The organism is Acinetobacter nosocomialis NIPH 2119 (genome assembly GCF_000368085.1).
GTDB classification, from domain to species: Bacteria; Pseudomonadota; Gammaproteobacteria; order Pseudomonadales; family Moraxellaceae; genus Acinetobacter; species Acinetobacter nosocomialis.
The window spans coordinates 842,597-900,267 of the sequence record NZ_KB849239.1 but is presented as its reverse complement, the minus strand read 5'-3'; the positions used below and the strand labels follow the sequence as shown (position 1 = coordinate 900,267).

General features: G+C 36.1%; 58 protein-coding genes and 1 other RNA gene (2 of these 59 running past the window's edge). 28 read left to right on the top strand and 31 right to left on the bottom strand.

Going from position 1 to position 57,671, the window contains the following annotated elements:
- The 5 genes from F984_RS08305 to F984_RS08285 form a co-directional block, all read right to left on the bottom strand.
- A protein-coding gene (locus tag F984_RS08305; protein WP_004708477.1) for a YccT family protein crosses the window boundary here: on the bottom strand, positions 1 to 630 show its 5' portion. Its footprint begins 42 nt before the window's first position; 630 of the gene's 672 nt are visible here — the first part of the coding sequence; its start codon is at positions 628 to 630; its stop codon lies beyond the left edge, outside the window.
- Positions 631 to 841: 211 nt separating this feature from the next.
- The gene (locus F984_RS08300; protein ID WP_002050635.1) at positions 842 to 1,438 is read right to left on the bottom strand and encodes a nitroreductase family protein; all 597 of its coding nucleotides are present in this window, start codon (positions 1,436 to 1,438) and stop codon (positions 842 to 844) included.
- Between the two features lie 186 nt (positions 1,439 to 1,624).
- On the bottom strand, positions 1,625 to 2,731 hold the full coding sequence (gene ftsY, locus F984_RS08295; protein WP_002050665.1) for a signal recognition particle-docking protein FtsY: 1,107 nt from the start codon (positions 2,729 to 2,731) through the stop codon (positions 1,625 to 1,627).
- Between the two features lie 107 nt (positions 2,732 to 2,838).
- Positions 2,839 to 3,165, bottom strand: coding sequence for a hypothetical protein (locus F984_RS08290; RefSeq protein ID WP_004708472.1), 327 nt, complete (start codon positions 3,163 to 3,165; stop codon positions 2,839 to 2,841).
- 100 nt (positions 3,166 to 3,265) lie between these two features.
- Complete coding sequence (locus tag F984_RS08285) at positions 3,266 to 3,625, bottom strand: hypothetical protein (protein ID WP_002050680.1); 360 nt, start codon at positions 3,623 to 3,625, stop codon at positions 3,266 to 3,268.
- 215 nt (positions 3,626 to 3,840) lie between these two features.
- Between F984_RS08285 and F984_RS08280 the strand changes: the two genes are divergently transcribed.
- The 3 genes from F984_RS08280 to F984_RS08270 all read left to right on the top strand — a co-directional run bounded on the left by F984_RS08280 (position 3,841) and on the right by F984_RS08270 (position 5,432).
- The gene (locus F984_RS08280) at positions 3,841 to 4,074 is read left to right on the top strand and encodes an SEL1-like repeat protein (RefSeq protein ID WP_002050673.1); all 234 of its coding nucleotides are present in this window, start codon (positions 3,841 to 3,843) and stop codon (positions 4,072 to 4,074) included.
- Between the two features lie 413 nt (positions 4,075 to 4,487).
- Entirely contained in the window at positions 4,488 to 4,862 is a 375-nt protein-coding gene (locus tag F984_RS08275) for a DUF2750 domain-containing protein (RefSeq protein WP_001087274.1), read from the top strand.
- A gap of 138 nt (positions 4,863 to 5,000) precedes the next feature.
- The gene (locus F984_RS08270; protein ID WP_002050640.1) at positions 5,001 to 5,432 is read left to right on the top strand and encodes a CBS domain-containing protein; all 432 of its coding nucleotides are present in this window, start codon (positions 5,001 to 5,003) and stop codon (positions 5,430 to 5,432) included.
- A gap of 52 nt (positions 5,433 to 5,484) precedes the next feature.
- Here F984_RS08270 and F984_RS08265 read toward each other — a convergent pair whose 3' ends face one another.
- Entirely contained in the window at positions 5,485 to 6,693 is a 1,209-nt protein-coding gene (locus tag F984_RS08265; protein ID WP_000129946.1) for an aspartate aminotransferase family protein, read from the bottom strand.
- Between the two features lie 227 nt (positions 6,694 to 6,920).
- Between F984_RS08265 and grxD the strand changes: the two genes are divergently transcribed.
- Positions 6,921 to 7,262: a Grx4 family monothiol glutaredoxin gene (gene grxD / locus F984_RS08260; protein ID WP_000138830.1), complete on the top strand. Its 342-nt coding sequence runs from the start codon at positions 6,921 to 6,923 to the stop codon at positions 7,260 to 7,262.
- A gap of 46 nt (positions 7,263 to 7,308) precedes the next feature.
- Here grxD and F984_RS08255 read toward each other — a convergent pair whose 3' ends face one another.
- Positions 7,309 to 7,632, bottom strand: a complete 324-nt coding sequence (locus tag F984_RS08255; RefSeq protein ID WP_002050660.1) for a hypothetical protein — start codon at positions 7,630 to 7,632, stop codon at positions 7,309 to 7,311.
- A gap of 241 nt (positions 7,633 to 7,873) precedes the next feature.
- On the opposite strand from F984_RS08255, the gene F984_RS08250 reads away from it, so the two are divergent.
- A complete protein-coding gene (locus tag F984_RS08250; RefSeq protein WP_002050716.1) occupies positions 7,874 to 8,773 on the top strand; it encodes a LysR family transcriptional regulator in 900 nt (299 codons plus the stop codon).
- A 57-nt stretch (positions 8,774 to 8,830) separates the two neighbouring features.
- On the opposite strand, the gene map is transcribed toward F984_RS08250, so the two are convergent.
- Complete coding sequence (gene map / locus F984_RS08245) at positions 8,831 to 9,625, bottom strand: type I methionyl aminopeptidase (RefSeq protein WP_004708467.1); 795 nt, start codon at positions 9,623 to 9,625, stop codon at positions 8,831 to 8,833.
- A gap of 352 nt (positions 9,626 to 9,977) precedes the next feature.
- Between map and brnQ the strand changes: the two genes are divergently transcribed.
- The 3 genes from brnQ (at position 9,978) to F984_RS08230 (ending at position 12,394) form a co-directional block, all read left to right on the top strand.
- Positions 9,978 to 11,279 carry a branched-chain amino acid transport system II carrier protein gene (gene brnQ, locus F984_RS08240; protein WP_004708465.1) on the top strand — a complete coding sequence of 434 codons (1,302 nt, stop codon included), beginning with the start codon at positions 9,978 to 9,980 and terminating at the stop codon, positions 11,277 to 11,279.
- A gap of 191 nt (positions 11,280 to 11,470) precedes the next feature.
- A complete protein-coding gene (locus tag F984_RS08235) occupies positions 11,471 to 11,890 on the top strand; it encodes a GlcG/HbpS family heme-binding protein (RefSeq protein WP_004708464.1) in 420 nt (139 codons plus the stop codon).
- Between the two features lie 258 nt (positions 11,891 to 12,148).
- On the top strand, positions 12,149 to 12,394 hold the full coding sequence (locus tag F984_RS08230; RefSeq protein WP_000949688.1) for a hypothetical protein: 246 nt from the start codon (positions 12,149 to 12,151) through the stop codon (positions 12,392 to 12,394).
- A 33-nt stretch (positions 12,395 to 12,427) separates the two neighbouring features.
- On the opposite strand, the gene F984_RS08225 is transcribed toward F984_RS08230, so the two are convergent.
- Positions 12,428 to 12,883, bottom strand: coding sequence for a hypothetical protein (locus tag F984_RS08225; RefSeq protein WP_004708460.1), 456 nt, complete (start codon positions 12,881 to 12,883; stop codon positions 12,428 to 12,430).
- A 137-nt stretch (positions 12,884 to 13,020) separates the two neighbouring features.
- On the opposite strand from F984_RS08225, the gene F984_RS08220 reads away from it, so the two are divergent.
- The 8 genes from F984_RS08220 to F984_RS08185 all read left to right on the top strand — a co-directional run bounded on the left by F984_RS08220 (position 13,021) and on the right by F984_RS08185 (position 24,481).
- Positions 13,021 to 13,881 carry an alpha/beta hydrolase family protein gene (locus tag F984_RS08220; RefSeq protein WP_004708459.1) on the top strand — a complete coding sequence of 287 codons (861 nt, stop codon included), beginning with the start codon at positions 13,021 to 13,023 and terminating at the stop codon, positions 13,879 to 13,881.
- A gap of 222 nt (positions 13,882 to 14,103) precedes the next feature.
- The gene (gene ptsP / locus F984_RS08215) at positions 14,104 to 16,962 is read left to right on the top strand and encodes a phosphoenolpyruvate--protein phosphotransferase (protein WP_004708456.1); all 2,859 of its coding nucleotides are present in this window, start codon (positions 14,104 to 14,106) and stop codon (positions 16,960 to 16,962) included.
- Between the two features lie 14 nt (positions 16,963 to 16,976).
- The gene (gene pfkB, locus F984_RS08210) at positions 16,977 to 17,924 is read left to right on the top strand and encodes a 1-phosphofructokinase (RefSeq protein ID WP_004708453.1); all 948 of its coding nucleotides are present in this window, start codon (positions 16,977 to 16,979) and stop codon (positions 17,922 to 17,924) included.
- Positions 17,911 to 19,629, top strand: coding sequence for a fructose-specific PTS transporter subunit EIIC (locus F984_RS08205; RefSeq protein WP_004708451.1), 1,719 nt, complete (start codon positions 17,911 to 17,913; stop codon positions 19,627 to 19,629). The genes pfkB and F984_RS08205 overlap by 14 nt, the downstream gene beginning before the upstream one ends.
- 684 nt (positions 19,630 to 20,313) lie before the next feature.
- A complete protein-coding gene (locus F984_RS08200) occupies positions 20,314 to 20,778 on the top strand; it encodes a MarR family winged helix-turn-helix transcriptional regulator (RefSeq protein ID WP_004708449.1) in 465 nt (154 codons plus the stop codon).
- Positions 20,779 to 20,967: 189 nt separating this feature from the next.
- A complete protein-coding gene (locus F984_RS08195; protein WP_006580896.1) occupies positions 20,968 to 21,183 on the top strand; it encodes a hypothetical protein in 216 nt (71 codons plus the stop codon).
- Positions 21,184 to 21,798: 615 nt separating this feature from the next.
- Complete coding sequence (locus F984_RS08190) at positions 21,799 to 23,892, top strand: GGDEF domain-containing protein (RefSeq protein WP_004708446.1); 2,094 nt, start codon at positions 21,799 to 21,801, stop codon at positions 23,890 to 23,892.
- Between the two features lie 145 nt (positions 23,893 to 24,037).
- Complete coding sequence (locus tag F984_RS08185; protein WP_004708443.1) at positions 24,038 to 24,481, top strand: universal stress protein; 444 nt, start codon at positions 24,038 to 24,040, stop codon at positions 24,479 to 24,481.
- A 54-nt stretch (positions 24,482 to 24,535) separates the two neighbouring features.
- Here the strand turns inward: F984_RS08185 and F984_RS08180 are convergent, their stop codons facing one another.
- Positions 24,536 to 25,978: a glucose/sorbosone family PQQ-dependent dehydrogenase gene (locus F984_RS08180; protein ID WP_004708440.1), complete on the bottom strand. Its 1,443-nt coding sequence runs from the start codon at positions 25,976 to 25,978 to the stop codon at positions 24,536 to 24,538.
- A 367-nt stretch (positions 25,979 to 26,345) separates the two neighbouring features.
- On the opposite strand from F984_RS08180, the gene F984_RS08175 reads away from it, so the two are divergent.
- Positions 26,346 to 26,975, top strand: coding sequence for an SOS response-associated peptidase (locus F984_RS08175; protein ID WP_004708438.1), 630 nt, complete (start codon positions 26,346 to 26,348; stop codon positions 26,973 to 26,975).
- A gap of 246 nt (positions 26,976 to 27,221) precedes the next feature.
- Positions 27,222 to 28,676, top strand: coding sequence for a SulP family inorganic anion transporter (locus tag F984_RS08170; protein ID WP_004708436.1), 1,455 nt, complete (start codon positions 27,222 to 27,224; stop codon positions 28,674 to 28,676).
- Between the two features lie 43 nt (positions 28,677 to 28,719).
- Here the strand turns inward: F984_RS08170 and F984_RS08165 are convergent, their stop codons facing one another.
- The 6 genes from F984_RS08165 to kynU all read right to left on the bottom strand — a co-directional run bounded on the left by F984_RS08165 (position 28,720) and on the right by kynU (position 35,312).
- Positions 28,720 to 29,898 carry a S8 family peptidase gene (locus F984_RS08165; RefSeq protein ID WP_004708434.1) on the bottom strand — a complete coding sequence of 393 codons (1,179 nt, stop codon included), beginning with the start codon at positions 29,896 to 29,898 and terminating at the stop codon, positions 28,720 to 28,722.
- Between the two features lie 232 nt (positions 29,899 to 30,130).
- Complete coding sequence (locus F984_RS23140; protein WP_080593683.1) at positions 30,131 to 30,244, bottom strand: hypothetical protein; 114 nt, start codon at positions 30,242 to 30,244, stop codon at positions 30,131 to 30,133.
- 787 nt (positions 30,245 to 31,031) lie between these two features.
- A protein-coding gene (locus F984_RS22345) for an IS5-like element ISAba27 family transposase (RefSeq protein ID WP_076611894.1) occupies positions 31,032 to 31,854 on the bottom strand; the annotation gives its coding sequence in 2 pieces (ribosomal slippage) (positions 31,032 to 31,472 and positions 31,474 to 31,854; 822 coding nt in all).
- A 22-nt stretch (positions 31,855 to 31,876) separates the two neighbouring features.
- Positions 31,877 to 32,608: an alpha/beta hydrolase gene (locus F984_RS08150; protein ID WP_004708431.1), complete on the bottom strand. Its 732-nt coding sequence runs from the start codon at positions 32,606 to 32,608 to the stop codon at positions 31,877 to 31,879.
- A 7-nt stretch (positions 32,609 to 32,615) separates the two neighbouring features.
- On the bottom strand, positions 32,616 to 34,022 hold the full coding sequence (locus F984_RS08145; RefSeq protein ID WP_004708429.1) for an amino acid permease: 1,407 nt from the start codon (positions 34,020 to 34,022) through the stop codon (positions 32,616 to 32,618).
- Between the two features lie 39 nt (positions 34,023 to 34,061).
- Positions 34,062 to 35,312 carry a kynureninase gene (kynU, locus tag F984_RS08140; protein ID WP_002049669.1) on the bottom strand — a complete coding sequence of 417 codons (1,251 nt, stop codon included), beginning with the start codon at positions 35,310 to 35,312 and terminating at the stop codon, positions 34,062 to 34,064.
- Between the two features lie 146 nt (positions 35,313 to 35,458).
- Here kynU and gigD point away from each other — a divergent pair, with 146 nt between their 5' ends.
- Positions 35,459 to 35,908, top strand: coding sequence for an Lrp/AsnC family transcriptional regulator GigD (gigD, locus tag F984_RS08135; protein WP_004708427.1), 450 nt, complete (start codon positions 35,459 to 35,461; stop codon positions 35,906 to 35,908).
- A 43-nt stretch (positions 35,909 to 35,951) separates the two neighbouring features.
- The gene (locus tag F984_RS08130; protein ID WP_004708424.1) at positions 35,952 to 36,488 is read left to right on the top strand and encodes a GNAT family N-acetyltransferase; all 537 of its coding nucleotides are present in this window, start codon (positions 35,952 to 35,954) and stop codon (positions 36,486 to 36,488) included.
- Positions 36,489 to 36,540: 52 nt separating this feature from the next.
- Here the strand turns inward: F984_RS08130 and F984_RS08125 are convergent, their stop codons facing one another.
- On the bottom strand, positions 36,541 to 36,834 hold the full coding sequence (locus F984_RS08125; RefSeq protein ID WP_004708422.1) for a hypothetical protein: 294 nt from the start codon (positions 36,832 to 36,834) through the stop codon (positions 36,541 to 36,543).
- Between the two features lie 114 nt (positions 36,835 to 36,948).
- The gene (locus F984_RS08120; protein ID WP_004708421.1) at positions 36,949 to 37,185 is read right to left on the bottom strand and encodes a hypothetical protein; all 237 of its coding nucleotides are present in this window, start codon (positions 37,183 to 37,185) and stop codon (positions 36,949 to 36,951) included.
- Between the two features lie 361 nt (positions 37,186 to 37,546).
- On the opposite strand from F984_RS08120, the gene F984_RS08115 reads away from it, so the two are divergent.
- The 4 genes from F984_RS08115 (at position 37,547) to F984_RS08100 (ending at position 40,392) form a co-directional block, all read left to right on the top strand.
- Complete coding sequence (locus F984_RS08115; RefSeq protein ID WP_004708418.1) at positions 37,547 to 38,233, top strand: HAD-IA family hydrolase; 687 nt, start codon at positions 37,547 to 37,549, stop codon at positions 38,231 to 38,233.
- A complete protein-coding gene (locus F984_RS08110) occupies positions 38,217 to 38,657 on the top strand; it encodes an RNA-binding S4 domain-containing protein (protein ID WP_004708417.1) in 441 nt (146 codons plus the stop codon). Before F984_RS08115 ends, F984_RS08110 begins: the two co-directional genes overlap by 17 nt.
- A 145-nt stretch (positions 38,658 to 38,802) precedes the next feature.
- Positions 38,803 to 39,855 (top strand): recombinase RecA, encoded by a 1,053-nt coding sequence (recA, locus tag F984_RS08105; protein ID WP_002049645.1) that lies wholly within the window; start codon positions 38,803 to 38,805, stop codon positions 39,853 to 39,855.
- 54 nt (positions 39,856 to 39,909) lie between these two features.
- The gene (locus tag F984_RS08100; RefSeq protein ID WP_004708414.1) at positions 39,910 to 40,392 is read left to right on the top strand and encodes a regulatory protein RecX; all 483 of its coding nucleotides are present in this window, start codon (positions 39,910 to 39,912) and stop codon (positions 40,390 to 40,392) included.
- Positions 40,393 to 40,406: 14 nt separating this feature from the next.
- Here F984_RS08100 and ffs read toward each other — a convergent pair.
- Positions 40,407 to 40,503, bottom strand: an RNA gene (gene ffs, locus F984_RS22340) — signal recognition particle sRNA small type.
- A 316-nt stretch (positions 40,504 to 40,819) separates the two neighbouring features.
- Here ffs and F984_RS08095 point away from each other — a divergent pair.
- Positions 40,820 to 41,704 carry a YbgF trimerization domain-containing protein gene (locus F984_RS08095; RefSeq protein ID WP_004708412.1) on the top strand — a complete coding sequence of 295 codons (885 nt, stop codon included), beginning with the start codon at positions 40,820 to 40,822 and terminating at the stop codon, positions 41,702 to 41,704.
- Positions 41,705 to 41,759: 55 nt separating this feature from the next.
- Here F984_RS08095 and lpxA read toward each other — a convergent pair whose 3' ends face one another.
- The 12 genes from lpxA to rimO form a co-directional block, all read right to left on the bottom strand.
- Entirely contained in the window at positions 41,760 to 42,548 is a 789-nt protein-coding gene (gene lpxA, locus F984_RS08090) for an acyl-ACP--UDP-N-acetylglucosamine O-acyltransferase (RefSeq protein WP_002049604.1), read from the bottom strand.
- Positions 42,545 to 43,030 carry a 3-hydroxyacyl-ACP dehydratase FabZ gene (gene fabZ, locus F984_RS08085; protein WP_002049600.1) on the bottom strand — a complete coding sequence of 162 codons (486 nt, stop codon included), beginning with the start codon at positions 43,028 to 43,030 and terminating at the stop codon, positions 42,545 to 42,547. The genes lpxA and fabZ overlap by 4 nt, the downstream gene beginning before the upstream one ends.
- A gap of 6 nt (positions 43,031 to 43,036) precedes the next feature.
- The gene (gene lpxD, locus F984_RS08080; protein WP_004708409.1) at positions 43,037 to 44,107 is read right to left on the bottom strand and encodes a UDP-3-O-(3-hydroxymyristoyl)glucosamine N-acyltransferase; all 1,071 of its coding nucleotides are present in this window, start codon (positions 44,105 to 44,107) and stop codon (positions 43,037 to 43,039) included.
- Between the two features lie 4 nt (positions 44,108 to 44,111).
- On the bottom strand, positions 44,112 to 44,615 hold the full coding sequence (locus F984_RS08075; RefSeq protein ID WP_002049593.1) for an OmpH/Skp family outer membrane protein: 504 nt from the start codon (positions 44,613 to 44,615) through the stop codon (positions 44,112 to 44,114).
- Between the two features lie 41 nt (positions 44,616 to 44,656).
- Entirely contained in the window at positions 44,657 to 47,179 is a 2,523-nt protein-coding gene (bamA, locus tag F984_RS08070) for an outer membrane protein assembly factor BamA (RefSeq protein ID WP_004708406.1), read from the bottom strand.
- Positions 47,180 to 47,216: 37 nt separating this feature from the next.
- On the bottom strand, positions 47,217 to 48,572 hold the full coding sequence (gene rseP, locus F984_RS08065) for an RIP metalloprotease RseP (RefSeq protein ID WP_004708405.1): 1,356 nt from the start codon (positions 48,570 to 48,572) through the stop codon (positions 47,217 to 47,219).
- 1 nt (position 48,573) lies between these two features.
- The gene (ispC, locus tag F984_RS08060) at positions 48,574 to 49,770 is read right to left on the bottom strand and encodes a 1-deoxy-D-xylulose-5-phosphate reductoisomerase (protein ID WP_004708403.1); all 1,197 of its coding nucleotides are present in this window, start codon (positions 49,768 to 49,770) and stop codon (positions 48,574 to 48,576) included.
- Positions 49,771 to 50,595 carry a phosphatidate cytidylyltransferase gene (locus tag F984_RS08055; protein ID WP_002049666.1) on the bottom strand — a complete coding sequence of 275 codons (825 nt, stop codon included), beginning with the start codon at positions 50,593 to 50,595 and terminating at the stop codon, positions 49,771 to 49,773. It abuts the gene before it with no gap.
- Entirely contained in the window at positions 50,595 to 51,347 is a 753-nt protein-coding gene (gene uppS / locus F984_RS08050; protein ID WP_004708401.1) for a polyprenyl diphosphate synthase, read from the bottom strand. Before uppS ends, F984_RS08055 begins: the two co-directional genes overlap by 1 nt.
- Before the next feature lie 4 nt (positions 51,348 to 51,351).
- The gene (gene frr, locus F984_RS08045; RefSeq protein WP_002049637.1) at positions 51,352 to 51,906 is read right to left on the bottom strand and encodes a ribosome recycling factor; all 555 of its coding nucleotides are present in this window, start codon (positions 51,904 to 51,906) and stop codon (positions 51,352 to 51,354) included.
- 85 nt (positions 51,907 to 51,991) lie between these two features.
- Entirely contained in the window at positions 51,992 to 52,720 is a 729-nt protein-coding gene (gene pyrH, locus F984_RS08040) for a UMP kinase (RefSeq protein WP_000852257.1), read from the bottom strand.
- A 51-nt stretch (positions 52,721 to 52,771) separates the two neighbouring features.
- Positions 52,772 to 54,115 carry a 30S ribosomal protein S12 methylthiotransferase RimO gene (rimO, locus tag F984_RS08035; RefSeq protein ID WP_000856678.1) on the bottom strand — a complete coding sequence of 448 codons (1,344 nt, stop codon included), beginning with the start codon at positions 54,113 to 54,115 and terminating at the stop codon, positions 52,772 to 52,774.
- Positions 54,116 to 54,456: 341 nt separating this feature from the next.
- Between rimO and glnL the strand changes: the two genes are divergently transcribed.
- The 3 genes from glnL to adeN form a co-directional block, all read left to right on the top strand.
- Positions 54,457 to 55,566, top strand: coding sequence for a nitrogen regulation protein NR(II) (gene glnL, locus F984_RS08030; RefSeq protein ID WP_002049598.1), 1,110 nt, complete (start codon positions 54,457 to 54,459; stop codon positions 55,564 to 55,566).
- Positions 55,553 to 57,046, top strand: a complete 1,494-nt coding sequence (gene glnG / locus F984_RS08025; protein WP_004708399.1) for a nitrogen regulation protein NR(I) — start codon at positions 55,553 to 55,555, stop codon at positions 57,044 to 57,046. Before glnL ends, glnG begins: the two co-directional genes overlap by 14 nt.
- Before the next feature lie 276 nt (positions 57,047 to 57,322).
- A protein-coding gene (gene adeN, locus F984_RS08020) for a multidrug efflux transcriptional repressor AdeN (protein ID WP_004708396.1) crosses the window boundary here: on the top strand, positions 57,323 to 57,671 show its 5' portion. It continues 305 nt past the right edge of the window; 349 of the gene's 654 nt are visible here — the first part of the coding sequence; it begins with the start codon at positions 57,323 to 57,325; its stop codon lies beyond the right edge, outside the window.

The window sequence follows — 57,671 nt, the reverse complement described above, 5'->3', positions numbered from 1 at the left end:
CTCAGCCTTAGAAGATTTTTGCCAAAGCTCGACTAGACGCTGATCATTTGTTTGCGCAGCACCTGCCGAAGGTACTGTTGCGGCAATAGATGTTGTAACTTGAGAAGTAGATGGCTTGGAAGCAGCATAAACAGGTTCAGGCTGTGGTTTAGAAGGTTTTGTCGTAAAGTCAGCCACCTTACCCAACAAACCCGTTGCGAACCAAGGTCTTGCTTCGTTGTTTGCACCAGTTTGCTGAACAACCAGTTCGTTATTTGAGTTATATAAAGCGACTGTTGGTTGCTCAGCATATTTCTTTGCTTGCTCATATTTTTTTGGTACACCCACCATAGCAAGCTTATAAGTTTGACCATCTTTTAAAGTTGGAGTTTGAATTGTAACAACACCAGACTTAACAATATCGTGTTCACCATTTAGATGTTCAAAGTATTCTTGATAACGCACACTTAGGTTTGTTTCACCCGCATCAACTTTGTAGTTATTTTTAGAGGAACGGAATAATCCTGAATTGACTTCTTGACCGTTCACCGCAAGGATTACAATTTCCTCAGGTGCCGTAATTGTAACTGCTGAAAATACTGAACCGCTTAGTAATAAACCAATTGCAGCAACACTTAATCTTAAAGTCATCTGTTCACGTCTCTATAATATTTAATAGTTTGTAAAAACATGAGCAATATGCAATATGATTATGACGATTTTATGACACTATCTGTTTTAGCATAGCTACACTTAAAACTTTTAAAATATATTATTGAATTATAATAAATAACTATTTTTCATGTTAATTTTGAACACAAAAAAAAGAGTACCATTGAGGTACTCTTTTGATTAACTAAAATTAGTTAAATGTTTTGAAGCGATCTTCATCGTTAATGAATGCTTTTTCACCAGCTGGTGCTTCAACAGAACCAAATACTAATTGAGCACGTAATTTCCAAGTTGATGGGATATCAAATGCTTCAGCAGCGTCAGCATCAACAATTGGGTTATAGTGTTGTAAAGAAGCACCTAAACCAAGTTCTGAAAGCGCAGTCCAAGTTGCAAATTGTGCAATTGCGGTTGAATGTTCAGACCAAACTGGAAAGTTGTCTGCATATAGTTCAAATTGCTCTTGCAAGTTTTTAATAACAGCTTGATCTTCGTAAAATAGTACTGTACCAACACCGGCAACGAAACTATCAATTTTTGCATTAGTACCAGCAAAAGCATCTGCAGGAACAATTTTACGTAATGCCTCACGAACCAAATTCCAAAATTTAGTATGTGATTCACCATATAGAGTAACTACACGTGAAGATTGCGAATTAAACGATGAAGGACTATGTTTAACGGCTTCACGAATTGTTTCTTCAATTTTTGTGCGATCTAATGCAACATTTTTACCAATTGCATAAATAGTACGACGGTTTTTAATTTTATCTAAGAAAGTAGACATTTTTATTTCCTACCTATTTGTTTGACCATTGGCCGTTGTTTGGGAATGAATATAGTCTATGAAACTCATTTCTTATAATCAGCATTAAAAATATGACAGTTCGTTTTATTTTCGCAACAATAAAAAAAGATATGGATATAAAAAAACCTCACTATTTCATGAGGTTTTTTAGAGTTTAGCTGCAAATTACTTTTCTGTTTCAAATAATGCCGCTACAAATGATTTTGCCGAGAACGGTCTTAAATCATCAATTTTTTCACCCACACCAATAAAACGAATTGGTACATGAGTACGACTAGCAATATTAAACAGTACACCACCTTTTGCAGTGCCGTCCAACTTAGTAATAGTAATACCAGTTAAACCTACTGCTTGATCAAATTCTTGTACTTGGTTAATTGCATTTTGCCCCGTACCTGCATCTACTACTAACATAATTTCATGAGGTGCCGTAGCATCAATTTTTTGCATAACACGCTTAACTTTCTTAAGCTCTTCCATTAAGTTACTTTTGTTATGTAAACGACCTGCGGTATCTGCAATTAACACATCAATACCTTTAGCACGCGCACTTTCAAAAGCATCGAAGATAACCGAAGCACTATCTGCACCATGGCCTTGAGCGACAACAGCAATGTCGTTACGCTCACCCCAAATTTGCAATTGTTCAGTAGCAGCTGCACGGAATGTGTCACCTGCTGCTAACATAACTTTCTTGCCTTCGCCTTGTAAACGCTTAGCCAGTTTACCAATAGTGGTTGTTTTTCCAACACCATTCACGCCCACCATTAAAATCACATAAGGTGATTTATTAGGGTCAATATGCAAAGGCTTCACACGTGGAGCCAGTAAAGCAACCAACTCTTCTTGTAAGGCTTTATAAAGCGAATGTGAATAAATCAAATCGCCACGTGCAGTACGTTCAGTCAAATTGGTAATAATCGTTTTTGTTGCATCTACACCAATATCTGCAACTAATAATTGCTCTTCAACTTCTTCAAGCAGCTCATCATCAATTTCTTTACCACCAATTAAGATATTTACCATACCATCGGTGAAATTACGGCGAGTTTTGCTTAAACCTTCTTTCATTCGCCCAAAGAAACCAGATTTTGGTTGCTCTGGTTCAGTTGAAGGTGCTGTCTCGACAACTTCTGGTGCTTTTACTTCTTGCTTAACAGGTGACTCAACGATAGGAACATCGATAGCAGGTAAATTAGGCAATGTGACATCGTCATCCCCGATCTCAGCATCTATCAAGAATTTATTTTGCATATTCGATTGTTGTTGCATGCCGATTCCTTGAAAAGCAGCGTGTTAAAAAATAGAAAGTTTAGCATAAATTCAAGTTTTTGCCTGCTCCAATAGCGAGCAAAACCTTTCTAAAATAAAGACTATGCTTATTGAGTATCTTCTTGTGCTAACGCAGGATATTCCTTGATGTGATCATGTTCAAACTGATAAGCGTACATTAACTTTAGATACTCTGCCCTATGAATTTTTGATTGAGTCATTATCAACTCTGCCATATCTTGAGTTCTAGGATATGTAGCCTGTCGAGAAAGTTGTACAATTCGTTGATACTGTTCCGAGTTCACAGGACGAAGCAATGCTAAATAAGACAGCATAAAAATACAGCCAATAATAATAATCACAACCAGATTAAAACATTGGTCTGCCTTTAACTCAGACTTTAATTTAAGAAAATTTTCTTTGAATGTGAGCATGACCTACCTCTAATTGATGTAGTGTAGGGTTCAATGCACTTCAGCACAAGGTCAAAATCCAGTAAGGCTAATATTCTTTAGCCTTACTGGATGATAAACTTTAGCTTATTAAAGAACGTATTACAGAGAAGTATAAGATTGCTGCAATAATTACTAGCACAAGTAACATAGCAAAAATACTTAATCCTTCTTCAGCATCAGCTGGATGCAATTCATCTTCATCTGCAATTTTTCTAAGTTCACCATCATAAACCTGATAGAACCAAGCTTTTTGATTAGGGTCCAATTGGCGAGCATAGTCAAAAACCCGTTTACGTTGCGCCAAACAATAATCACCTAAATGTATTTCTTGATGGAAAATTGCTTCGTCTAATAATTTACGATGGTAATGAGCAAGCTCTATGATTTGCTCCTCTTTAGGAGGAGTATCAAAAACAAAGCCATCGATAGTATTTGTCATAGTTATTCTCCTTGTCTTTTATTCTCATATTGATTTTACTCAAAATTATTTGTGAATAATGTTTAATCATGTATCCTAATAGTGAACCAACTAATGCTGAACAATAGTTGACAAATCCATTAATTTGTAATATTAGTTTAACAATTCTAAGTTACATTAGTTCAAAGGCAGTGGCCTTTAGAAAAAGTAATCATAATTAAAATAAGGAGTTTTATATGATTCAACGTATCTCTCATCATGATTTAGAACATGTATACGCAACTGCAGTTAACACAATTCACTCTCAAATGAATTTCCAAGATGCTGTTGCGCAGTTAGAAGAAGTTGCGCGTGCTGGTCATGGCAAAGCTGCCCTGTTCTTAGCAGAACTATATTATCAAGGTTTCCGTGTAGAACGTGATTCCATGAAAGCACAATATTGGCAGAAACTAGCCACCATGCAAGCATAAAGAAACGTCACTTAGGTGGCGTTTTTTTTATACCTATATAAAACCAAAATTACCTATTTATCTAAAGCCTTATTTCGCCACTTCAGACGTGGCTCAGGTGGCGTTTTTTTATACCTGTAAAAAGTTCAATATAAATTAACCATAACTATGTTCATCTTGCGCTTCGCCAAAGCTTTAGTCGCTTTGTCTTGCTCAGGTGGCGTTTTTTATATCTGAAAAAACTAAAGTTATTAATTTTTTCTGCAACCCTACTTTACTATTCTTAGTCATAACACAGCATTATTTTTTAGTATTGATTTATATAGATATTTCAAGTCATCAATATTTGTTTACGATTTGACACCTGTTTAAACTGAAATGTCATGTGGTTTTCTTATAATAAGCAAGACAAGTTGAAAACCTTTAAATTTAAAATGAACAGTTTAAGTAATCTACAACCGGTTTCTAAAGACTTGATGATCAAGATTTATATTTTAAGAACCATGATGTATTGTGGAGTTCTTTGGGGACTGTTTGATGAAGGCTGGGCCATTAAATCAGATCAGGAAGATTTTATTTTTCCTTTTTGGTTAAATGGAGTGCAAGCACATCGATATGCCAAAACTCATTGGCCTAATTACAAGCCAAGAAAAATTACCCCAAAAGACTTTCATGAATCTTTATTACCTACTTTAACACGGTTAAAAGTTACCCCTGCATTATTTAACTCATCTCATCGTAAGTTGAAGTTATCTACTCAACAAATGCATCATTTCTTTTTTAATCATCCAAAATGGCAGGTAGCTTAAAGTTTTTAAGCTACCAAATTTAGAGTGCTTTTTGAGCGCTTAAGCGTAAAACTAATATTTGAATGACTCGTAAGTCTTTGCTTTTTTCAAAAATCGAGCTAATTTAAATCAAAATGATAAAACAACAGGACAGAAGAAATGACTATCGTTGCACAAGTAATTAAGAACAAATCTGAACAAGCCATTTTTACAATTTCACCCGAAGCAACTGTCCTCGAAGCAATTACGATTATGGCAGAAAAAGGTATTGGTGCTTTAGTTGTAGCAGAAGGTGAAAAAGTTGTTGGAATATTATCTGAACGTGATTACACACGAAAAGTAACGCTTATGGAGCGTTCGTCTTATAGCACTACAGTTGCTGAAATTATGACGGCAAAAGTAATTACGGTAGGTTTAAATAATACGGTTGAAGAATGTTTACAGCTCATGACTGATCGTCATTTACGACACTTACCTGTATTAGATAATGAAAAATTGGTTGGTTTTATTTCAATTGGTGACTTAGTTAAAGCAGCCATGGAAGACCAAAAAGTTTTAATTGAACAATTAAAGCAATATATTTCAGGCTAAATACAAAAATAAAAATGGGCGACTAACGCCCATTTTTTATTGTCTTTAAAAATTAAAGATAATTCGTAATTAAAGCAACTAAACGCTCTAGCAAAATATCAGCTTGAGCTTGTGTCATGTTGATTGGCGGTAATAAACGAACCACCGAACCTGCCGTAACGTTAATAATAAGTTTGTATTCATCACGAGCAATCGCAACAAGTTCAGCACAATCTTTAGGTAGTTGAATACCGATCATCATACCGAAACCACGTACTTGCACATTCTTATCCGACAATTGGGCACGTAATTGATCAACAATATAATTACCTACTACTGCTGCATTCTCTACCGCGTTTTCCTTCTGGATTGTGTCAATTACCGTATAAACCACACGAGAACCCAATACTGTACCGCCATAAGTAGAACCATGACTGCCTGGCCCTAACAAACCTACAGCCTTACCTTGAGTCATTACAGCACCTACAGGGAAACCATTACCCAATCCTTTTGCTGTAGTTAAAACATCCGGAATAATATTTGTATGTTGATACGCAAAGTATTTACCGGTACGGCCATTACCAGTTTGGATTTCATCTAGCATCATCAACCAGTTATGCTGATTACAAATTTGGCGAACTTCTTCTAAATAGCTAAATCCTTGAGGCGCAGTATTAATACCACCTTCACCTTGTATTGGTTCAATTAAAATAGCGACGATATCTGGATGCTGTAAGGCTGCCTCTTGAATGGCTTCAATGTCACCAAATGGGACTCGAATAAAGCCTTCCACCAAAGGTGCAAAACCGTCTTGTACTTTCTTGTTACCAGTTGCAGAAAGTGTCGCCAAAGTACGACCATGAAATGATTGTTCAGCCACAATAATCTTTGGCAAGCTTATACCTTGTTGAGTACCAAATTTACGAGCAATTTTAATCGCTCCTTCGTTTGACTCGGCACCACTGTTTGAAAAGAAAATTTCTTCCATACCTGAAACCTCAGCAAGCTTTTGCGCCGCAGCAGTTTGCCAAGGAATTTCAAATAAATTGCTCGTATGCACGAGAGTAGCTGCTTGTTCTGCAATTGCCTCGGCAATAGCTGGGTGAGCATGTCCTAGTCCACATACAGCAATACCAGTAAGTGCATCTAAATATTCTGTACCATCTTGTGTATAAAGATATGCCCCTCGGCCTCGGACAAAACTGATCGCTTGGCGACCATAAGTAGCCATTAAGTGTGTTGGTTGATCAGGTTGTACTGGAGCTAGGGTAATATCAGTCATCACGAACTCTGTCTGTATGAGGTTTTAAGAAGGGTTTATATAAACAAAAACTTGCACTGATGAAAAGTCTCATCCTTCATTTATCTAAAATTTCGTCTGCTTTTTACTATCACTTCGGTTTATACAATAAAATATTGAATATTCTGTGCAACTTTAAGCAACAAGGCGGTTTGCAAAGCGATGTGAACACCCCCTATAATGCTGCAAGATTAGTTGAGGATCTATTTATGACTGAACAAGCACGTGATACTGAAGCGTTAATTCGCGATCAAATTGCGAAGCATCCCGTTTTACTTTACATGAAAGGCACTCCACAGTTTCCACAATGTGGTTTCTCTGCACGTGCAGTAGAGGCGCTCAGTCAAATTGGTCGTCCATTTGCATATGTGAACATCTTAGAAAACCCTGATATTCGTGCAACTTTACCAAAAATTGCAAACTGGCCTACTTTCCCACAATTATGGGTAAACGGCGAGCTTATTGGTGGTAGCGATATCATGCTTGAAATGTTCCAAAATGGCGAATTAAAACCATTAATCGAACAATACAGCGCAGCTCCAGAAGCTTAATAATAAAAAAGCCAATCGAAAGATTGGCTTTTTTATACTTATAAATTTAACAATCACTTATACCGATATAACGAAATAGTCCATCAACACCAAGATCTGCTTTTAAAATAGTTAAATTTTTATACGGTGTGGTAGTTATCGCTTCAAAAATATTCATGTTCGGATCTTCATGCAACTCATCTACATTTTGATTCATAACTTCTTCAAAACGATCGGCTACAAATTCAAAGCCTAAATCCATTGCAATAAACAATGTATGTTCACAAGGTTGGACGTACTGCTCTTGTGTCCAATCAATAACTGAAAGCTTACAGATTGGGCAAAGGATATTGGCCGATGCATTTTCTAATTCAACTAACTGGTAAGACATACTTTTAAAAAACCGAGAAAAATCTATTTTATGAAAAATAATATGTAAACGCTATATTTGTTTTAAGCTTCATAAAATAAATTACAAAAACATTTCAATGTAATGACATTATAATTTCAAATTATTTAATTCCCTTTACTCTCTTGTATTTATCGGCTTTTTACAAAAAATTAAAATCAAACTTTATCGTTGCAAAACTAATAATGTAAAATCTTTAGTGTTGCATAAATAGGATATTTTAATGCTCACAGATCTTGATGATTTTTATTGTTTTGCCCTTGTTGTTGAGCATGGTGGATTTAGTGCTGCCGAACGTGTTACGGACATTCCAAAATCAAAATTAAGTCGTCGTGTTTATAATTTAGAGGAAAATTTAGGGGTTCGCTTAATTCAGCGCAGTTCTCGTCATTTTGCTGTTACCGATATCGGGATGGATATCTATAGACACGCACAAGTTATGATGAATGCTGCTCAAGCAGCCCATGATTTAGTTGATCACTTAAGTATTCAACCAAGAGGCGTAGTCAAAGTAAGCGTTCCTGTAGACATTGCACAAAACCAGCTACCTAAAATTTTACCAGCATTCTTAAAAAAATATCCCGAAATTCGTTTACAACTTATTGTAAGCAACCGTCGCGTTGATGTGATTAATGAAGGTATTGATGTAGCTCTACGTGTCAGATCTAAATTAGATGATGACCCTAGCCTAGTACTTAGACAGTTTGCGCTCATAGAACAAAGTTTATTTGCAAGCCAAGCTTACTTAAATGAGTTTGGTAATATTAAGTCACCTGATGAGTTAAGCGATCATCGTATTTTAAGTTTGTCCGAAGAGCATTTAGATCAACAATTTATTTTACATGGTCCAGATAGCCAACTAAAAAAAGTGAAAGTTAGCCCCACTGTAATGGGAACAAATCTTTATATGCTTGCCCAACTTGCAAGTCAGAATTGTGGTATTGCCTTATTGCCAGAAACAGCAGCTGAAGATTTTGTAAAATCGGGTCAGCTTGTACAAATCTTACCGGACTGGAAAGCAGCTCACGGTATATTTCATGCTGTTTACCCATCTCGTAGAGGATTACTCCCAGCAGTGCGTGTATTTATTGATTATCTTGTGGAACATCTCTCAGAGCATTAATAAATTAAGCTCCATAAAAAAGTTCGATAATATATCGAACTTTTTATTTTATAACGATTAAATTTTTGGATAATTTCCTACCCCTTCTGGCCAAGGTGTAAGTAGCTCAAAACCTGTATCTGTAACTGCAACCATATGTTCCCATTGAGCAGATAAAGAAAGATCTTGAGTAATGACGGTCCAACCATCATTTAATTCTTTAACTTGAGGTTTGCCTGCATTCACCATAGGTTCAATTGTAAAGACCATACCTTTCTTTAGAACCAAACCTTGTCCACGTTGTCCATAATGCAGAATATTAGGCTGCTCATGGTAAACTTTACCAATGCCATGCCCACAATACTCTCGAACAATGCTATAACCCTCGCGATGAGCAACCGATTGAATAGCGTAACCAATATCACCTAAAGTAGTGCCAGGTTTAACTGCATGAATACCAGCAACCATTGCCTCATAAGTTGTTTCAACCAACTTTTTCGCATGTGGATTTACGTTTCCAACGTAGTACATACGGCTCGTATCGCCAAAGTAACCATCTTTAATAATCGCTACATCAATATTAATAATATCGCCATCTTTTAAAACTTTATTTGGAGATGGAATACCATGACACACTACTTCATTGACTGAAGTACATATTGTTTTTGTGAAACCGTGATAACCAACATTGGCTGGTATGACCTTTAAAGTATTTACGATGTAATCATTGCAAATATTGTCTAAATACTCAGTTGTTACGCCTGGCTTAACGTACTTCCCTATCATTTCTAAAACTTGTGCAGCCAAACGCCCAGAAATTCTTAATTTTTCCAGATCTTGTTCTGTTTTAATTGTAACAGTAGAAGCTCTCATTCAATTTTATCCTCGTAGGCACTGTTTTGATCACACCTACAAAAATGTTAGTTAATTTATAGTATTTTAGAATGGATATATGATAGGCGGAAAGCTTTAAATGCCCAAATATTCAACATTCATAATAGTATTTTATATTTTTATTTTTACATAATTTTTTTAAAAAATCAGAGTTAAAAACTATTTTCTCTATTTCTTTCAAAGGTTTTTCAAATAGATAACTTAACCAGTTGATATTTTTCATATCTCTGACTGATTTAGAAAACTTGAAAAATCTCTTTTTCACATAAAATAGCGCTTGATCATGCTCTCTTTTACTCTAAAATTCTTTCTTTTTTGTTAAATTTAATTTATGCAACAACTTCGTACTGGAGATATTATTGCCTTAGGTTTTATGACCTTTGCCCTCTTTATTGGGGCAGGTAATATTATCTTTCCTCCCATTGTCGCACAGCAAGCTGGTGATCATGTATGGTTAGCGGCCATAGGCTTTTTGATTACTGCTGTTGGCTTACCCGTAATTACGATTATGGCACTCTCTCGCATGCAGGGTTCCATTGAAATCATTAGTTCACCTTTAGGCCGTATCGCAAGTCTGATTTTAACAGTAGTCTGTTATTTATCAGTTGGTCCTTTATTTGCTACACCACGAACTGCAACAGTTTCTTATGAAATTGGTTTTTCCTCTTATTTTGGAACATCAAGCAGTAGTCTTTTAATTTATAGCGCAATCTATTTTACATTTGTTACTTTAGTTTCGTTATACCCAAACAAGCTTTTAGATACAGTTGGACATGTTCTAGCACCTCTAAAAATTATCGCTTTAGCAATTTTAGGTATTGCAGCGGTTATGATTCCTGCGGGCTACGTTCCTGCTCCAATTAATCATTACGTTAACTCTCCTGTTTCGGAAGGTTTCGTAAATGGTTATCTTACTATGGACACTTTAGGTGCCTTAGTATTTGGTATCGTTATTATTCAAGCAATTTATTCGCGTGGTGTTACAGATAAAAAGCTAGTCACCAAATATGCAATTATTGCTAGCCTTATTTCAGGTGTTGGTCTTACTTTAGTGTACTTAAGCTTATTTAAATTAGGTTTAGGTAGTCACGAAGTTGCTCCAAATGCCGCAAATGGTGCTGTAATTCTGCATGCCTATGTTCAACATGCTTTTGGAAATATGGGTTCATTATTCCTAACTGGACTTATTTTCTTAGCGTGTATGGTAACTGCAATTGGTTTAACTTGTGCGTGTGGTGAATATTTTGCTCAACTCACCAAGTTACCTTATAAGCTTTTAGTATTTATCTTAGTTGGTTTCTCTTTTATTATTTCTAATCTTGGATTGACCAAACTCATTGCTGTATCAGTACCGGTTTTAAGTGCAATTTATCCACCAGCTATTGTGGTTATTATGCTCAGTTTCTTCTGGAAATTTTGGCATAAACCATCTTTTATTGTTGGTTCAGTAACAAGTATTGCTTTAATTTTCGGAATTATCGATGGGCTTAAGGTTGCTGGTTTTGGAGATAATCTTCCTACGTTCCTTCAACATTTACCATTAAATGAACAAAATTTAGCATGGTTGATCCCATCTCTAGTTGTTCTTGCGGTAACTACCCTTATCGACAAAGTTAAACATAAAAGCATTTAACCTAGTGTTTTTTTGAAATCGAGTTTTACCCAAACATGATTTTATATATTGAATAAAATGCTGCGTTTACCCAACCAGCATTTTATTTCCAACACTAGTATTTAATGACAATTCAACTATAGATATAATTAATTTTTGCTGTAATATTACATTAAAATAATTTTTAGCTTACTCAGGAAAGAAGAGCATAAATGAAAAGTAAATATTATCTAACATTAGCAGATGCAGAGTTTTTAATGGAAGAAGCTCAAAAATATGCAATCGAACACAACTTCAAAGTCAGTATAGCTATTGTTGATGAAACAAGCTCTTTATTACTTATGAAACGCCTAGATGGTGCTTCTCCTCTCAGTACACATATATGCCTAGAAAAGGCTAAATGCTCATCAATGAGCGGTCGTCCTTCAAAATTTTACGAAGAACTTCTTCAAAATGGCCGTCTTGGTTTCTTAAGTCTACCAAGTGCTAAAGGTATGCTAGAAGGTGGAAAAGCGATTATTTATGAAGGCCAGATTTTAGGCGCAATTGGTGTTTCTGGCGTCCAATCTTTTGAAGATGCTGAAATTGCACAACACGCTATTGATGTCTTCTTAAAGAAACAAAACAATTAAAGTAAATTGAGAGAAAAGAGAAATTATTACACTTTTCACCTAAAAATTTCTCTTTTCTAAAATATTAAGTATTTTATACAAAAATATTTAATATTTACCTTTCTTATACCTTAACTATTTATAAATATAGAGGTTTTCATAAAACTGTTCAAAAATTTTTCAATTGACTATTGAATTAAACTAAAAATACAAGTACAACATTAAACTTATTCTTGACTAAAACATTCGGTTTTAGCGCAACCACAAGGAGGGATGGAGATGTTATCATTACATTTCAACAAACAAGTCTTCATTAACACTCTGAACAGTAAAGATTCAGTTGTTTATGGAGTAACAACACTTGCTCTTATGCTGACTCTACTGTTTCAAGGTATGATTAAAGGGAATCTGAAACCCGAATACTTTATGTATGCCATGGTTGTTTCTTTTGTATTTTGTGTATGGGCCTTTGTCGACCACAAAATGCGAAAATTAGCTAAAAGACGACTTAGTCAACAGAAATAAGAATTCAAAAATGGATGAGCAATCATCCATTTTTTATTTATTTAAAAATAGAAAAATCGTTCCCATTACCAAAATAGCAGTTGCCAGCAGCTCAGTAATAATTAAAGCAATCATCATAAATGTCATCAGCCATGTCGGCAAATTAACCTGCCCTAACCTATGCGGTTGTTTAAACTGATTGGTCGTATCCTGCAAAAAACCATGAATGATATAAACTAAAATTGAGAAACTAAAAAACAGTATATTTGCCAATACACACCATACAGCAATATCCTCATTTAAAACCGTGAAATAGCTCAATACAGCTAGAATGAGCGTAGCTGCTGCATAAAGCAAACTGCTTCTATGTGCAATATCTACATAATAATGTGCACGGCTTAATTCAGAACGGCGAATTTGCCAATATTTCCATACCCCGGTTAACATTCCTATCCATAAAAAGACACCACTAAAAACAATAGCCAACTGTACGGCTTTCGATAAATCCATCATTTCCTTTATTCGTTTTATTAAAATTTGATGAGTTATATATCATAAATCTTGACTTTGTAGTCACAATTTAATCAAGTACCTTTTCAGAACTCATGTACATTAAGATAAATGATTAGCCAATTAACTTTAAATCTATGGATAAGACTTTTGAATCTTTTTGGATTACCTGTAAAGATGGTTATCAGCTTGCAGCTCAATTTTATCCTGCTCAAAAAAAGAAAACTGAATATCCTATTCTCATTTGTCCAGCAACAGGTATAACTAAAAACTTTTATCACTCTTTCGCCTCATGGTTAAGCCAAGAAGGCTATGATGTATTGAGTTTTGACTTTCGTGGTATTGGCGAGTCCCTACATGGCGCTTTAAAACAAAGCACCGCAAGTATTACCGACTGGGGAACACTTGATATTCCTGCTGCAATTGATGCTTTATTAATAAAAACGAAAGCAGATCAAGTTATCCTTATTGGACATAGTGCTGGTGGACAACTACTAGGAGTTGTACCTAATTATAATAAAGTCGCAAAAGTAATAACGGTTGCTGGTTCAACTGGACATATTAAAGGCCTTAAAGGAAAAACCAAGGTTTTAGCACCAGTTATGTTTAATATTATCTTTCCTATCTCTAGTCTTGTTAAAGGTTATGGAGCAACTCAATTTATTGGTATGGGAGAAAACCTACCTAAAAAAGTTGCTCAACAATGGCGAGAGTTTTGTAGCCGTCCTGGATATGTGAAAAATGCCATAGGCAAGACGATTTTTCATGATTTTCATTCAGATATTCAATGTCCCATTACGGCTATTTGGGCCGATGATGATGAGATTGCAACTAAAAGTAATGTACAAGAATTATTAAGTTTATATCCAAACGCAAATAAAAAAATGATTGAACTTAGCCCAAAAGATTTCGGCTATAAAGCAATTGGTCATATGCTGCTATTTAAAAAATCACATCAAAAACTTTGGTCTATTTTAGAACAAGAAATTAATCATTAAACCCTGCTTTTATTTTCACCTCTAAGTCAGTAATCCGGCTTAGAGGTTTTTTTGTATTAAAAACGAGCAGCTTTTTACTTAAATGCGTCGATATACATTTAAAGTTCTGCTAAGGTAATTCATCTGAAGCTGTTGTCAAAACAGGTATATTTACTTGTTTAATGCAAACAGCTTCTTTTTTTCTGTTTTAGCTAAAGCCAAAGAAATTGTTCAAGGATAATTATGCTAGCACTAGAGCCTCAACATATTCATATGAATCAACATGCTGTTGATAAAACACATGCATTAAAGTGTCTAGTAGATATATTAGAAAAAGATGGGTTAGTTACGCCTGAATATATAACTGGACTCATCAATCGTGAACAACAAAGCGCAACTTATTTAGGCCAAGGCATTGCCATTCCCCACGGTACTCCTCAATCACGTGAATATATTTTAAAAACAGGTATTCGCTTAGCCCATTTTCCCGAAGGTGTGATCTGGGATGGAGAAAATAAAATTTATTTAGCTGTAGTGATTGCAGCAAAATCTGATGAACATTTGCAAGTTTTGCAAATTCTTACTCGTGCCTTAATGCATGACGTCAGCGAACAAGTAAAAAATGCTTCTAAACCTGAGCAGATTATTGAATTACTGCAAGCTCAGCCATTATCTTTAGCACTTCATGAAAATCTTATTCAAACCGAAATCGATGCACAAGATATCGAAGATTTACTTTGGGCAGCGTCTCAAACACTCAAAAAACATAATTTTGTAAAATGTGGTTTTCTAAGTTCACTTGATCCAGAACAAGCCATTCAACTGCAAGATCAAATCTGGTCCATTTCTAGCAATCATTTTGTTCAGCAACCAGCTATTAGCATTACTAAACCATCACAGGCTTTAGAACTAAATGGTAAAAAGCTGAACACCCTCGTTTGTATAGCAGCCAATGACCAACTCGATAATGAAAGATTTAATCGTTTAATTGATATTTTATTTAACCCTGAGCAAGTTGCCGAGCTAGATAAGACTCAAACTCCAAACGAAATTGCAAAAATTATTGGAGCTGACGTTGTTCCGGACTGGCCTCAACGCTCAGTTGTACTGGCAAATGCCCACGGCTTACATGCCCGACCAGCTACACACCTTGTCAATCTTACAAAAACTTTCCAAGGTGATATTCAAGTTGCTGTAGACGATGGTAGTTTTGTTTCTGCTAAAAGTTTAACTCGTCTTTTAGCCTTAGGTTGTAAGCGTGGCCAAACTCTACGTTTTATCGCAGAACCAGAAACCGATGCCGTAGATGCCTTAGATCAAGTTATTTTGGCAGTGCAGCAAGGCTTAGGTGAAGAAGTTGAAGCGCTACCTGTAACCAGTGAGACACCTGACCAGCTTCCTGCTCAAACTGCAATATCAAATGCTACGACCTTGGGTAACAATACGGGAATTGCAGCATCAAGTGGCTTAGCTTTTGGACCAGTACATGTGATTAAACCAAAGGTTTATCAATATGAACGTATGGGTTTAAGTGTAAAAGCTGAGAAAGAAAATTTAGATATTGCATTACATGCTGTAAAAAATAATATTCACCAAGTTATTGCCAAAGCTGATGCTTCTGAAATTAAACAAATCTTTCAAGCTCATTTAGAAATGCTTGATGATCCTGATCTGATTAATGGTGTATATCAAAAAATTAACCAAAATTTATCAGCACCAGCTGCTTGGCATGAGCATATTGAAGCTGCAGCTAAAGCACAGGAAGCTCTACCAGACCGTTTACTTGCTGAACGTGCAACAGACTTACGTGACATTGGTGACCGAGTCTTAACACAGTTATGTGGTGAAGTGGTTATTGAAGAGCCTAAAGAGCCATATATTCTAATCATGCACGATGTTGGACCAAGCGATGTCGCACGTCTTAACAAAGACCGCGTTGCAGGTATTTTAACTGCTATAGGCGGTGCAAGTGCGCATAGTGCAATTGTGGCACGTGCCTTAGGCATCCCTGCTATTGTTGGTGCTGGTGAACAAGTCTTAGAAATTGATCCAAAAAGTACTTTACTTATTAATGGTGACACAGGTACTTTCGTTTTAAATCCAGATGCAGCTCAAATCGAACAAGCTAAGCAAGAGCGTGAACAACAGCGTCAAATCCGTGAAGAAGCCGAACGTCATAGCCAAGAGCCAGCTATTACTTTAGATCAACATCAAATCGAAATTGCTGCCAATTTAGGTAAAGTTCAAGCAACAGCACAAGCTGTAGAATGTGGTGCAGAAGCGATTGGTCTGCTTAGAACCGAACTTGTTTTCATGTCTCATAGCAGTGCACCTAATGAAATTGTCCAAGAAGCTGACTACCGAGTGGTATTAGATGCACTTGCTGGCCGCCCACTTGTTGTACGAACATTAGACGTAGGTGGTGACAAACCCTTACCTTATCTACCAATTGCTGAGGAAGAAAATCCATTCCTAGGGTTAAGAGGAATTCGTTTAACCTTAAGACGTCCTGAGCTTTTAAGGCAGCAATTAACTGCTTTATTGAAAGCATCAGATAATCGCCCACTACGAATTATGTTCCCAATGATTGGACGTGTTGAAGAATGGCGCGCTGCAAAAGCGATTCTTGATGAAGTAAGAGCTCAACATCCATGTGATAATTTACAAGTTGGCATTATGATTGAAGTTCCGTCTGCTGCTCTACTTGCGCCAATTCTTGCACAAGAAGTCGACTTTTTCAGTATCGGAACAAATGACCTAACTCAATATACTTTAGCGATTGACCGAGGCCACCCAATACTCTCAGCTGAAGCAGATGGGTTACACCCAAGTATTCTGAACTTGATTGATCAAACTGTTAAAGCTGCCCACAAACACGGCAAATGGGTAGGAATCTGTGGTGAGCTTGCAGCAGACCCGAAAGCTGTACCTATTCTCATGGGATTAGGCGTAGATGAACTGAGTATGTCTCCAAATAGCATTCCTTTAGTAAAAGCTCAAATCCGTACACTAAGCTATAGCCATGCTCAAAAGCTTGCGCAACAAGCTTTACTATGCGATAGCGCCCCTGCTGTGCGCCAGCTATCTGAACAAGACTTATAAGATTGGGAATAGTAATGGCTAAAATTTTAACAGTTACTTTAAACCCTGCAATTGATGTAACCATCCAACTGAATGAGTTACTAGTAGGAGAAGTGAACCGACAAGAGTCGGTAGAAATTCATGCGGCTGGTAAAGGCCTTAATGTGGCTCAAGTATTGAAAGACTTAGGTCACGATGTAATCGTAAGTGGTTTTTTAGGTGAGCATAATCGACAAATTTTCGATACACATTTTGCACAAGCTCAATTTCAACCCGAGTTTATTTATATTGATGGCGAAACACGTCAAAATATAAAAATTGCTGAGCATTCTGGGCGGATGACCGATTTAAACGGCAAAGGTTTCTTTGTTTCTGAAACAGACAAACAAAGCCTATTTAATAAGATTGAAGCTCTCTTACCACAAGTCGAGGTCGTTGCAATAGCTGGTAGTCTCCCGCAAGGTTTTAGTATTGATGAGTTACAACATCTTATTCAACTGATCAAAAAAAATAATAAGAAAGTCGCACTAGATACCAGTGGTAAAGCGCTGGTTGCTGCAATTGAATGTCAACCTTGGATGATCAAACCGAATACAGATGAGTTGGTTGAAAGTTATCAACGCCCTGCAACAAGCTACGCTGAACAAAGAGAACTTTTTGATAGCTTAACCAATATTGAGCATGTGGTTATCTCAATGGGTGAAGATGGCGTAAATTGGTTACACGCCACTCACCCCTTACATGCTCAAGCACCAAAAGTTATTGTAAAAAGTACAGTAGGCGCTGGTGATTCACTCTTAGCCGGCATGATCCATGGACTTGTTAACCAACTGCCTCCTGAAGAAACCTTAAAAACTGCGACTGCCATTGCAAGCCATGCTGTAACACAAATTGGTTTTCGAATCCCTACTCCTAAGATTCTAGACCAACTAAAAGCACAAACTATTATCAATTCATTGAGTGAATCTGATGCAAACTGCTAAACATTTATTATTTGTCACTAATAGTCCGCAACAGCAAGTCAATGCTTTAATCTTGGCTCGTAAACTTGCTTTAGTCGCAACTCAACACGGCTATAAACACAGTGTCATTTCACTCGATGAGTTTGAATCAAGCGATCATTTTGATCATGTCATTATTATTGGACAACAACCTAAAAATCTAAATATTTTTGGGCAAAACGCTTTAACTTTAGTTTCTATTGAAGATATTAAAGATGATGCAGACAAAGCGCTTTTAACGGCACTTGAACACTCAAAACCAGCCAATGAGTGGGATCAAAAACCTAAGCAAGCTTCAAATACAGCAACTCATTTTGTTGCGATTACTGCTTGCCCAACTGGTGTTGCCCATACATTTATGGCAGCTGAAGCTTTACAGCAAGGCGCAGAGAGACTTGGATACCAAATTGATGTAGAAACTCAGGGTTCTGTGGGTGCAAAGAATATTTTATCTGCTGAATCGATTGCAGACGCCGATATTGTTATTCTTGCCACTGACATTGAAGTCAACACAGACCGTTTTGTAGGTAAACGTGTTTATCGATGCAGTACTGGCTTTGCCTTAAAACAAACTGATAAGGCCTTTGCCGAAGCAATTGCGAATGCACAAGTTTTAGAACAAGGTAAACAGCAAGCAACAACGGAAAATAAAGATAAAACTGAAAAAGTTGGTGTGTATAAACACTTATTAACTGGTGTTTCTTATATGCTGCCTATGGTTGTTGCAGGTGGTTTATTAATTGCTCTTTCTTTATGTTTTGGCCTGAATGCAGCTGAACAAGCTGGCAGCCTACCAGCCATATTAAAACAGATTGGTGCAGCAGCATTTACACTGATGGTACCCATGCTATCGGGTTATATCGCATATTCCATTGCAGACCGCCCTGGACTGGCGCCCGGTTTAATCGGGGGTTTATTAGCAGTACAACTACAAGCGGGCTTTTTAGGCGGTATTGTTTCTGGTTTCCTTGCAGGTTATATCGCGTTATTTATTGCTAAAAAAGTTAAGCTTCCAACTAGCTTAGAGTCTCTTAAACCTATTTTAATTATTCCATTATTAGGAACGTTATTTGTTGGACTCATTATGTTCTATGTGGTTGGTCAACCTGTAGCGCATATTTTTGAGTTAATGAAAGATTTCCTCAACAACATGGGCACGACAAATGCCGTATTAATGGGAATTATTCTGGCAAGTATGATGTGTATTGATTTAGGGGGACCAATCAACAAAGCAGCTTATGCTTTTACAGTTGGTTTACTTACAACCAATACCTATATGCCAATGGCTGCAACGATGGCAGGTGGAATGGTACCTGCTATAGGCATGGCAATTGCGACCTTCCTTGCTAGAAATAAATTTAGTACAGGTGAGAAAGATGCTGGTAAAGCTGCTTTCGTGCTTGGTTTATGTTTTATTTCAGAAGGTGCAATTCCATTCGCGGCAAAAGATCCAATGCGTGTTATTCCAACCTGTATTCTAGGTGGTGCAGTAACTGGTGCATTAGTTGCCTTATTTCACTGCGAACTTGTTACTCCACACGGCGGCGTATTTGTACTGCTGATTCCAAATGCAATCAATCATGCGTGGCTATACCTAGCAGCAATTGCAGCAGGAAGCATCGTAACAGGTGTAAGCTATGCCATCCTTAAAAAGAATCAAGAAGAAAAGCTAATAACAAATACATAATCTTAAAAAAAGGGAGAATACTGATTCTCCCTTTTTTTTATTAAATAATTTTATTGATTAATTTGAACCGCACGCGCCATAACTTGTTCAGGAAGATCTTGGGCTAATACCACTGCAAGAGTTGGTTTTTGGTTAGTCTCATCTTTTAAGTTTTGAGCTTCGAGAACTCTATTTACATATTTAAGTTATAATTTAAAAGAATCATTCTATTTAAGGTAAATTTTTAAAAATCAATAACATAAAAACAAATATTTAATAAAATTTATAGATTATTCATCAATCATGTTAAATGTATGGTAAATTTTTATCATTTTAAACCAAATCAAGCCATTGATTAAATTAAATATTTCTTTATTAAATGGATTGATTTTTTATCGTTATGACTTTATAGACAAAAAATTTTTATAGAAATGTCACGTTCAAAACAATTTTTTTTTTCTAGGATTCTCATGCAAACAGATATCGTTCATTTTACGAACAAGCGAGTAGCCAAGTTCAAATAAACGGTAAGAAAAAAGTTTTATCAGAATAGGAAAATTTATCGTTTGTCCTTGTTAATTCAAACAATATAAATTTTGCTCAAGACTTAAAGTCCTGATATAACTTGCTTAGTGAAACTATATTTTTCAACTATTAAGATTAGTTTCATAAAAATGCGATCCACCAAGGTATGGGGAAAAGTCAATGACAAAGAAGTATGCGCGTTTTTTACCTACAACAGAATCTTTCACTCTTGAAGATTTTCCATATTATTGGATTACTCAGGTCCATGCTCAATATGTTCAAAATATTGATAATGCCCTTAAAAAATATGGCCTCGATAATTCTCGTAGACGTATTATGCTTGCACTCAGTAGCAAACCTCATGCTAGCGTATCTGAGCTATCTGACATGATTATTTCAAAGATGTCCACGACAACTAAAATTGTTTATCGCTTAAAAGATGAAGGTTTAGTTGAAACATATTCTTGCCAAACAGATGGTCGAATTACACGTGTATATCTTACTGAACGTGGTATTGAAATGATCAGTAAAATTAATGATCTTACGAGTGTGGTACTTGAACAATCATTTGAAGGTATTACCCCTCTACAGTTAGAAAAAATGATGGAAAGCTTAAAAATGCTTTTAAAAAATCTATCGCGTTAGTTATTTTTTCATAATTTGCAAAATTTATTAGATTTAAAGCTCTCTCATGAGGGCTTTTTTTATACGTGATAATTATAATAAAGAACATGGATTTCATAAAGTAATCAATTAAACATTCTGCTTGTTGACTTGTTCTTTCAACTCCAGTAGAAACTCTTTTTTATTCTCTACATTGTAATGATAGGAAAAATGGCTAAAAGAAAATATAAAAGTGATAAGTTTCAGGTACGTCGTATTAATCGCCAATGGTGGGTACTTGAAAAGGACTTGGAAACTAACTGCTATGCTAAGCATGAACAAGTAGCTACAAAAACATTAGCTAATAATTATGCTGATGATTATATAGAGCAATACTATATGAATCTCTATATTCAACAACAGTTGAAAAAACCAGAAGCCGTATAAATAAAAAAGCCATTATGGCTTTTTTTTATTTATAATTTAACAAGTTAATAACAAGTGAGATAATAAAATTTTGGCATAAAAAAAACCTACATCTTGGGGAAAATGTAGGCTATAAAATGCACAAAAAGGAATTATATATCCTTTTTGACAAAAAGAATTCTACGATATCATAAGACCTTATTTTATATTACTTTTGTAAAGTTAATAGTGCTTATTGTATTAATGCTTAATAACTTAAACTGATTCTTTATATAAATTTTTTAAAAGAAAATATTCAAAGTAATTCATTTTTTTCTTATTTAAATATTTTATTTGATATAAATTTCTCAGTTAAGCCTTCTATTACAGCTATATAAACACCTGTTTTAACAAGTTTTTTACAAAAATAAGCATAATTTTTTAAAGTTAAAACTCTATTTTTTATAATTTTCGTAAAATTAAAAGTTAATAAATAACATATGCATACATGAGTAATAACAGTTCGAGTTTAGAAAAACATTTATTCAAGTCTAAAAAAACATCAAATATTCAGTTTTTATAGCTTTTGTGGGGACGACACAACTATTACAATACAGTTTATAAATAGTTTAACTCTTCAGCAGTTTTAGGCATGTTATGACTTCAATGTCGAACACTACCCAAAAGCACTTTATTGTTGAGCAGTTTCCTCTACCGACTTGGGTCAGTGATGAAAAGGGCTTAATTTTATACTGCAATACGGAGTGTACAAAGTACTGGCGCGATACTTCTCCTCCATTGTTTCAGCAATGGTTAGATTTCGTGTACCCTGCCGATTTAGAAGAAGTTAAAAATAAATGGTTAGATGCTATACGGCTCCAATCAAGAGTTGAGTTTAAATGCCGTCTTTTGCATAAGAGTCACCACTATCGATGGTGTAAACTTTCTATTCAATTGTCGAAATACCATGAATCTTCTCAGGAAAATGAATGGTTTGTTAGTTTCCTAGATATTGACCAAGATATTCAAGAACAACAAAGCTTACGCAAAGATATCGATATACAGAACCAAATGCTCGATATTAGTGTGGATTGTATTAAAGTTTTAAATACTGATGGTACAGTGTCTCATATGAATAAATCAGGATGCCTTGCTCTAGGTGTACCTGTAAATGAAAAAAAATTTGGCATGCGATGGTTAGACCTTTTACCATCTCATATTCGTAAGCGTGGAAGAGTTGCTTTAAAAAAAGCCTTAGAAGGTAAAGTAGCTCGATTCGCTGGCATGAGTTGTTTACCTCATCAAGATCCTGAATATTGGGATAACATGCTTACCCCAATCCAGCATACAAATGGCGAAATTATTCAAATATTGTGTGTTTCCCGGAATGTCACTCAACAATATCTTACTGAAAACCGATTAAGAGATATTAGTGAAAGAGATGAACTTACTGGATTATTTAATAGACGCTCATTTAAGCTTCAACTAAAACGTACTCTAGCCTACTCAAGGGAAACGCAAACAAGTGTAGGACTACTTTTAATTGATTTAGATCATTTCAAACACATTAATGACACCATAGGCCATAGTGCTGGTGATCACTTATTAAAAATTCTATCCAAACGTTTTAATCAATGTGTAGACCATGAACGATGTTCTGTCGCTAGATTAGGTGGCGATGAGTTTGCAGTTATTGTCAGCCATCTAAAAAATGAAAATGATGTGCGCGAGCTTGCTGAAGTATTGCTTCAGCAACTTAATCAACCTATTACGTATGCCGGGAATGTACTCAACGGCGGGATGAGCATTGGCTGTGCCATTTATCCTCAAGATGCTGTTGATCAATCAAGTTTATTAAGCTGTGCAGACATGGCACTGCATGACTTAAAAGCTCGAGGTCGTGGCGGTATACGTATGTATAACCCGAGTATGATGCAATTAACCGAGGCAATCGCGTCTCAACTTAACATTGCCCGGCAGCTTATTCGTCACCATACCATCCAACCTTATTATCAACCTAAAGTTGATTTAAAAACACATACTGTCGTGGGCTTTGAAGCATTACTCCGTTGGCACACGACGTCGGCTCAGACAGGTTTACCTTCTCAGATTGCTGAAGCTTTCAAAGATTACGATTTAGCAAGTAAAATTGGTGAAATCATGCAGCATCAAGTTTTGCATGATATGGCTAAATGGATAAAATTAGGTTTTCAGCCCCTTCCAGTATCTCTAAATGCTGCACCAGTTGAGTTTTTAAGAGATAATTATGCAGAACGGCTATTAAAAAAAATTAATCATCTTGAAATTCCTACACATTTAATTGAAGTAGAAGTTACTGAGCATATGCTTGGGGACCGTGGTTCGGAATATGTTATTCGCGCACTCAATAAACTAAAACAACATGGTGTACGCATTGCTTTAGATGATTTCGGAACAGGATTCTCTTCTCTAACACATATAAGAGATTACCCAATTGACTGTCTAAAAGTCGACTGTAGCTTTATACAAAAGATGCAAAATGACCCATCAATTTATGCAATTGTTCAAGCCATTGGCTTACTTGCTCCAAATCTCTCACTTGGTCTAATTGCAGAAGGCATTGAAACACCAGAACAAGAAGAATTACTTCTTCAATTTGGCTATAACATTGGACAAGGCTTTTTATTCGAACAAGCTATCGATGCCAATCAGGTTGTATCTATTCTCAAACAAGGTCAGGCTTACTTAGAAAGCCATTATTCAATGAGTTAATCTCTACCTTTAAAAAGTAGTCGCTCACTTTGCACACTAAAAACACACAATAGAAATCATAAAATTGGCGATAATATAACCATAACGATAACAAACTTAGGTTCTTCAACAATAAATATTGTCATAAGACAATAAGGAGCAATATATGAGTTATCACCATATTTTAGTTCCAGTCGATGGTTCTCCTACTTCACTTATTGCGGTTAACCATGCTGCAAGCCTTGCTAAAGCGTTTAACAGTAAAGTCACTTTAGTATATGCGCTTACTATTGATCCTTTTATTTCAGTTGAAATCATCGATAGTACAGAAATTGCGCAAGATTACTTTAATAAAGCGAGAGCTTCGATTCAGGGCATCTTAGATCAAGCTAAAGAACAATTTAATCAACACGGAATTTCTGTTGAAACAAAGATTGTTGAGGGTCAAACAATTCACACAGAAATTATTAAAGCAGCAACTGAGCTAAAAGCCGATTTATTAGTAATCGGTTCTCATGGGCGAAAAGGTTTTAAAAAGTTTTTCTTAGGAAGTGTAACGCAAGCACTCTTAGGAGAAATCCATGTACCAGTGTTGGTCGTAACTGAATAAATACATCTAAAGTTGTGTAAAAACCCAGCGATAGCGCTGGGTTTTTTGCGTAGATTACTTTCCATTATACGTAAATTTAATGAGAGAACCTGGATTCTCTAAATTATTTGTTACCGAACCATCATCTTTTTGCACATTACCAGCCGTATCTGTCAGTACATATAGAACATTACCCTCCGGACTTGCAATCACATCACGATAACGGTTATTGCTTTTAAACATCGGGACAGCATCATCTAAAGTCACACTATACGTCGGGTCTAGCTTAATACGGAAAATTACCCCACGTTTTAAAGATGGTACCAATAATGTATTTTCCCATCCTGGAATCGTTTTTTTGCCTCCCGTATATACATATGCCGATGACGGCGCAACTGTTGGCCAACAAACATAAGTCATATCACCACAAGTTGGATCATTGTAGTTATAGGTATCTTGAACGGTATACAACGTTTTCAAAGGGGCTACAAAGTTTTTACCAATCCATTCGGATTCTTTAGTCACCGGAACCCCTTCAGCTACTTTTATTCCGTTTTGTCCAAAATCCTTAACTTGTGATTTATTGGTTGCAGCCGAATAGTTAGCATAAGCATAACCACTATCATCTTTATAACCCGCTACATTTGGCCAACCATAGTTCCCACCTTTTAAAATGAGATTAATTTCATCATCAGAATTTGGTCCTTGCTCAGATTGTAAAAGCTTTCCGTTTGGAGCAAACGCTAAACCTTGTGGGTTACGGTGCCCTAAAGTGTAGATATGACTCACTACTCCGTTAAAGCTTGGGTTATCTTTGGGAATACTTCCGTCCAGATTTAAGCGTAATACTTTACCCATATATGTATGATAGTCTTTACTATTGAGCTCTTGCTGGGTTGGAGTGTGCTGTGCCTGATTTGGTAAGAACAAATAAGCTAACTGATTACGGCCTTGGTCACCAATTGTATAATAGATTTTTTGGTCTGGACCAATGACGAGACGACCAGACTGATGGTCTTTCGATGATGGCAAACCAGCAATCAAATCGACAGGTTTTTCAAATGTATCTGTTGTTTTGTTATAGGTATATCTACGGATAATCGTTTGGTTAGGTAGTTCTTTATCTGTAGATTTTGGATTTTTAAAAGTGCCCGAAATATAGATATAAGGGTTATGTTTAAAGTCAGGATGAAAAGCAAAACCTAATAAACCATTTTGACCATCAGCATCATTTACAATTTCAGGAACCTGAAAAACGGTTTTTGCGCTACCAGACTCAGGATTTACTCTCAAAATTTTACCAGTCGCACGCTCGGTTAACCAAATCTGATTGTCTGGTCCCCATAACAAAGCATGAGGTTTATTCAAGTTAGACAGAATAACTTTTTTATCAAAATTTTGTGTTTTTGCTTTAGCAAATTGTGCTGGGGTAAGAGGAATATCCGCAAATGCCGTATTAAAGGTAAATAGTTGTGCAGCACCTAAAAGAGTGATCTTCGCTAATAAATGTTTATTCATAATTCCACCTTATAAATTTTTTAAAGAGTTAACCCACACTAAAAACGTTTGATTTGTATGCGTTCTCTATATCTTTTGTATTATGATGAATAGCATATTTATTAAAATCCAAATTTCTGAAAGGCTCTGTTGTATAAAAGTAGCTATTCAAAACGAATGAATATCTTAGAAGTCGCCCTATGGTTTCCCCCTACCAATAATTCATTTATTTTTTAAAACGACTAATCAGCAGAAAATCTTTGTTAAAGTAATTGAAAAGTAAAAATTAATACTGAAACAAACAATTCAAACTATAAAAATATACATAACACAAAGCCAAAAGTTCCAAGCTAGGACTAAAGCATTAAAGCAGAAATCAGGTTTAGTTATGTGTGCAAATTTTAGACCCCTTAAGAAAGCTCATGCTCATCAATTAGGCTTATTTGAACCTACCTTTGACTACAACTCGGATGTCTATCCAAGCGATGACTGTCCAATGATCTTATCTCAACAAAATGAATGGGAATGGAGAAAAGTTAAATTTGGTATGCTACCTCCATATGCAAAAGAAATAACTTTTAAATACGCAACTTATAATGCGAGGACTGAAACGGTTGAACAAAAACGTTCCTTTAAGCATGCGTGGTCACACGATCAATTCGCACTTATACCTGTTGATGCTATTTATGAACCTAAATATATCAATGGTAAAGCTCATTGGTATGGCATATTCCGTCAAGATGGAAAGCCATTTACACTTGCAGCAATCTATGAAGAAACCATAATTGATGAGCAGAAAGTTAGAACAATGTCATTATTAACAATCAATGCAGATCGACATTCTTTTATGAAACAGTTCCATAAACCAGATGATGAAAAACGTTCAATTATTGTAATACCTGAAGATCTTAGAAATGATTGGTTAAATTGCAAGCATGATGAAGCCTCTGACTTTTTCCTAGATATGCCCTTAAATGAATTTACGTCTTTGCCCAAAGCTGAGATGAACAAATCATAAAATAGTTAGATGCCTGATAAGTGAAAGTAGCAAGCTTAAATGGCTCCGCCTAATAACTTATGTTATCCTTCGCACCTCTTTAAAACTTCAAATTTTCATTATCCATGACACTTACGCCACCTTAAGTTTATTTACCCGTCTCCTTTGTAAATAACTCATCACTGTCTAGTGATGTGGTGTAGTCGCTTGTGTGTTGGTATATCACATCACTAGCCTTTCTAAAATTTAAAATTCTAGGCTATTTCCATGTTAACGAATCTTCGAGAACAATGGTTCTCTAATGTCCGTGCAGATATTCTTTCTGGGCTTGTTGTTGGTCTGGCTTTAATTCCAGAGGCGATTGCCTTTTCAATTATTGCAGGTGTAGATCCCCAAATTGGTTTATATGCATCTTTTTGTATTGCGGTTATTATTTCTTTTGTAGGTGGCCGCCCTGCCATGATTTCGGCAGCAACAGGTGCTATGGCCTTAGTCATGACGACCCTAGTGAAAGAACATGGTCTTCAGTATTTATTCGCAGCTACTATTTTGACGGGTGTTATACAAATTATAGTGGGATATCTTAAGCTTGCTAAACTCATGCGCTTTGTCTCTAAATCGGTTGTAATTGGTTTTGTAAATGCTCTCGCCATACTCATTTTTATGGCTCAACTACCAGAGTTAATCAATGTAAGTTGGTACGTCTATCTATTAGTCGCTATTGGTTTAGCAATTATTTATCTATTTCCCTATGTACCAAAGCTTGGAAAATTTTTTCCATCTCCCCTTATATGTATTGTTATAGTCACATTACTTACCCTCTTTTTAGGCATTGATGTGCGAACAGTTGGCGATATGGGAGCACTACCAAATACTCTACCTATTTTTTTAATTCCAAATATTCCTCTTAATCTAGATACCCTTCTTATCATTCTTCCTTATTCATTAGCGTTAGCTGCAGTTGGCTTACTTGAGTCGATGATGACAGCCACAATTGTTGATGAAATGACGGATAGCCCGAGTAATAAATTTAAGGAATGTAAAGGTCAAGGTATTGCCAATATTGCCTCGGGTTTTATGGGTGGGATGGCGGGATGTGCAATGATTGGACAATCAATGATTAATGTTAAATCAGGTGGCCGTACACGCTTATCTACTTTATGTGCAGGAATATTCTTGCTGATTTTAGTCGTATTTTTAAGTGATTGGTTGAAAGTTATTCCTATGGCTGCACTTGTTGCTGTCATGATTATGGTATCAATCAGTACTTTTGAGTGGAATTCACTTACGCAATTTAAAACTCATCCTAAAAGTAGCAATATCGTCATGATTGCAACCGTTGTAGTAGTTGTAGCTACTCATAACCTAGCACTAGGCGTATTGACGGGTGTACTACTTTCCGCGCTTTTCTTAGCGAATAAACTTGAAAATGATGTACACGTGATAACCTCATTAGAAGGCAACTATCGTTTATATGATTTAAGAGGACAAATCTTTTTTAGTTCTTCAGATAAATTCATGCAAAGCTTTAACTTTAAAGAAGAAGTAAAAGAAGTCATTATTGATCTGACTCATTCACATATTTGGGATATCACTTCGGTTGCAATGCTTGATTCAGCAGTGGAAAAGTTTCAAAAGAATGGTATACAAGTTACTGTACGTGGTTTAAACGAAGCCAGTTCAGTCATGATTGACAAGTATGGTACACATGCAAAAATTTAAAAAAGGTCCTGCGGGACCTTTTCAATCATAGAGAATTATATTTTTAAGGAGATTTATATAATAAACGGTTTGGGCTACCAGATGGATTTTTCACCACATCACTAGTCGCTTGATTTAGCAGATTGGATGTTATCGTTTGAGGTGTAGCTGTAGGTGTACTTTGAAGAAGTTCAGCAACTACTCCAGCAACATGTGGAGTTGCCATGGAAGTGCCATTTAATACTTTAGTGGCCGTATTACTCCCAATCCAAGAAGAGTTAATTTGACTTCCGGGCGCAAAAATATCAACACAGCTTCCGTAGTTAGAATAGCTTGCTCGAGTATCAGTATTGTCAGTTGCAGCAACTGTAATTGCGTTACTTGTTCTCGCAGGAGAAGAAGTACATGCATCTGTATTTGAGTTACCAGCAGCTACAACCATTACATAGCCATTATTATATAAGTTTTCTACTGCACTATCTAAAGAAGAGCTTGCCGCCCCACCTAAGGACATGTTTACAACAGCTGGTTTACTTCCATTTTTCAAAATCCAATCTAAACCAGCAATAACATTACTCGAAGCACCGGAACCATCACATCCTAAAATCCGAACAGGAACAAGTTTTACATTCTTGGCAACACCATAAGTGGTACCGCCTACCGTTCCAGCAACATGTGTGCCGTGCCCATTACAATCAGTCGTACCATTACCATCAGATATTGCTGTATATCCACTTAATACGCGACCTGAAAATTCTTGATGAGTAGATAATATACCAGTATCAACAATATAAGCTGTTGTCCCGGTACCAGTTTGCGAATAAGAATATGTTGAATTTAATGGTAAAGCTTTCTGATCAATACGATCTAGTCCCCAATCAGGATTAGTTTGTGTCGTTGCATCAATATTCACTACAGTATCATTTTCTACAGAAAGAACTTGAGGGTTCTTTTTCATCGCTTCAATGAACGCTGTTCCTGCGGTATCAGGTAAATAAATTGCAAAACCTTTAAGAGCACTGTCGTAGCTTTGTAAAATTCTGCCACCATGCTGTTTTGCAATATTCTGTGCAAAATCTTTCGCAGGCCCAATATCCTTATTCAAAATGACAATATATTGATTTTTAATAATTCCTTTTGCTTGAGAAGAAACTATTGCAGAATTTAAAAGATTAGGTGCCGCATAAGCTAAATGAGTCGCAGCCATTGAAAGAAAAACAGCAGAAACCTTTCGAATCTTCATGTGTATCTCCATATATTATATTTCAGGTATTTTTATGATAAATAATAAATTTTTTATTTCAGGATTAAATCCAAGATGGAAATCTTAAAGATTTTTATCTGTTTTTAAACCTAAATCATATTTTCATAATTTTTTATTCCACACAATATGCTTCAACTTTTTCAATAAAAATTGTGATAGAAATCTAATTTAAATTTATATATTTTATTTTTTTATAGTGAGATGTATTTTATTATTTTGGAGAAATAAAATAAAAAAATATAATCATAATGAGCAATACTATAGTTGCTAGTGATAAGTAAGTTCCAACAGTATTAAAACTTTTCAAAAACTTCAAAATATCCATAACAATATGATAATTAATAAATTAGTAAAATTATTTCAAAATTTATCAATTCATGCAACTCCAAGTAATTTACAATTTTTTTAACTATAAGTCATACGTATAATAAATGTATAGATATTTTATTTACTCCAATTACCATTTAAACTATCTAGCTCTAATAATTTTATTTAAATAAATTAATTTTATGAAAAAATCTTTTAATAAAAAATACCCTCATATCTAAAATATGAGGGTATTAAAATAAACAACTTTACAGACGCAGTATATGCATAAGTAAATATACACCTTTAAAGATATATTTACAATGCTTCTTTAAAATTTTCATTTAATTCGACCTGATCCTTCCTACTAACTGCTGCTTTAGTAGGCTAAATATTTTTTAGCAAAGGATGATGCAAAATAAAAAAGTCCGTATCTTGGGAAGCTACGGACTATAAAACTCATCTAAGCAACAGCTAAACAGTTTGTCGATTAGAGAGAAAACACTATCCTTTTAATCTAATTGAGTTATTAATTTAGGTCAACTTGAAATCAAACATAGTGATAAAAAGCCACTTAAATGTGATCTATTCTACGTTTTTACTTACACATAACCAAAAATGAATATATTTATTTCAAATTTAATAAAACATATTATTTGATTCAGCATCTCTTAGCAAAAACAAACTATTGATTTAAATAGTAAAATATAATTAAACTATTCTTATAAAGTTCAGCGCCTACATCCATATCTATTTAAATATATATTTAAAATAGTGGTCTAAAATTAGACCTCTTGCGAAAGTCGTTATTGCAAGTTCATCCGATTTACCAGTGCAGCGATTAAGTTAATGCGTAAACCGAATCTTTTCCGTCTATTTCGATAGCGTTCACTTAATATTCTAAATGTTTTCAATTGACTATTAATATGTTCGATCACAACTCGTATTTTTCCAATCATTTTATTGTACTTTTTCTCAACATCAAATAAGGGTAAATTCTTCTTTTTCTTTATTGGCATCAATAATTTAAAGCCATCTTGCTCTAATCCGTAGTACCCTAAATCGGTCATAACATATTTACAATGTTTGAATTTTTTAACCGTTCTTCTTGCCAATTTAATGTCATGCTGACTGCCATTCGATATATCTAGCCCTATGATTTGTTTGCTGTTCGGATGATAGATCACTTGTGCTTTTAGCGTATGTTTCTTCTTTTTACCACTGTAGAACTTACTCTGATTTTTTTTTCGGACGTTCTATTGAACATTCTGTCGCATCAATAATGACCCAGTTAAACTGTTCGTCTGCTGTGGTAATGCTTCGTTTTGGCAGAGTAAACCGTCTTGATTTCATCAATGCATCTTCAACCTTTTTAATGGTTCGATTCACATTACTTTCAGCGATATGGTAATTTGCAGCCAACTCCAATTGAGTGCTGTAATTCCGTAAGTAATTGAGTGTTAATAATAATTGATCCTCTATAGCTAAAGTATGAGGACGCCCAGATTTCTTTTTAAGTGATTCTACTTCTTTTAAAACTTCGATCATTTCACTAAAAACTGGTCGAGGTACACCAACCAAGCGCTGGAATTCAGAATCTGAAAAACGATTTAATTTCTGATATCTCATGAAATTTAGATTGAGGTGGTTTTTACTTTCGCAAGAGGTCTATTGAATAATGATTAACTCCAGAAATAGTCTCGAAAGAAACTAACTCATGACCAGTACTACATCTGTGCTCAAAATAATTTTGGCTTTGCCACTGCACTTCACTTAGCTCCAAATCTCCACACAAAATCCTACAAGGTATATCAGTCCTCTCTTTCTGATAAATAGGGCTATATTTCAAAATATCCTCTTCTGATAAGTTTAATGCATGATTTAAATGAGTCTCCTTTATAGGAGATAAATCATAAATACCACTTAATAAAGCCAATTCTGATAATAAAGGATGGTTTAAACATACAGCTGCAAGATGTGCACCTGCTGAATGCCCCACTAATTGAACTTCATTCGTTTTCCAATTTTGTTTAGCAATAAAATCTAGAGCTTTCTGAATTTGCATAATCATTTCTGAAATATGACTTTGAGGAGCCAAGTCATATTCTAAAAGTACACACTGGGCTCCTTTTGCCAATATATACGGCACTATAAAAGCAAAATCCGATTTATCACACCACTGCCAATAGCCTCCATGAATAAAAATCACGGTTTTATTGGTGTGTTCACAAGGAAAAAAATCCATCGTTGATCGGTTCTGTGAACCGTACTTTATATCTTTTATATGGTGATAGGTCTGATAACTCAGCAAGCTTCTATACTGAAAGCTTGCTAGTATTTCCCCCTCATTTGCTACCGTTGTAGCATTATCGTATTTTCTCATATAGCGATCACTTCAACGTTTCTTCACCAGAATTGAGATTTAGCTTTACAGTTGAACGTTTTAAGTAGAAGCAAAATATCAGAACAAGAACTAAAGGCACGCCAAACTGTAAAGTGGATTTAAACTCATTGGTAAACCAGGTAGTTACTGTAATACTTAAAATCGCAATAAACCCAAACAACGAGATAAATCGACTAGCGGGAATTTTAAATTTTAGCTCGATGTTTTGCTGTGTCATGTGTTTTCTAAAAAACATATGTGTCACAAAGATACTGCCCCAAGTGAACAATGCACCAAACATCGATAGCGCAATCATAATTGGAAACGCAGAAACCGGATTAATCGTATAAACAATACTAGCAATACCAATCCCTACCGCAGATAGCAACAGCGCATTTACCGGCACACCATTACTACTGATTCGGCCAAAAACTTTTGGAGCATCACCTGCACGTGACAAACTAAACAACATACGGGTTGAAATATAAAGCATGCTATTCATCGCAGATAAGGCAGCTACAATTACAATAAAATTTAAAATACTATCTGCATATGGGATACCAACAATCTTCATGACCATAACAAAAGGACTAGTTGCATCTGCTCCAATCAGAACAGTCCACGGCACCAAAGTAACGATTAGAAATAAGGATAATAAGTAAAATAAAATGAGTCGTAGCGCTGTGCTTTTAAATGCCTTTTTTACTGCTTTTTCAGGGTCTTTAGCTTCACCAGCTGCGACAGCAATCATTTCTATACTTAAGTAACTAAATATAGAAATAATGACTCCGATCCATACTCCACTAAAGCCATTTGGAAAAAAGCCCCCATGACCTCTCAAATTAGTAACTACTTGATTCATTCCCTGATTACTCTGCGTCAATATACCAATAGATAAAAGAATAAATACGATAATGGCAAAAACTTTAATTGTGGAAAACCAGTACTCGACTAACCCGAAGGCTTTTACACTATAGGCATTTACAACAAGTAAGGTGAGTGAAAAAAATCCAATCCAGACCCAAGAGCCTACATTCGGAAACCAGAGCTTCATATAATCAGCAACGGCGGTAATTTCGGTACCTACAGCCAACACAATACAAGCCCAGTAACAATAGCGGACTAAGAAGCCAGCGAGTGGAGACATATAATGTTCTGCATATGCACCAAATGAGCCCGAAGTAGGATGCTGCACTGTCATTTCAGCCAAACAAGCCATAAGTGCAAATGCAATTAAACCACCAATGGCATAGCTAACTATCACGGCGGGACCTGCAAAACTAATTGCAAATTTGCTTCCCATAAATAAACCGGTTCCAATCGCTCCACCAATCGCAATCATCCCCATCTGTTTTGCAGATAACTTTTTATGCAGTCCAGCTTCTCTATTTTGTATTTCATCAAAACTACTCATAGGCCCTCCTAGCCATTTGTTTTATTTTGATTCCTTAAATCAGGTCACTTCACCGCGAACTAAATAACGCTTGTTTTTCCACTCACTATTCAGCATGGTTTCTTTTAAATGTTGTACTGCATTCCAGATATCTTCAAAGCCCAGATACAAAGGTGTAATACCGAATCTCAAGACAGCAGGTTCACGATAATCACCAATCACGCCACGTGCGATAAGCGCCTGAATGATTTCATAACCAAACTCATGGCGATAACTGACATGACTACCACGATATTTATGATCTAAAGGAGTAATTAACTCAAATCCAAATTCAGAACATTCTTGCTGTACCAGCTGAATGAATAAATCAGTTAATTTCAGCGATTTTTCACGGATTTTTTGCATATCAGCATGCAGGAAAATATCTACTCCGCACTCAATCAGACTCATAGAAATAATTGGCTGAGTCCCACATAGATAGCGACGAATACTATTCGCTGGTTCATAATGCTGGGCCATATCAAACGGCTTTTTATGACTCCACCAACCGGATAATGGTTGCCAAAACTGATCACGGTGTTTTTCATTGACCCATAACAATGCTGGAGAACCAGGTCCACCATTTAAATATTTATACGTACAACCAATCGCGAAATCACTATCAGCTTGATTAAGATGCATAGGCACAGCACCAACTGAGTGACATAAATCCCAAATAACCAGAGCATCTTGAGAGTGAATCTGTTTATTAATAGATGCCATATCGTAGAAATACCCAGTACGATAATTCACATGAGAAAGAACTACTACAGCAACATCTTTTTCTAGAACTCGAGCTAAGTCTTCTACTCCATCAATCAATTCAACTTGATAGCCCTTTTGAATTAAATCAATAAAACCTTCAATAATATAAATATCTGTTGGGAAAGCATCCTTTTCCGCCACAATTATTTTATGTTCTGGAAATTTTTCAGCCTGAATTTTTACCGCTGCTGATAAAACTTTAAATAAGTTCAATGTAGTTGAATCTGAAATAACAACTTCACCCTGTTCTGCACCAATCAATGTGGCTACCTTATCGCCCAGTCTAGTAGGTAGCCCCCACCAATCAGCCTTATTCCAACTATTGATCAGATCTTCTCCCCATTCTTGGGAAATAATATGCTGAGCGACAGACAAAGATTTCTTTGGTCTAGCGCCTAAAGAGTTACCATCTAAATAAATGACACCTTCTGGCAATGCAAATTCATCTTTAAATTTTTTGAGTTCGTCTTCCTGATCCCAATACAAACACTGTTCACGAGTAATCATTTGGTATTGCACCTATTTCAACATTTCCTTTGTATTTGAATTTTATCATGGTGATTCTTTCGATTTATTCGATAATATTTGATCAAAAACAGATAATTTCGTATAGAATTCTAATTAAAATTAAAAAACATGGATGGAATTCGAAAATGAATGTAGATGCAATTGATTTAAAAATTTTGAAGTATTTACAAGATAATGCCCGCTTAAGCAATCAAGAACTTGCTGATCTCGTTAATCTTTCAGCCTCTGCTTGTCACAGACGTGTCAAGATTTTAGAAACCAACGGAATTATTGAAAAATATCAAGCGAAAGTTAATTATGAAAAATTAGGTATAAAAATTGAGGCCATAGTTGAAATTAAACTTGCTCAACTCACTGAAAATGATCACCAGTTTTTTTTAAGCCAGATCAAGAATTTTGATGAAGTGATTAATGCTTATATCATTACAGGCGAATCTAATTATGTTCTGCATGTCGCCACTAAAGATCTAAATTCTTTTTCTCATTTTGTTATTAATACACTCAACAAAATTAAAGGAGTGGTAAGCATTAATTCTAAGATTATCTTACAGAAAATTATACAAAAGCCACTGTAGACTATATGGTTAAATTAAAAATTATATTTAAAGAGCTTTTACTATGATCGAAACCGAACGTTTAATCTTAAGACAATGGAAGGAAACTGATGCTGCCCCCTTTATCGAAATGGGATTAGATAAAGATGTTATGCGTTTTTTTCCAAAGCTTTTATCTGCTACTGAAAGTATAAATTTAATTCAAAGAGCATCGGCCCTTATTGATGAAAAAGGTTGGGGATTTTGGGCTTTAGAATTAAAAGAAAACCATGAATTTATCGGTTTTATTGGCCTACATGACCAACCAGAACAATTTGATTTTTCTCCATGCATTGAAATTGGCTGGAGGCTTGCTACAAAACACTGGAAAAAAGGTTATGCCACAGAAGGAGCAAAAGCAGCATTGGACTATGCCTTCAATGTGCTTAATAAAGATAAAGTGGTTTCTTTTACAGCAACAGTGAATAAGCCTTCTCAAGCTGTAATGGAAAGACTAGGAATGCGTAAAGTTAAACACTTCAATCATCCCAAGCTTCCAGATGGACACGCCCTTCAAGAACATGTTCTTTATGAAATAAATAATCCTAATTTTGAGTTATAAAGGAATAAAATATGGATATATTTCAACTGCTCCAATGAATATAAAATAAAGGTTATTCATCGAAGTCATAACCTACCGAAGTGGAATGCTCCCAATATTCATTAATTTTATCTGCAATAGCTTCCTTATCCATTGTAGTTAAAACATAGAAAAGTTTTGCCTCTTTGTTTTTTCTCAAAATTAATAAATTGTAATAGTCATATTCGGGGCCATTTAGCCCCAATGATGGCTGTTCTTCACAATGCTTCTCAGCCTTGTAATGCCATTCAAGCTTATAAGTATCAATACCATTAGCAGCATTGATCACTATGCCATCATTGGCTCCGCCAATAAATCCAATTTTCATTGCCTGCTCTAAATTGTTATTCGGATAATTTTTAATATAACTTTAAACAAGTACTGTTCAATTTATAAAATGTTTGCCAATACGTATCCTATGTAAATCAAAATAACGAATTCATTATTTCATGGCACGTAAATATTCATAAGCCTCTTTTTCATTACTCTCCAGATGAACTCTTGCTTCTGTCTCATCATTTAAAGTTTCATTTATTATTTTGGTACCTTCATAAGAAATTTGATGACCTATTTGGAAATCTGCTCCTAATGCATCAATCACAATGAATTGTCCAGCAACATTTGAAGCTATAAAAAAACTATTATTACGATAGCCATATCTAATTGTATATAAGCCCACTTTTATTCCAACTTTTAATAATATTTAAATAATGATAATTCCATAGAGTTCATAGAAAAGCAAAAATACTTATCAAAAAATCACCCCCTAATAAATACAACTCTATATTTTTAATAAATTTTTATTAATCCTCAGCCCTATTCCTTTTATATAAATATTTTTCAAAAAAATTTGTTTCAGCGATCTTATTGAGTAGTCTAAGTCTAAGAACTCTCTTGTTATCTCTCTGTTTATCTAGTACAGACTATTTAAATTATAAAATGATGAAATAACCATAAATCAGTCCGTTTTTATCGTCTTTAATGATTATAATCTTAAATTACTTTACTTCCGTGTCTGTTTCAATTGGAGCTCTCAAAACATGCATAAAATAGTGCTTTTCGATATGGACGGAACTTTATTAGATTTGGCTTTTGATGATTTTATCTGGAACGAATGCTTACCTGAACGACATTCTCAGACGCATCAAATCTCTTTAACACAAAGCCATGAAATATTAAACCAGTTTTATCGTAGCAATAAACATACTCTTTCCTGGTATTCTTCACAGTATTGGACAAAAACGACAGGAGTAGATGTTTTAAATCTTCAAAAAGAATTTCAACACAAAATTAAAATACGATCAGGATGTATGGAGTTACTTAATACTCTGAAAGAACAAGGCTATCAATGCTGGTTAGTGACCAACGCAGACTGTGCAAGCTTACAGTTAAAACTTGATAACATCCATATTCAAGATTTTTTTGATGTGATTGTATCTAGTGAACAAATTGGTTATGCGAAGGAAGACCTTAAGTTTTGGCAAGAATTACAAGGCTTGCATTATTTTGAACCCCAAAACACTATTTTTTTAGACGATACTATTCAAGTTTTAAAAACTGCAGAAAAATTTGGTATAAGACACTTGTTTACTATCTTACAGCCCTCAACTCTTAAGAGTAAAAGACAGCTACAAGATTTAGAGTATAAAGCACTAGATCAGCTTACAGAGCTACTGTCTATTTTGAATCAAACTGATAGAAAGGATAATGATGTCAAAATTGCGTGAAAACGATGCTGTAGAAACCATGCGTGTCGACAAATGGTTATGGGCAGCACGTTTTTTTAAAACCCGTTCTATTGCTAAAGCTGCAATTGAAGGGGGAAAAGTGCATCACAATAATGAACGTGTAAAAGTTTCTAAAGAAATTCGTGTTGGAATGGAACTTGTTGTTCAACAAGGTTTTGATAAAAAGACAGTTGTTGTTAAAGCACTTTCCAATACCAGAGGACCGGCTCCTATTGCACAACAGCTTTATGAAGAAACCGAAGTAAGTATTGCAAGACGGGAGTTGATTGCTTCGCAACGAAAATTGCATAATCTAGCTCGACCTGACCATAGACCAAGCAAGAAAGATCGGCGACAAATCAATCGGTTTAAACAGGAGAACGATCAACATTATGAAGACCACTGGTCATATAATGATGAATAAAAACGTCGAGTTGTGTCGCACTCACATATACAATATATAGAAGCTAGAGAAAAAATCTGTCACTATTAGCCCTGTGAAACAAGTTGAGATTCAATGCATCCACTTGGGTTAAACGTGATGAACATAGAGTATTGAGGTTTTTGAGATGGATGAGAATAAAAGCAAAGCATTACAAGCCGCTTTGAGCCAAATTGAGAAACAATTTGGTAAAAATACGGTTATGCGTCTCGGTGACAACACTGTTCAAGCAGTTGAAGCCGTATCTACAGGTTCTTTAACTTTAGACATCGCATTGGGGATTGGTGGTTTACCAAAAGGCCGTATTATTGAAATTTATGGTCCTGAATCTTCTGGTAAAACCACAATGACATTACAAGCAATTGCTCAATGTCAAAAGTCTGGTGGTACATGTGCCTTCATCGATGCAGAGCATGCCCTAGATCCTCAATATGCACGTAAGCTTGGTGTAGATATTGACAACCTACTCGTTTCACAACCTGATAATGGTGAGCAAGCGCTTGAAATCGCTGATATGCTTGTTCGCTCAGGTGCAATTGATTTAATCGTTGTGGACTCAGTAGCTGCTCTTACACCTAAAGCAGAGATTGAAGGCGAAATGGGTGATTCTCATATGGGTCTACAAGCACGTCTTATGAGCCAAGCACTTCGTAAAATTACTGGTAACGCTAAACGTTCAAACTGTATGGTTATCTTTATTAACCAAATCCGTATGAAGATTGGTGTTATGTTTGGTAGCCCAGAAACCACGACTGGTGGTAACGCTCTTAAGTTCTATGCTTCAGTTCGTCTAGATATTCGTCGTATTGGTCAGGTAAAAGAAGGCGATGAAATTGTTGGTTCAGAAACTAAAGTTAAAGTCGTTAAGAATAAAATGGCTCCTCCTTTTAGAGAAGCTATTTTCCAAATTCTATACGGTAAAGGTACTAACCAATTAGGTGAACTTGTAGATTTGGCAGTACAGCAAGATATCGTTCAGAAAGCTGGTGCATGGTATTCATATCAAGGCAATAAAATTGGCCAAGGTAAGAATAATGTGATCCGCTATTTTGAAGAAAATAAACATATTGCTGAAGAGATTGAACGCAATATCCGTGAGCAATTGTTGACTACAGGTACAAATGGTGCAGTGCAAATTGAAGATGATGAAGAAGAACCAGATCTTTTATTAGAATCTTAATTACACCTAAGTCATAAAAACGCCCTTCGGGGCGTTTTTTACAAGGAAATATATATGTTCAAAAGAAACAATGAACAATCTCAACAGCGTCCACCACTCACTGGCCAGCGTTTACGCTCATATGCTTTTGCATTACTTACTCGACGAGACTACTCTAAAGCAGAACTCATTGAGAAATTAGCCCGTTATGCACAAAATATAGAAGAAGTGAACCAACTCGTTGAAGAGTTATCTGAACAAAATTACCAAAGTGATCAGCGTGTTGCTGAGCAAATGCTTGCAAGTCAGATTCGTAAAGGTAAAGGACCGAAACGCATTCAACAAGCTTTAAAAACTAAACAGATCGAAAATGATTTAATTGCCGACGAAATTCACGAAATTGATTGGGTAGAACAAGCTTATCAACTTAAAGTTAAGAAGTTTGGAGAAGAGATAGAGAAAGACCCAAAACTTAAAGCAAAGCAGATTAGATTTCTACAATATAGAGGATTTGATTTATATGTGATTTTAAAAGCGATCCAAAGAAAATTGGATTAAAGGAATGGTGGCAACCCCACTAGCAAAACTTCGGCACATCATAGATCTGCTACCGTTGCTACCTTCCGGTCCTGGCGGGGTTCACAGAGTACAATTGCGAAGCCACCAGCGGGGCTACCATTGCAAAACAAAGTATAGAGATTTTTAAAAGAGTTGCAACCCTTCTCTGGCTTTTTCAGCAAGTTTTTGTTTCGATTGATTAATTCATCAGCAAAAATAGCTTAAAACCCCAAAAATGTAGTTTTCTGAACTTATGCTCTTTTCTTATTTTGCATAAAATATGCTTGAAGATTGTAAACTATCCTTGCATTTAAACTGTTAACTGCTTTAATTGCATTGATCAATGAAAAACCTTAGATATTTAGAGAATTGTTTTTTATATTCCTGTGTCAAGGTGGCTTTTATATAAAATTATGGATTTATACACATGCAAATGAAGAAGCATTCTTTATTATTTATTGCCTTAATGAGTACCACTTCTCTATACGCGAACATTCCTATTGAATCTCGTGGTTTAAGTCAAAATGATGGCAGTGCATCTAATACTTCTTCAAGCAATATTTCAGTTCCTACAAACTTAAACTGGGAACTTATGCAAAAAAATCAACAACTAGAAAATGATATCCGCACTTTAAGAGGTCAGTTAGAAGAACAAGCGAATGATATTGATCAATTAAAAAAAGACCTTGCGAATAGATATACCGATTTAGATCAACGTTTAGAATTATTACATCAAAAAGTTGACCCTGATAGTGCTACACAAGAAGACGGTACAAATACCAATACTAATAGCGCCACACCTGCTAGTCCATCAGTATCTCAATCTCAGCCTGCAGATGGCAATAAAGTAGTTGCCGCCCCATCTCAAACGTCTGAACAACAATCTAATACACCAGTAACCAACACTCAACCAGCGACTACTGCTCAAAACCAATCTAATCCACTTGAATTAGAAAAAGCCGCTTATACAGTAGCTTTAGATGCTTATAAACAAGGTGGAGCAAAAAAAGCAATTGCTCCGATGCAAAACTTTATTAAAAACCATCCTAACAGTATTTATACAGGCAATGCTTATTTCTGGTTAGCCGAGTTTCATTTAGCTACAGACCCAGTGAACTACAATGAAGCAAAGAAAAACTACAATATTGTCGCTAGCCAATATCCAAACTCTAGCAAGGCACCTCGAGCACTCTATCAACTATATAGTATTGCCAAAGATGTCGATAAGAATACTGTATCAGCTAATCAATACAAAAATAAGTTACTTACTCAATATCCTAAATCTGAAGAAGCTAAATTCTTTAAAAAATAATTTAGGCATAAAAAAAGACACTGTTAAAACAGTGTCTTTTTTTATGCCTTATTGATTAGCGTACAATTCCACGCTCGGATTGCTCAAGAGAGTCAATTAATAATTGAGCTTCTGGAACAGAAGGCAAAATTTCACTTTTAATTTGCTCAACAGCTTGAACAGAGGTTAGACCAGATTTAAATATCAATTTATAAGCTTCTCTTAAGCCCTGAATTGTATTTTTAGACCAACCTTTTCTTCGCATACCTTCAATATTTATACCAAAGGCGTGCGCAGGATTACCAGAAGCCATAACATAGGCTGGTACATCTTTAAGAATCAGTGAGGCCCCACCAATCATGCTATAAGAGTCAATCTTACAGAATTGATGAATTCCAGAATTACCACCGACAATAACATGATCACCAATATGTACGTGTCCAGCAACACCAACATTATTAGCAAAGATATTGTGATCACCTACAATACAGTCATGTGCAATATGAGTATTTACCATCAATAGGTTATGACTACCTATCTTAGTCAATGAATTATCTTGCACAGTGCCTCTATGTAAGCTGCAATGTTCGCGAATTAAATTATTGTTACCAATTTCAAGCCAAGTTTCTTCACCTTTATATTTGAGGTCTTGACAAACTTCGCCAACACTTGCAAATTGAAAGATCTCATTATTTTGACCAATTCTGGTAAAACCACCTACTACCACATGAGAATGTAATTTAGTACCAGCACCAATAGTCACTTGAGGACCAATAACACAATAAGGTCCGATTTGAACATCTGAAGCAATCACTGCAGATGGATCAATAATGGCGGTAGAATGGATTAAATCGTGATTGCTCATGCCTGCTCTGTTTTTTGGTGTGAAATCATAATCTCAGCGGTTGCTGCTACAATGCCATCAACGCTAGCTGTACAATTGTATTTGTAAATACCGCGCTTCTGCATTACCAACTCGGATTTTAATACAAGTTGGTCGCCTGCAACTACTTGTTTTTTAAATCTAACTCTTTCTGCACCAGCAAACAGGAACAAAGAACCTGGTTTTGGCGTTTCATTGTTCATAATAAAACCTAGAACGCCTGAAACTTGAGCTAGTGCTTCAACAATTAGAACACCAGGCATAATTGGATATTCTGGGAAATGTCCTTGTAGAAACTCTTCATTGATAGAAACATTTTTATAACCAACAATACTATTGTCAGTAACTTCAATCACACGATCAACCAATAAGAATGGGTAACGATGCGGCAAATATTGACGAATCGTTTGAATCTGCATTGGTAATTCAGGGATGGCAAATTTAGGTGTAGTTGACTCGGTCATAATATTCTATTTACGCAAATTAAAAGTTGATTCAAGAGACTCTATTTGAGCTTGTATATGATCAAGTCGTTTAGTGATTTGGGTCAATGGCACATCTGCTAATTGTCTCAAGCGCACAATCGTCTTTTTCCACTGACTATTTTCGAACAATCCAATTCCTGAAGAATAAGTTCCAGCCTCAGAAATATTTTTTGTGACCATTGACATTCCAGTTAAAGTCACATTATCAGCAATTGAAAGGTGACCTGCTACCCCACATGCGCCTGCAAGAATACAGTTTTTGCCAATTTTTGTACTACCCGCAATGCCACAGGTAGCTGCAATAGCAGTATTTGAACCAATATGAACGTTATGTGCAATTTGCACAAGGTTATCAATAATTACACCATCTTCTAAAATTGTATTATCAAGAGCACCCCGATCAATACTACAATTTGATCCAATTCGAACGTCATTTCCAATTAGAACTGATCCTAACTGAGCAATACGGTGCCATTTACCTTGATAGGGAGCAAAACCAAAACCTTCGCTACCAATTACAGTATTTGAATGAACACGCACCCGATCACCCAATTTAGAACTACCGGTAATGGTGACATGAGAGTCAATAAAACAGTCTTTCCCAACTTCTACATCATCATCAAGTTTGGTATGTGATTGAATGATTGTGTTATCACCTACTACACAATTCTCACCAATGACTACATAGTGACCAATATAAGCAGCTTCTGAAATAACAGCAGAAGGATGAATTTGAGCAGTACTTTCTATACCTTTTGAAGTAAGCTTTTTATCAAATACATGAGTAAGGATTGCAAAAGCAAGATAAGGATTATCAACAATAATAAAATTATCTTTTTCAGGAAGATGTTCTTTTAAAGCAGCAGTAACAATGAAAGCCCCTGCACGACTTGCTTTAGCTTGTTCGAGATATTTATCACCATTTACGAAAGTAAGATGATTAACCTCTGCATTTTCTAAACTTGCTAGGTTCGAAAATTGAAGACTACCTTCACCAATTAGCTCACCTTTAACAAGGTGAGCTAATTCATCTAAACGAAATTGTTGCACTTTCATTAATTTATTTCATTGAATTAACCTTTTGTATCATTTTATCAGTTAAATCATACTTAGCGTCATAGGCAACAGTTGAATTTTTATTCAAAATAAAGTCAAGATTATTTTCTTTTCGTAATTGCTCAGCAGCTTGCTTAACTCTAGACTCAAAAGTTGTGTTCATACTTTGCAAGCTAGTTTGAACTCTAGACTGTAAGCCCTGTTGTGTTGAATTAAATTCATTTAACTTTGATTGATACTGAGATTGTAATTTTTTAATCTCATCTTCTTTCATTTTTTGACCTTGGGTCTGCGCTTGACGTTGAAGCCCTTCTAACTCTTTACCTAATTGCTCAAGTTTAGTTGTTGTTGGTTTCACAGACTGATTTAAGCTTGCGTTTTGTTGTTTCAAATAAGTACTGCTCTCAACAACTTTAGCAAGATCAATCACCCCATAACCCGCTGCATTAGCTGCTACCGAAGCCACCGTCAAGCCTAACCCTAACATTAATGTATTTAATTTTTTCATGTAAATTTCTTTCCTTATTTCGTTGTACAATAAGATCGTACTTAGAAAGTACGACCAATTTCAAACTGGATTTCTTTAGTTTCATCACCCGGTTTATCATTTAACGGGAATGCATAGCTAAGTGATAATGGTCCAATCATAGTAATCCAGGTTACACCCACACCCACGCTATAACGTAAGTTACCTAAATCAAAGCCATAATTATCTTCACAATACTTCTTCACGTCTGTAATTGTCTGGCCATTAATCCTCATACCTTTAGTGCCATACACAGTGTTATCGATATTACACTTGGTATCGAAGACCTGACCGCCTTCAGCAAAGAGTACAGGACGTACTTGACGCGTCCAATCACCTTTAAATGGCATAGGTAATGCTAATTCAGTACCAAATTGAACTAATGCATTACCACCCACATTTTCAGGTGAAGGATCATTCTGTTTTGTTTCTTGTAAATTTACACTGGCATATTTAGGTCCTAAAGTACTATTGTCATAGCCTCGAACAGAACCGTAACCACCCGCATAGAAGTTTTTATAGAATGGTAAATCGTTACCATAACCCAGCTTACCATAACCACGAAGCACAAAGCCTGATTTACCAATTGGTAAGAATGCTTGTGTATCATAAGTTAATTTTTGATAGTCAACATCACTACCTGGCAAACCAATTTCAAGACCTACTCGGTGAGACATACCTGATGTTGGGAAAATCGGTCTATTTAAAGTGTTATATGACCAACCCAAGTTTAAGTTATAAGTAAAGAACTCGCCTTCAAAAGCATTATCATATGGTTCTTCTGGGACCTTACATTCTCCCTTCACGGTATCATACTGTGACTCACCATTTATAGTTGGACAATATGAACCCTTACTTGTTGCTTTACCACCATTTGCTAATAAATAGTCACGCACATAGGTAGAAACATAAGGACCAGTAGTTACTTTAGTATTATCAATACCTAGAGATGCACTTAAGCTTTGGTTTTCATCAATTGGATAACCAAAGCTTAAACTACCACCAAAACTATCCGTTACGTAGTTGTTAACGTTATAGTTATCATTTAACTTAGTTTTACGATAATAAACATTATAACCACGACTTACCCCATCAATAGTAAAGTATGGGTCAGTAACACTTAGATTGTAATAGTCTTGAGTTTCTGAACGAGACAAATCAATTGCAACTCGGTTACCAGTACCCATAAAGTTAGTTTGGCTAAGTCCAGCTTGGAACGTAATACCACCATTTTGTGAATAACCTACAGCTAATGTGGTAGTACCTGAATGTTGTTCTTCAACATTTACGTTCAAATCGACTTGGTCAGGAGAGTTTGGAATACGAGCTGGCTTAATATCAACTGTTTTAAAGAAGCCTGTACGTTCTAAACGAACTTTAGACAAGTCAATTTTTTCATTACTTGCTAATGCACCTTCCATTTGACGCATTTCACGACGTAATACTTCATCGGAAGTTTTACTATTACCAGTAAAGTTAATACGACGCACTGTCACTTGCTGACCTGGGTTTACATAATAATTTAGGTCAACAACACCAGTTTCATTATTAATTTGCGGAACAATATTCACATCAGCAAAGTAATAACCTGCGTTACCATACTTTCGTAGAAGTAATTGCTTAACTGCATTTACCTTTTCTTGTGAATAGGTATCGCCATCTTTATAAATTTTTAGTGCTTGTAATTCTTCAGGCTTATAAAGCGCATCACCTAAGAATTTAGTTTGACCAAATTTAAATTGGTTACCTTCCTCAACAGCAACTTCAATAAAGATATGTTTTTTATCTTCACTAATATTAAGCTGGGAATTATTAATATTAAAATTAATATAACCCTTGTTAAGGTACATAGCACGCAATGCTTCAAGGCTTGCAGCCATTTTCTCACGCGCATAACGGTCATTACGTGTAACGATTGAAGCCCAACCACTTTCTTTAACAGCAAATGCCTGTTTGATTTCACTGTCTTTAAAAACAGTATTACCAATTACATTGATATCAAAAACTTTTGCTGGCGTTCCTTCGTTAAAATTAAGTTTTAATTCAACGCGGTTATTTGGTCGCGCAACGGTATCAACAGTAACACTAGCATCATAACGACCTTGTTGGGTGTATTGCTGCTCTAGTTCTGTTTGAATGGTTTGCAAAGCAGATTTCTTGAAAACCTCACCTTCTGCAACACCCATTTTTTTAAGGCCTTGTTCTAATGCCTCTTTAGGAATAAGTTTATTACCCTTAAATTCAAGTTTTGAAATAATAGGACGTTCAATAACATTAAAGACCAAAGTATCGTTATCTTTTGATGCTTTAATATCATCAAAAAGACCCGTGGCATACAATGTTCGAATTGCTTCGGCGATCATCGGTTCATTAACGCGATCGCCACTGTTGATTGGCAACATGGTATAAACATTTGCAGGAGTAAGACGGACTAAGCCGTTTACGCGAATATCTCTAACAACGAAATCATCAGCTGCATATGCTTGTTGTACCGCTGCCATAGCGCTAACAAGTGCCAAAGGCATTAAAAAATGTGTGTGCCGCATGCCAGTTTTTTCCAGTAAGTTATAAATCCATATACGTTTACAAACGCATAAAGTCATTAAATAAAGCTAAAAGCATCATACTACCGAGCAGTACCATACCAATTTTTAGACCAAACATTTGTATTTGTTCAGAAACAGGTTTCCCTCGAATAGCTTCAATAATGTAATACACTAGATGACCACCATCTAACATTGGAATTGGTAATAAGTTTAAAATTCCAAGACTTACACTCATTAAAGCCATAAAAGAGATAAAAGTTTCCCATCCCATTTCTGCACTTTGTCCAGCAACTTTTGCAATGGTAATTGGGCCAGAAAGATTTTCTAATCCAATTAATCCTTTAACCATTTTCACTATTGAATTCAAAATCATGCTAGAGATTTGGCCAGTTTTATCAAGTGCCATTTCAAAAGCTTGTATTGGAGTATATTGAATTGTTTGCTTATATTCGTCAGGAATTGTAATTTTTCCAGCATCACTTTTTACACCAAGTACACCATTGACCTGTCCCATATTATCCCGCTTTCCTTGCGGCATAACTTGTAAATGCACTAATTGCGCATGGCGTAAAACATCAATATTAAGCAATTTTTCTGGAGAACGCTGTACGACTTCAACAACATCAAACCAATCTTTCATAGGCTGGCCATCAATCGCAACAATACGATCACCTACTTTCATTCCTTGACGAATAGCCGCACCATCTTCTGTTAAATCTGTTACCACAGCAGGAATTACAGGACGATAAGGCAAGAAGCCTAATATATCCAATGCAGATTCATTCTGGTTTTTTAAAAAATCTTTAATAGGTAAGACAAAATTTTTCTCTGTACCTGCACGATCAACATCGATATTTATAGTACCTGTCTCGCCTACACGATCAATTAAAGCAAAGTTTAGTTTTTCCCAAGTTGCAGTCTCTTTTCCATCAACAGCAATAATTTTGTCCCCCACATGCAATTGAGCCTCTGCAGCTGGAGAGTTTGGAATAATTTTACCAATTTTGGTATTTAATTGTTGTTGTGCTGGTAAAAACAAAACCCAAAAGAGAAGTACAGCAAAAATTAAGTTAATTAGTGGCCCTGCAGCAACAATAGCTATACGTTTCCATGGTTTTTGTCTATTAAAAGCATACGGTAGATCTTGTTCTGCGACATTACCTTCACGCTCGTCCAACATTTTGACGTAGCCACCTAAAGGTAAAGCAGAAAGCTGATACTTGATACCCGATTTTTTAGAGGTCCATTTCAATAAAGTTGGACCAAAACCAATTGAGTAAACTAAAACTTTAACCCCAAGTTTGCGTGCAACCCAGTAATGGCCAAACTCATGAATTGCAATTAAAGGACCAAGTAAAAGAGCTGCTGCTGCAATCATAAAAAGCGCATTCATTTCAGCCTCCAATACTTGATATATATTTCTGAGCTATAGATCGAGCCACTTTATCTTTATCTAAAATGCACTCAATGCTTTCAGCTGCGGCATTCTCTAACTCTTGCAAAGTATGCTCTACCACTTGTGGAATATGTGTAAATCCAATCCTTTCCTTTAAGAATGCTTCAACAGCAATTTCATTTGCCGCATTCAAAATGGTAGGTGCCAAACCTCCTGCACGCATTGCTTGTCTTGCTAAATTTAATGCAGGAAATTTTTGGGTATCGGGCGCCTGAAAATTAAGTTGAGAATACTCAAATAAATCTAAAGCAGGAACACTTGTTTGTAAACGCTCCGGCCATGCTAATGCATGTGCAATTGGCGTACACATATCAGGATTACCCATTTGTGCTAATGTTGAACCATCAACATACTGCACCATAGAGTGAATAATACTTTGTGGATGAACAACAACTGTAACAAAATGTTCAGATATTGAAAATAAATGACACGCTTCAATTAACTCCAACCCTTTATTCATGAGAGTAGCCGAGTCAACTGAAATTTTTTGCCCCATTGACCAATTTGGATGTTTACATGCTTGTTGGGGTGTTACATGTTCCAACTGTTCCAAAGAATGATTTAAGAATGGGCCACCAGATGCGGTTAGCAATATTTGAGATACGCCTAGTTGTGGTTGTCCAGTTCTCTCAACTTGTAAATAGTTATGAGGTAATGACTGAAAAATGGCATTATGCTCTGAATCCACTGGTAATAATAATGCCTGATGATCACGAGCAGCTTGCATCATGATTTCACCAGACATAACCAATGCTTCTTTATTTGCAAGCAATACTCGTTTACCAGCTTTAACAGCTGCCAAAGTAGGCAACAGTCCCGCTGCTCCGACAATTGCTGCCATAACAATATCAACATCTGTATGTGATGCGATCTCAACTAGACCATCTTGCCCAATTAAAATATCAATACCTTGTATATTTTGTTGAGCAAATAAGGTGGTTAGTTCAACTATTTTCTGTTCAGGAACAACGACCACTTTAGGGCGGAACTGTTTGCAGATTTCAACAAGTTCAGAAATTCGACTATGTGCCGAAACTGCAAAGACTGAATACTTATCTGGATGTTGGCTTAAAATTTTTAATGTACTTTGCCCAATAGAACCAGTTACACCCAATATGCAAACAGATTGTGTCATCTATAAATCTACACCAATAAGCTTTAATATATACATTCCCGTTGCAAAAATCGGGGCTGCTGCGAGTAAAGAATCAATACGATCCAACACACCACCATGACCTGGCAAAACACGGCCAGAATCTTTAATACCAGCACGGCGTTTAATCATCGACTCAAATAGATCACCTAATACTGAACCGAATACTGTGACTAAAGATAAGATCAGGAATAAAAGTTGTTGAACCCAAGTTAAGTTTAAATATTGATATTGCACTACAAGCATTACAATAATTGTAGTGAGAATACCACCATATAAACCTTCTACTGATTTATTAGGGCTTACCGTAGGTGCTAATTTTCTCTTACCGAATTTACGACCTACGAAGTAAGCTCCACTATCTGCACCCCATACAAGCAAGAACAAATACATCAACCACCATGGTGAGCTTTGCCATACTACAAAAATTGCAGTCACTGCTGCACAGATAAGAATTAAACCAATGACATAAAGGGTCGCGTTATACCACCCATCAAATTCAGGAAAGGACTTAACCCAATATACACTAACGAGCCAAGTTAAAATTGAAGCAGACCATAGCAGTAATGCAATGTCGTGAAAGAACAAGGCAACGCCCGAAACAAAAGCAACAAGTAGACCATAACCCCATGCTTTAGGTTTTACTACGGCGCCAGCTTCATGAGGCATCAACTTATACCATTCATACCCCGCAACCGCTGCTGCTACAATCATAAGTACCAACATTGGATAATGTGATTGCGTAGCAAACATACAGCTTAAAACAACTGCAACAAGTACCAATGCGGTAACAATCCGCTCTAACATTATAATTTCTCGATTTTCTCTTGCTGAATTTGTTCAGATGTTTTACCGAAACGACGTTCACGCCCTGAAAAAACATTCAGTGCATGATCGAATTCCTCGACTGTAAATTCCGGCCACAAAGTATCCGTAAAATACAGTTCCGCATAAGCTGCTTGCCATAACAAGAAGTTAGATATACGGAAATCTCCACCTGTACGGATCAACAAGTCCACAGCTGGCAGATCGTTTAGACTGACATATTTTTCGAACAAATCAACATTTATTTGATCAGCGTCAATTTCACCACGTGAAACTGCTTGGGCAACTTGTTTAGCTGCATTTGCAATATCCCACATACCACCATAGCTAATCGCAATGGTTAATGTCATGGTGTCATGATGTACTGTTTGTTGCTCTGCATCTTCCATTAAGGCAACTAAATGTGAAGGTAATCTAGAACGATCCCCTATAAAACGCAAAGCAATATTGAATTTCTTCATGCGAGGTATTTGCTCATGAATGGTTTCTTCAAGAAGCTTCATAAGCAGATCGACTTCATATTGTGGTCGATTCCAATTTTCACTCGAAAATGCAAAAACAGTTAAAGCACGGACACTAGTTTTTATACAATGTTCAACAATAGGATCAAGAATATTTTTACCTTCTCGATGCCCATCACCTTTTTGCATTTGATTTTTCTTTGCAAAGCGGTTGTTGCCATCCATAATGATGGCAACATGCTTAGGAAGATGATACTCTTCTGATTCGGTCATAAAATTAGACCTTCATCAATTCTGCTTCTTTCGCTGCAAGACGCTTATCTACTTCTGCAACATATTTATCAGTGATTTTTTGGATATCATCACCTGCACGACGCTCATCATCTTCAGAGATTTCTTTCTCTTTCAATAATGCTTTGATATCACCTAAAACATCACGACGAATGTTACGAATAGCAACTTTTGCATTTTCAGCTTCACTGCGTGCAACTTTCTGCATATCACGGCGTGTTTCTTCAGTTAAAGCTGGTAAAGGTACACGGATTGAATCAGCAGTAATTGGATTCAAACCTAAATCACTTTCACGAATTGCTTTATCAATTGCAGATACCATTGTACGTTCAAACGGTTGAACGATAAGCGTACGAGAATCTTCAACACCAACGTTCGCTACTTGGTTTAAAGGCACATCAGAACCATAGTAAGGAACCATTACCCCATTTAAAATTGATGGGTGTGCACGGCCGGTACGAACTTTAGCAAACCCTTGTTCCAAAGACTCAAGAGTTTTCATCATACGCTGTTCGCTGTCTTTTTTCAGATCGTTAATCATATGATCTTCCTTACTTATTTATTCAAGGATGTATATAACAAATTTAATTTAGCGCTAGTATAAAGAGCTTTGCGGCACACGTACATTATTTAGTAACGCGTGTACCCTCTTTTTCACCCATTACAACTGATAAAAGCGCACCAGATTTATTCATATCAAATACTTGCAATGGCACATTGTGATCACGGCATAAGCAAATTGCTGTTAAATCCATAACACCTAACTTCTCATCTAACACCTGATCAAATGTTAAATGATCGTATTTCACTGCATCTTCATATTTGCTTGGATCTTTATTATAAACACCGTCTACTTTGGTTGCTTTCAAAATTAAATTTGCTTCAATTTCAATACCACGTAGACATGCTGCTGTATCAGTTGTAAAGAATGGATTTCCAGTTCCCGCAACGAAAACACAGACCTCGCCTTGGCTTAAATGACGGATTGCATCACGACTTGAGTATGACTCTACAACAGTACCAATTGGTAGTGCAGACATAAGACGAGTTCTGATGTTACGACGCACCAATGCATCACGCATTGCCAAACCATTCATGACAGTCGCAAGCATACCCATTTGGTCACCTGTTACACGGCCAACCAAACCATCTTTTTGCAACTGGCTTCCACGATATAAGTTACCGCCACCAACAACGATACCTACTTGCACGCCCAAGCCTACCAAATGCGCAATAGAAAGTGACATCTGATCTAAAACTTGAGCATCAATACCCATATCTTTATTACCTGATAAAGCTTCACCAGATAATTTTAATAAAATTCGTGAATAACGGGGGCTGATTGTTTCCGCCATGATTTTGCTCCAAGACCTCTTAAACTGAATGCTTTTTGAATCGCGATTCGATTAGACCGATTTAATTTTAATTAACTTTGCAAATAAGTCGTATTCATCCGCATCGGTAATTTCGACTTCCAACATATCGCCTGGTTGAATCGTGCTCTTATCGATATCTTCTACAAAGACATTACCGTCAATTTCCGGAGCATCGGCATAAGAACGTGCAACAGCAACAGGATATTCATCTTCCAAACTATCGACTAATACAGTCATCGTTTGACCAATACGTTTTTGTAATTTGGCAGCAGATATTTGCTGCTGCACTTGCATAAAGCGCTCGTAACGCTCTTGCTTAATTTCTTCTGGCACATGATCTGGTAAATCATTTGCCGTAGCGCCTTCTACTGGTGAATAGGTAAAGCACCCTACACGATCAAGTTGAGCTTCAACCAACCAATCGAGCAAAATCTGGAAGTCTTCTTCAGTTTCGCCTGGAAAACCAACCACAAAAGTAGAACGGATTACAAGATCAGGGCATTTTTCACGCCATAATTTAATTTTTTCTAAAGTATTTTCACTATGCGCCGGACGTTTCATTAATTTAAGAACACGTGGGCTTGCATGTTGGAAAGGAATATCGAGGTATGGCAAGATTTTACCTTGAGCCATCAAATCGATTACTGCATCAACATGTGGATATGGATATACATAATGTAGACGGACCCAGATTCCAAGCTGACCAAGTGCTTCACACATGTCAAAGAATTTGGTTTTTACAGGTTGGCCATTCCAGAAGTCCAGCTTATATTTAGTATCTACACCATAAGCTGAAGTATCTTGTGAAATAACCAAAATTTCTTTCACACCTGCGCGTTTTAATGCGGCAGCTTCTTCTAATACGCTACCAACCGGACGTGATACTAAATCACCGCGCATGCTTGGGATGATACAGAAGGTACAACGATGGTTACAGCCTTCAGATATTTTCAAATAAGCATAATGTTTAGGTGTTAAACGAATACCTTGCTCAGGAACAAGATCAATAAACGGATTATGTTTAGGCGGTGCTGGCACATATTCATGTACAGCTTCCATAACGTCCTGGTAAGCTGCTGCACCAGTGACTTTTAAAACATTAGGGTGCATTTGACGAATTTTATCTTCGTCTTTACCCAAACAACCTGTAACAATAACTCGGCCATTTTCACTCATGGCTTCGCCAATTGCATCTAACGATTCTTGTACTGCAGATTCAATAAAACCACAGGTATTAACAACAACTAAATCAGCACCATCATAATCTGATGCAACTTGATAACCTTCAGTCTTTAACTGAGTTAAAATTCGTTCAGAATCTACCAATGCCTTAGGACAACCTAAAGAAACAAAACCGACTTTGGGGGTCTTCATGAATCTGCGCTCCACTTGAATGCGCGTATTGTATGTCTTTTCTCGTCTCAAGCATAGGTGGAAACCCCACTCTTTGTGTAATGCACCAAAATACAACCAATATTTGCACCAAAACTCAATATTGCACCAAGTTGGATCATGATATTATTGGTATATACGTCCATATTTTTGACCAAAAGATATTAAGAACGATTTTAGAGCGCTTTAACTACGCTTGAAACCTTAAAATAATCCATAAACAAAGTTGGCGTACATTTTGCATCATGCATGTTCTATAACGGTGAAAACCGATAACTAATGAAGATGCCATTGCGCCATTTTAAGACAGGAACGATTCGCTAATGGATCAACACACACCTATCGACTATCGCCTTTTGGTAGACAACTTAACTACTGCGATTTTACTAATCGATAGTAACTTTAATATTTTTTATTTAAATTCTGCTTGTGAAGCACTTTTTGACATTAGTTTGCTTCGCGCTTCTGGACAACCGGTTTTAAATTTACTTCATGCCCCTGATGATACTTTTAATACACATGAAGCGTTACTCAATACTCTAAAAACAGGACAGCCTTATACACGTCGTGAAGCTGTAATTAATGTCAACTTTAAAGACTTACATGTTGATTATACGGTTTCACAGTTAAATGCAGGCAAAAGCTACCACCCGCTCTTACTTATTGAACTAAATCCAATTGATCGGATGTTGAAAATTTCTAAAGAAGAAAACCTAATTCAACAACATCAGGTGGCTAGACAACTGGTTAGAGGTGTGGCTCATGAGATTAAAAATCCTCTGGCTGGTATCAGGGGTGCAACTCAGTTACTTGCTCGTAGTTTAAATGACGAGAGTTATGCTGAATTTACAGATGTCATTATTAATGAGGTAGACCGTCTCACCAATTTAGCAGACACTATGCTAGGTTCAAGACAACTGCCGAGTTATGAAAATGTAAATGTGCATGAACCTTTGGAACGTGTACGCTCTTTAATCGCAAATCAAACCAAGAAAAAAATCAAAATTACGCGTGACTATGATTTATCTTTACCGGATGTAAAAGCCGATCGAGATCAACTTATCCAAGTCATGCTCAATATTAGCGTTAATGCAATTCAAGCCATCACAGAAAATAAATCTTTTTTTATAGATCAAGAACCTGAATTAATTTTACGTACCCGAATTCAACGTCTAGTCACTATTAATGGTGTACTCAATCGCTCTGCGGTACGAGTCGATATTGAGGACAATGGGCCGGGTATTCCCGAAAGCATTTTAGAGTCTGTGTTTTATCCTTTGGTTACAGGACGAGCAAAAGGCACAGGCCTTGGCCTGAGTATTGCACAGAACATCATGCATCAACATAACGGAATGATTGAATGCCAATCAGTTCCTGGAAAAACAATGTTTAGCTTATATTTACCTTGGGAGTCAGACCGTGTCGCGAAATAAAATATGGGTTATTGATGACGATCGCGCCATGCGATGGGTACTTGAAAAGACCTTTAAAGAAGAAGGATTTGACGTCACCAATTTTGAAGAAGCTCAAACAGCACTCGAACGTTTACATCATGATGCACCGGATGTCATCTTAACTGACATCCGTATGCCAGGCATTGATGGGTTAACTTTCTTATCTAAAGTAAAAAACTCTCATCCTGATTTGCCTGTGATCATTATGACAGCGCATTCGGACTTAGAGTCTGCTGTATCTAGCTATCAAACTGGTGCATTTGAGTATTTACCAAAACCGTTTGATATTGATGAAGCTTTAGCTTTAGTCAATCGAGCAATTTTACATATCAATAAATTGCAGCAGCAAGAGGCTACAAAAACTGCTTCTCCGCTACAATCGACAGAAATTATTGGTGAATCTCCGGCTATGCAAGAGGTTTTCCGAGCAATTGGTCGCTTATCTCAGTCGCATATTACCGTTTTAATTAATGGTGAGTCAGGAACAGGTAAAGAATTAGTTGCACATGCTTTACATAAGCATTCACCACGCAGAGCCAAACCATTTATTGCTCTAAACATGGCAGCAATTCCGAAAGACTTAATTGAAACGGAATTATTTGGCCATGAAAAAGGTGCTTTTACTGGCGCTAATACTCAACACCAAGGTCGCTTTGAACAAGCCAATGGTGGCACTCTCTTCCTTGATGAAATTGGTGACATGCCATTTGAAACACAGACGCGATTACTACGTGTACTCGCAGATGGTGAGTTTTACCGCGTTGGCGGGCATATCCCTGTTAAAGTTGATGTTCGGATCGTAGCGGCAACACACCAAGATTTAGAAAAATTGGTAAATGAAGGTCGCTTCCGTGAAGACTTATACCACCGTCTAAATGTAATTCGCATTCATATTCCTAAGCTTGCACATCGAAGTGAAGATATTCCGATGTTAGCTCAACATTTCTTGGCTCGTGCTGGTAAAGAGTTAGGCGTAAGTCCAAAGATTTTACGTACCGAGACAACTGACTATATGCAGCAATTACCATGGCCCGGTAATGTTCGTCAGCTTGAAAATACCTGCCGCTGGTTAACCGTTATGATTACTGGCCGTGAGGTTTATCCAGAAGATTTACCTTCAGAACTTAAACAAGTTCCACTCCAAAAAAATAGTGAAGCTAGCCAACCTGCTCCATCTTTTGAGCGTATTTCTTTACATCATTGGGATGAGCTACTAAGTCAATGGGCAATTCAAAAACTCAAAAATGGCGAAATGAAGATTTTGGATATTGCTACACCAATGTTTGAGCGCACTTTAATTAATGCTGCACTACAGCAAACTCGTGGGCGCAAACGTCATGCAGCTGAGCTATTAGGTTGGGGCCGTAACACTCTAACCCGAAAGTTAAAAGAACTAGGTATGGATTCTGCTGATGACGATGATGAGGATGAACACAAAGTAACTTTGTCTGAAGCTTAATAATCATTCGTAAAAGAAAAAGCGACTAAATCTATTAGTCGCTTTTTCTTTATCTTGATTTACATTGAAAAGACATGGTTAAACTAAAATGTGAACATACAGTTACATCATTAAAAACCTTCAAAATATTTCACAAATACTTGTATTTTAAAATATTTATTCAAATTAAATTTTATATTGCTGTTTATCAAGCAACCTAAAAATATAGCGATGACCACCCTTAAAGATAGTTTTGTTATACTAGTTAAGCAGTATTAATTGTCGTTATTAAATTTTATGCATGATCCAGTCCTTGAGTCATATCCTCCTATATGTGACAAGCCTCAAACACGTCGCGGTGTAGAACGTCGTTTAGCACTATTGCTAAGCGCAACCGAACTGTTTTTGGAAAAAGGATATGATGCTGTCTCTTTAGATGACATCGTCAATCATGCTGGTGGTTCAAAAGCTTCTATTTATAAATACTTTGGTAATAAAGAAGGTTTATTTACTGCAATTTGCGATTACCGCCGTGAGATGTTCTTTAAAGATATTTGTATTGCATTTCAACCAGATCAGGCTTCTTTAAAAGAATACTTAATTCAAACTCTCATCCGTTTTTATAACCACATTATTCAACCTGAGC

Coding starts and splice junctions, on each gene's coding strand:
- F984_RS08300 (WP_002050635.1), bottom strand. CDS start 1,438: ATGTCTACTTTCTTAGATAAAATTAAAAACCGTCGTACTATTTATGCA.
- ftsY (WP_002050665.1), bottom strand. CDS start 2,731: ATGCAACAACAATCGAATATGCAAAATAAATTCTTGATAGATGCTGAG.
- F984_RS08290 (WP_004708472.1), bottom strand. CDS start 3,165: ATGCTCACATTCAAAGAAAATTTTCTTAAATTAAAGTCTGAGTTAAAG.
- F984_RS08285 (WP_002050680.1), bottom strand. CDS start 3,625: ATGACAAATACTATCGATGGCTTTGTTTTTGATACTCCTCCTAAAGAG.
- F984_RS08280 (WP_002050673.1), top strand. CDS start 3,841: ATGATTCAACGTATCTCTCATCATGATTTAGAACATGTATACGCAACT.
- F984_RS08275 (WP_001087274.1), top strand. CDS start 4,488: ATGAACAGTTTAAGTAATCTACAACCGGTTTCTAAAGACTTGATGATC.
- F984_RS08270 (WP_002050640.1), top strand. CDS start 5,001: ATGACTATCGTTGCACAAGTAATTAAGAACAAATCTGAACAAGCCATT.
- F984_RS08265 (WP_000129946.1), bottom strand. CDS start 6,693: ATGACTGATATTACCCTAGCTCCAGTACAACCTGATCAACCAACACAC.
- grxD (WP_000138830.1), top strand. CDS start 6,921: ATGACTGAACAAGCACGTGATACTGAAGCGTTAATTCGCGATCAAATT.
- F984_RS08255 (WP_002050660.1), bottom strand. CDS start 7,632: ATGTCTTACCAGTTAGTTGAATTAGAAAATGCATCGGCCAATATCCTT.
- F984_RS08250 (WP_002050716.1), top strand. CDS start 7,874: ATGCTCACAGATCTTGATGATTTTTATTGTTTTGCCCTTGTTGTTGAG.
- map (WP_004708467.1), bottom strand. CDS start 9,625: ATGAGAGCTTCTACTGTTACAATTAAAACAGAACAAGATCTGGAAAAA.
- brnQ (WP_004708465.1), top strand. CDS start 9,978: ATGCAACAACTTCGTACTGGAGATATTATTGCCTTAGGTTTTATGACC.
- F984_RS08235 (WP_004708464.1), top strand. CDS start 11,471: ATGAAAAGTAAATATTATCTAACATTAGCAGATGCAGAGTTTTTAATG.
- F984_RS08230 (WP_000949688.1), top strand. CDS start 12,149: ATGTTATCATTACATTTCAACAAACAAGTCTTCATTAACACTCTGAAC.
- F984_RS08225 (WP_004708460.1), bottom strand. CDS start 12,883: ATGGATTTATCGAAAGCCGTACAGTTGGCTATTGTTTTTAGTGGTGTC.
- F984_RS08220 (WP_004708459.1), top strand. CDS start 13,021: ATGGATAAGACTTTTGAATCTTTTTGGATTACCTGTAAAGATGGTTAT.
- ptsP (WP_004708456.1), top strand. CDS start 14,104: ATGCTAGCACTAGAGCCTCAACATATTCATATGAATCAACATGCTGTT.
- pfkB (WP_004708453.1), top strand. CDS start 16,977: ATGGCTAAAATTTTAACAGTTACTTTAAACCCTGCAATTGATGTAACC.
- F984_RS08205 (WP_004708451.1), top strand. CDS start 17,911: ATGCAAACTGCTAAACATTTATTATTTGTCACTAATAGTCCGCAACAG.
- F984_RS08200 (WP_004708449.1), top strand. CDS start 20,314: ATGACAAAGAAGTATGCGCGTTTTTTACCTACAACAGAATCTTTCACT.
- F984_RS08195 (WP_006580896.1), top strand. CDS start 20,968: ATGGCTAAAAGAAAATATAAAAGTGATAAGTTTCAGGTACGTCGTATT.
- F984_RS08190 (WP_004708446.1), top strand. CDS start 21,799: ATGACTTCAATGTCGAACACTACCCAAAAGCACTTTATTGTTGAGCAG.
- F984_RS08185 (WP_004708443.1), top strand. CDS start 24,038: ATGAGTTATCACCATATTTTAGTTCCAGTCGATGGTTCTCCTACTTCA.
- F984_RS08180 (WP_004708440.1), bottom strand. CDS start 25,978: ATGAATAAACATTTATTAGCGAAGATCACTCTTTTAGGTGCTGCACAA.
- F984_RS08175 (WP_004708438.1), top strand. CDS start 26,346: ATGTGTGCAAATTTTAGACCCCTTAAGAAAGCTCATGCTCATCAATTA.
- F984_RS08170 (WP_004708436.1), top strand. CDS start 27,222: ATGTTAACGAATCTTCGAGAACAATGGTTCTCTAATGTCCGTGCAGAT.
- F984_RS08165 (WP_004708434.1), bottom strand. CDS start 29,898: ATGAAGATTCGAAAGGTTTCTGCTGTTTTTCTTTCAATGGCTGCGACT.
- F984_RS23140 (WP_080593683.1), bottom strand. CDS start 30,244: ATGGATATTTTGAAGTTTTTGAAAAGTTTTAATACTGTTGGAACTTAC.
- F984_RS08150 (WP_004708431.1), bottom strand. CDS start 32,608: ATGAGAAAATACGATAATGCTACAACGGTAGCAAATGAGGGGGAAATA.
- F984_RS08145 (WP_004708429.1), bottom strand. CDS start 34,022: ATGAGTAGTTTTGATGAAATACAAAATAGAGAAGCTGGACTGCATAAA.
- kynU (WP_002049669.1), bottom strand. CDS start 35,312: ATGATTACTCGTGAACAGTGTTTGTATTGGGATCAGGAAGACGAACTC.
- gigD (WP_004708427.1), top strand. CDS start 35,459: ATGAATGTAGATGCAATTGATTTAAAAATTTTGAAGTATTTACAAGAT.
- F984_RS08130 (WP_004708424.1), top strand. CDS start 35,952: ATGATCGAAACCGAACGTTTAATCTTAAGACAATGGAAGGAAACTGAT.
- F984_RS08125 (WP_004708422.1), bottom strand. CDS start 36,834: ATGAAAATTGGATTTATTGGCGGAGCCAATGATGGCATAGTGATCAAT.
- F984_RS08115 (WP_004708418.1), top strand. CDS start 37,547: ATGCATAAAATAGTGCTTTTCGATATGGACGGAACTTTATTAGATTTG.
- F984_RS08110 (WP_004708417.1), top strand. CDS start 38,217: ATGTCAAAATTGCGTGAAAACGATGCTGTAGAAACCATGCGTGTCGAC.
- recA (WP_002049645.1), top strand. CDS start 38,803: ATGGATGAGAATAAAAGCAAAGCATTACAAGCCGCTTTGAGCCAAATT.
- F984_RS08100 (WP_004708414.1), top strand. CDS start 39,910: ATGTTCAAAAGAAACAATGAACAATCTCAACAGCGTCCACCACTCACT.
- F984_RS08095 (WP_004708412.1), top strand. CDS start 40,820: ATGCAAATGAAGAAGCATTCTTTATTATTTATTGCCTTAATGAGTACC.
- lpxA (WP_002049604.1), bottom strand. CDS start 42,548: ATGAGCAATCACGATTTAATCCATTCTACCGCCATTATTGATCCATCT.
- fabZ (WP_002049600.1), bottom strand. CDS start 43,030: ATGACCGAGTCAACTACACCTAAATTTGCCATCCCTGAATTACCAATG.
- lpxD (WP_004708409.1), bottom strand. CDS start 44,107: ATGAAAGTGCAACAATTTCGTTTAGATGAATTAGCTCACCTTGTTAAA.
- F984_RS08075 (WP_002049593.1), bottom strand. CDS start 44,615: ATGAAAAAATTAAATACATTAATGTTAGGGTTAGGCTTGACGGTGGCT.
- bamA (WP_004708406.1), bottom strand. CDS start 47,179: ATGCGGCACACACATTTTTTAATGCCTTTGGCACTTGTTAGCGCTATG.
- rseP (WP_004708405.1), bottom strand. CDS start 48,572: ATGAATGCGCTTTTTATGATTGCAGCAGCAGCTCTTTTACTTGGTCCT.
- ispC (WP_004708403.1), bottom strand. CDS start 49,770: ATGACACAATCTGTTTGCATATTGGGTGTAACTGGTTCTATTGGGCAA.
- F984_RS08055 (WP_002049666.1), bottom strand. CDS start 50,595: ATGTTAGAGCGGATTGTTACCGCATTGGTACTTGTTGCAGTTGTTTTA.
- uppS (WP_004708401.1), bottom strand. CDS start 51,347: ATGACCGAATCAGAAGAGTATCATCTTCCTAAGCATGTTGCCATCATT.
- frr (WP_002049637.1), bottom strand. CDS start 51,906: ATGATTAACGATCTGAAAAAAGACAGCGAACAGCGTATGATGAAAACT.
- pyrH (WP_000852257.1), bottom strand. CDS start 52,720: ATGGCGGAAACAATCAGCCCCCGTTATTCACGAATTTTATTAAAATTA.
- rimO (WP_000856678.1), bottom strand. CDS start 54,115: ATGAAGACCCCCAAAGTCGGTTTTGTTTCTTTAGGTTGTCCTAAGGCA.
- glnL (WP_002049598.1), top strand. CDS start 54,457: ATGGATCAACACACACCTATCGACTATCGCCTTTTGGTAGACAACTTA.